Below are 52,216 nucleotides of genomic sequence, written 5' to 3'. Positions count from 1 at the left end.
GGCTGGCCATCATGCATGAGGGTCTCATCCACACCTACGGGACGGTCGAGGAGGTGGTGGCCGGCTCCGGCGACACCATCGCCTTCCGGCTCCCCGGCACCGCCTGGTCCTTCGGCGACCTGCCCGCCCCGGMCGGCGGCCCAGTCATCGGGGGTGATGTCCACCTCGACGTCCGGGTCGACGCCGTAGTTCTCCACGCCCCAGCCGAGCCCCTCGAACCAGAACGAGTACCGGGGCACCGTGATGTGCGACCCGTCGACCAGGCGGTGACCGCCCTCGATGCCGATGACGCCGCCCCAGGTGCGGGTGCCGACCACCGGCCCGAGCTTGTGGATCTTGAATGCGGCGGTGACGATGTCACCGTCGGATCCGGCGTCCTGGTCGGTGACCGCGACCAGCGGGCCGCGCGGAGCGTCCTCGGGGTAGGTGATCGGCGTCATGCCCCGGGGCAGGTCCCAGGCGATGACCCGGCGGATCAGCTTCTCGATGACGAGCTCGGAGGTGTGGCCGCCCCGGTTGCCCCGGACGTCCACGACGAGCGCCTCGAAGGTCATCTCCCTGCGCAGGTCGCGGTGGAACTGCGCCCAGCCCTCGGCGACCATGTCCGGGATGTGCAGATAGCCGACCCGGCCGCCGCCGAGATCGCGGACATGCGCCCGGCGCCCGGCCACCCAGTCCTGGTAACGCAGGCGGCGGTCGTCGCGGAGCGGCGTGACGACCACCCTCCGCCCACCGCCCAGGGTCAGCTCGACCGCCTTGTCCGCCGCGCCGACCAGCAGCGAGGCCGGGCCCTGCGGCGGCACCGGGCGGCCGTCGACCGCCAGCAGCGTCTCCCCCGGCTGGATCCCCGCTCCGGGCACGGCCAGCGGCGAGCGGGCGTGCACGTCGGAGGACTCGCCGGGCAGCACCCGGTCCACCTGCCAGCGGCCGTCGCCGTTCCAGGACAGGTCGGCGCCGAGCAGGCCGACCGAGTCGGACGCGGGGTGTCCCCAGGGGGCGGCGTCGACGTAGGCGTGCGAGCTGCCCAGCTCCCCGAGCACCTCCCAGAGCAGGTCGGCGAAGTCGTCGGCGGTCGCGACCCGCTCCACCAGCGGCCGGTACTCCTCCAGCACGGCGTCCCAGTCGACGTCCGCCATGTCCTCGACCCAGAAGTCGGCCCGCATCCGGCGGCCCATCTGGGTGTAGGCGTGCCTCCACTGGGCCTGCGGGTCGGCGGTGACGCGGATCCGCGACAGGTCGACGGCCGCGTCGTCCCCGCCGTTCTTGCCGGTCACCGGGCGGACGGTGAGCGCGCCCTTGTCACGGACGACGAGCTGGGTGCCGTCACCGCTCACCCAGTACCGGTCGAGCTTGTCGACCACTTCCTCGCACTTGCGCTTGGCCAGGTCGTAACGGTCCAGCGCGGGCTGGGGAGGCTCGCCCCCCACCTGGTCGCGGTCCTCGCCGAGCTCCCCGGCCAGCGGCTCGCGCAGCCAGACGAACCCGCCCTTGACCGCGCGGAGCGCCGAGTAGCGCCCCTCGGGCACCGGCACCTGCACGACCCTGGCGGCGATGCCGTCCAGGTCGACGGTTATCGCGGCGTCGTCCTTGCGCTTCTTCTTGTCGTCGTCGTCGGGTTCGCCGACGGCCCGGCCGTCGGAGCTGGGCGCGAACGGCGACGGGGTCGCCGCGGCCAGCGGCACCAGGTAGGGGCGGTAGCCGAACGGGAAGGACATGTCGAAGGAGTGCGCGTCGTAGACCGGGTCGAAGCCGCGCCGCGACAGGAACGCCAGATAGTCCCCGGTGAAGGCGGGCGAGACGTCCACGAACCGGCCGTCGGTGACGTCGGTGACGACCCGGTCCACCACCCTGGCCAGCCGGATCCGGCGCAGCGGCGTGGCCTCCGGGTGCGACCAGGCAAGCCAGGCGGAGTCGGGTGACCAGGCCAGCCCCTCGATCTCACCGTTGGCGGCGGCGAGCTCGGTGACCTCGCCGGAGGCCACGTCCACCAGGAGCAGCCGCCCGTCCCTGGCGGCCACCGCGATCGCGTTCCCGTCGGGCGAGACGGCCAGGTCACCGACCTCGCCGAGCTTGCCCGCGGCGATCCTGCGGCTCTCCCCGCCACTGGCCGGCCCGATCTCCAGGCCCTGCCGCTCCCCGTCGTCGAAGACCCACACCACCCGGTCCGTACCGAGGATGCGGGGTTTCCCCGCCGACAGGCCGGTGCTGAGCTGCCGCGCCGGGCCGTCCCGGTGGGTGATCCAGTGCACCGAGCCCTGGATCTCCACCGCGCTGGCCCGCCCGGTCGCGTCCACGGCCAGATCGTGCAGCCTGCGGCCCGCGCTGACCTGGTACGGCTGCCGCCCCCGCAGCGGGGAGCCGAGCGTGACGTCGAGCTTGCGGGTCTCGGCGTCAAGGTCGTCCAGCAGGTAGAGGTCACCGGCGTTCTGGTAGACGATCCGGGTCCCGTCGGTGGTGGCGTGCCGGGCGTAGAAGACGTCGTGGTCGGTGTGCCGGCGCAGGCCGGTGCCGTCCAGCGCGCAGGAGTAGAGGTTGCCGACCCCCTCGTGGTCGGAGAGGAAGACCAGGCGGCCGCCGACGAGCATCGGGCTGGCGAAGTGGCCGTTCACCTCCGCCAGGAGCCGGGTGAAGTCGCCTCCCGCCCGCTGGACCCAGAGGCGCCCCGCCGTACCGCCCCGGTAGCGCTTCCAGGTGCCCGGATCACGGGCGAGGGAGGCCGTGAGCAGCGCCACCGCGTCGCCGGTGACCGACAGATCGGTGACGGGGCCGTACGGCAGCCGCTCGACCCGGCCGTCGCCCAGGGCGTAGGCCCAGCTCCGCGAGGCGAACGGCTGGCCGGTCGCGCTGATCGCGAGAACCCTGCCGTCCGGCGTCCAGCCGCGCGTGCGGGTCCGGCGGTCACCCCAGTAGGTCAGCCGCTCGGCGGAGCCGGATTCCAGATCGGCCAGGAACACCTCCGGGGCGCCGTCGCGGACGCTGGTCCAGGCGACCTTCGTGGCGTCCGGGGACAGATGGGGGTGGCCGGCGGGCGCCCGGTCCGAGGAGAGGCGCCAGGCCCGTCCTCCGGCCGCGGGAGCCGCCCAGACGTCGTCGTCGGCGACGAACGTCAGCGTCTCGCGGGAGATGTGAGGGAATCGCAGGTAAAAACCAGAAGCCATCGGTAAATCATATTGTCCACTATCGGGGCAATCTTGATGATTTTACTGACCGATACGCTGGGCTACATGACGAGAGCTGACAGGGACGAGCCGGTAGTGCTCTCCAAGATCTACACGCGGACCGGTGACGACGGCACGACCGCGCTCGGCGACATGAGCCGCACCCGCAAGACCGACCCCCGCCTGGCCGCGTACGCGGACGTGGAGGAGGCCAACGCGGCGATCGGCGTGGCCCTGGCCATGGGTTCCCTCGACGAGGACATCGCCGCGGTCCTCGCCCGGATCCAGAACGAGCTGTTCGACGTGGGCGCCGACCTGTGCACCCCGGTGGTGGAGGCCCCCGAGTTCCCGCCGCTGCGCGTCGAGCCCTCCTACGTCGAGTGGCTGGAGGCGCGGTGCGACGAGTTCAACGGACGGCTCAAGCCGCTGCGCAGCTTCATCCTGCCGGGCGGCACCCCGGCCGTCGCCCAGCTCCACGTGGCCAGGACGGTGACCCGGCGGGCCGAACGGACCACCTGGTCGGCCCTGGAGGCGCACGACGACGTCAACCCGCTGACCGCGAAGTACCTCAACCGGCTGAGCGACCTGATGTTCATTCTCTGCCGGGTCGCCGCCCACGGCGACGAGATCCTCTGGAAGCCCGGCGGCACCCGCTAGCCCGGGAAACTCCCCCAGAAACGCGAGGCCCCACATGGTCGACGGAAACCCGGTGCTGTACGTGATCGCGTGTGGCGGGCGTCCCGCGGGCGAGCTCGCCGGCTTCGTCACGCACGCGCAGGCCGGAGGCTGGACGGTGTGCGTGGTCACGACACCGTCGGGGACGAAGTTCATCGACGCCGCCCGGCTCGCCGAACTCACCGGTCACCCGGTCAGGAGCGACTACAAGCGGCCCGAGGAACCCGACGTCCTGCCGCCCGCCGACGCCATGGCGGTCGTCCCCGCGACGTTCAACACGACCAACAAGTGGGCGGCGGGCATCAGCGACACCCTGGCTCTCGGCCTGCTCAACGAGGCCCTCGGCCTCGGGCTGCCGATCGTCTCCGCCCCCTGGCCGAACGCGGCTCTGGCGCGCCACCCCGCTTTCGCCGGCAGCGTCGCCACCCTGCGGGAGTGGGGGGTGAAGGTCGTCCTCGATCTCGACCGGCTTCCCGCGCCGGACTCCGTCGCTCCGGAGTCCGGCGTGTTCCCCTGGGACGAGCTCCGCGAGGCGCTGGGCGACATCCGCCGCTCCCTGGACTGACGCCCGGGTGCGCGGGGCCCGGCGGCCCGCCAGCCCCGCAGCACCCCGTCTTCGCCGACGGACCCGCGCGGCCGCTCCCGGCCGGAGCGGGACCCACCCGGCGGCGGCGTCCGGCCGGGCGGAACGCGTGGTCTGCCGGGAAGGTCAGGAGACGTCGAGGTAGGCGCCGGGCGGGGCGGACTCCAGCCAGGCGACGAACCCCGTGAGGGCGCGATACCCCATGGCGAGCTCGAAAGCGCTCTGCCCGTTCCGGCACTCCAGCGCCGTCATGCCCTCGATGAACCCGTAGAACTCGCCGGACCCGATCCTGCGACGTCCGGAAACCACAAGGCCGCGCCTCACGATCACGTGGCGCGGCCTTGGAAGCAGACCTATGAGTGGAATCCAGTTGAGCTGGCCGTCGGCGTAGCGGGCTACCCCTACACGCCAGCCCCGTTCCTTCGACGTCGGGCGCAGGCAACACAGCACCGAGCCCCGGGAGCGGGTCAGGATCAGCACGCGGGAGGCAAGGAGGGCGACGAGAAGCGCCACCACGATGAGTACGTCCAGCACCATGCCTGCCGCCCCCAAAAAGCCGTACCGCTCAGAAGCAGAATTTATCCGACTTCCTCGCCGGCCGCGCGCAACCGGGCCCTGGCACGCTTGGCCGCGACGGCGGCGTCCGCGTCCTCCTGGTTGGCCTCGATCGAGGCCTGCGCGCGCTGAAGCGCGTCCTTCGCCGCGGCGACGTCGACCTCGGAGCCGAGCTCGGCCATTTCGGCCAGGATCGACACCTCGTCGTCGGCCACCGAGAGGAACCCTCCGTGGACCGCGGCGATGAGGTCGCTCTCGCCACCTCCACGCTTGACCGTCAGCACGCCGCCCTCGACGAGAACACCGAGCACGGGCGCATGCTTAGGCATGATACCGATCTCGCCGTCGATGGTCTTGGCAATCACCATGTCGGCCTCGCCGGACCAGATCTCACGCTCCGGCGAGACGACGCCTACTCGCAGCTTCGCCACGTTCTCTCCAGTTCCTTTCGAACCAGGCACCGGTACGGCTCACGCCGTACCGGTGCCGAAGGCGACTAGCGGGCGAGGTCCTTGGCCTTGGCGATGGCCTGCTCGATGCCACCGACCATGAAGAAGGCCTGCTCGGGCAGGTGGTCGTACTCGCCGGCGCACAGACCCTTGAACGAGGCGATCGTCTCGTCCAGCGGCACGAACTCACCCGGCTGGCCGGTGAACGCCTCGGCGGCGTACATCGGGTGGGAGAGGAAGCGCTCGATACGACGGGCCCGCTGGACGGTGACCTTGTCCTCTTCGGACAGCTCGTCGATACCGAGGATCGCGATGATGTCCTGCAGTTCCTTGTACTTCTGCAGGATCCGCTTGGTCTCCTGGGCGACGCGGTAGTGCTCCTCGCCCAGGATGAGCGGGTCGAGGATCCGCGAGGTGGAGTCGAGCGGGTCCACCGCGGGGTAGATGCCCTTCTCCGAGATCGGCCGGGACAGAACGGTCTGCGCGTCGAGGTGCGCGAACGCGTTGTGCGGGGCCGGGTCGGTGATGTCGTCCGCGGGGACGTAGATCGCCTGCATCGAGGTGATCGAGTGACCGCGGGTCGAGGTGATGCGCTCCTGGAGGACACCCATCTCGTCGGCCAGGGTCGGCTGGTAACCCACCGCGGACGGCATGCGGCCGAGCAGGGTGGAGACCTCGGAACCGGCCTGGGTGAACCGGAAGATGTTGTCGATGAACAGAAGCACGTCCTGCTTCTGCACGTCACGGAAGTACTCCGCCATCGTGAGGGCGGAGAGCGCGACGCGCAGACGCGTGCCCGGCGGCTCGTCCATCTGGCCGAAGACGAGCGCGGTGTCCTTGAGGACGCCGGCCTCGTCCATCTCCAGCCAGAGGTCGTTGCCCTCACGGGTACGCTCGCCGACGCCCGCGAACACCGAGGTGCCCGAGAACTTCAGCGCGACCCGGCGGATCATCTCCTGGATCAGAACGGTCTTGCCGACACCGGCGCCACCGAACAGACCGATCTTCCCACCCTTGACGTACGGGGTGAGCAGGTCGATGACCTTGATGCCGGTGGGCAGCATCTCGGTGCGCGACTCAAGGGTGTCGAAGGCGGGCGACGGGCGGTGGATGCCCCAGCGCTCCTCGATCTTGAGCGACGCGGTCGGCACGTCCAGCGACTCGCCGAGGGTGCTCCACACGTGGCCCTTGACGACGTCGCCGACCGGGACGGAGATGGCGGCGCCGCTGTCGGACACCGCCGCACCGCGGGTCAGGCCGTCGGTGGGCTGCATGGAGATGGCGCGGACCAGGTTGTCACCCAGGTGCTGGGCGACCTCCAGGGTCAGGGTCTTGGTCTCCTCGCCGAGGGTGACGTCGACCGTCAGCGCGTTGTAGATATCGGGCATCGCCTCGACGGGGAACTCCACGTCGACGACGGGACCGGTGACCCGCGCGACGCGGCCCACGCCGGTCTCAACAGTCTGTGCAGTCATTTCACTCTTTCCCCGCTGCGGCGTCAGCCAGCGCGTTCGCGCCACCGACGATCTCGCTGATTTCCTGGGTGATCTCGGCCTGGCGAGCCTGGTTCATCTGCATGGTGAACACGCGGATCAGCTCGTTGGCGTTGTCGGTCGCCGACTTCATGGCCCGGCGGCGCGAAGCGTGCTCCGAGGCCGCCGACTGGAGCAGCGCGCTGAAGATGCGCGACTCCACATAGCGCGGCAGCAGTGAGTCGAGCACGGCGCCGGCGCTGGGCTCGAACTCGAAGTACGGCAGCGGCGTGTCCGGCTTCTCGGAGGTCTCCTCGACCTCCAGCGGCAGGATACGCTTCACCGTTACCTCTTGGGTGAGCATGGACACGAACTCGGTGGAGACGATGTGGATCTCGTCCACGCCGTCCTCTGCCGAGAACGTCTGGATCAGCGTGTCCGCGATCTCCTTGGCGTTGGAGTAGGAGGGGCTGTCGGAGAACCCGTCCCACTGCCCGCCCATCTCGCGGCCACGGAAGGTGTGCCAGGTGATGCCCTTACGGCCCACCACGAAGGGGACGGGCTCGATGCCCTTCCCCCGCAGCAGGGAGCCGAGGGCCTCGGCCTCACGCAGGATGTTCGCGTTGAAGCCGCCGCAGAACCCGCGGTCGCTGGTGACGATGAGCACGGCCGCCTTGCTGGGCCGCTCCTTGGCCACGGTCAGCGGATGGTCGACGCTGCTGGTGTTGCTGACGACGCCCGTGACGGCGCGAGTGATCTCGCGCTCGTACGGCACGGCCGCCTGCATCCGCTGCTGCGCCTTCACGATGCGCGACGAAGCGATGAGCTCCTGGGCACGCGTGATCTTCGCCGTGGACCTGACCGACTTGATCCGCCGCCGCAGCAGTCTTAGCTGGGCACCCATCGGCTACTTCTTCTCAGCCGTACGGACGTGCTTGGTGATCTTCTCCTGGCCGACCTCGCCGGCGGCGAGCGCCGCGACCGGCTCTTCGTTGACCAGCAGCTCGCCCGAAGAGGTCTCGAAGGACTTCTTGAACTCGGTGATGGCGTCCTTGAGAGCGGTGACCGTGTCGTCCGACAGCTCCTTCGTCTCGCGGATGCTGTCGAAGATGCCCTTGCTCTCGCGCGAGAGGTAGTCGTGGAAGTCCGCCTCGAAGCGGCGGATGTCCTCGACCGGGACGTCGTCGAGCTCACCGGTGGTGCCCGCCCAGACCGACACGACCTGCTTCTCGACCGGGAGCGGGCTGTACTGGGCCTGCTTGAGCAGCTCGACCAGGCGCTGGCCGCGCTCCAGCTGGGCACGGGAGGCCGCGTCCAGGTCGGAGGCGAAGGAGGCGAAGGCCTCCAGGTCACGGAACTGCGACAGCGACAGGCGCAGCGTGCCGGCGACCTTGCGCATCGCCTTGACCTGCGCGGAGCCGCCGACTCGGGAGACGGAGACACCGACGTTGATGGCCGGACGCACACCCGAGTTGAACAGGTCGGTCTCGAGGAAGCACTGGCCGTCGGTGATGGAGATGACGTTGGTCGGGATGAACGCCGAGACGTCGTTGCCCTTCGTCTCGATGATCGGCAGACCGGTCATCGAGCCCGAGCCCATGTCCTTGGAGAGCTTCGCGCAGCGCTCCAGGAGACGGGAGTGCAAGTAGAAGACGTCACCGGGGAAGGCCTCACGGCCCGGCGGGCGGCGCAGCAGCAGCGAGACGGCGCGGTAGGCGTCGGCCTGCTTGGTCAGGTCGTCGAAGACGATGAGGACGTGCTTGCCCTGGTACATCCAGTGCTGGCCGATGGCCGAACCGGTATAGGGGGCGAGGTACTTGTAACCGGCCGGGTCGGACGCCGGGGCGGCGACGATGGTGGTGTACTCCATCGCGCCCGCCTCCTCAAGGCGGCCCTTGACCTGGGCGATCGTGGAACCCTTCTGACCGACCGCGACGTAGACGCAGCGAACCTGCTTGTCGGGGTCGCCGGAGAGCCAGTTCTCCCGCTGGTTGAGGATGGTGTCCACGGCGATGGCGGTCTTGCCGGTGCCACGGTCACCGATGATCAGCTGGCGCTGGCCGCGGCCGATCGGCGTCATGGCGTCGACCGCCTTGAGGCCGGTCTGCAGCGGCTCCTTCACCGGCTGGCGCTGGACCACGGACGGGGCCTGGAGCTCAAGGGCGCGCAGGCCCTCGGACTCGATGGCGCCCTTGCCGTCCATCGGAACGCCCAGAGGGTCGACCACACGGCCGAGGAAGGCGTCGCCGACCGGCACGGACAGAACCTCGCCCGTCCGGCGGACCGACTGGCCCTCTTCGATCTTGCTGAAGTCGCCCAGAACAACGACACCGATCTCCCGGACGTCCAGGTTCAGTGCCAGGCCACGCGTGCCGTCCTCGAACTCAAGCAGTTCGTTCGCCATCGCCGAGGGAAGGCCGGAGACATGGGCGATACCGTCGCCGCAGTCGACGACGGTCCCGATCTCCTCGCGCGCGGCGCCTTCCGGCTCGTACGCCTGGACGAAGCGCTCAAGCGCGTCCCGGATCTCGTCCGGCCGGATCGTAAGCTCCGCCATCTCTCTTCAGTCTCCCTATTCGCCTAGCCGGCCAACCGGCGGCGGACTTCTTCGATTCGTCCCGCGATGGTGGTGTCGATGAGGTCGTCCCCGATGTGAACCGAGAACCCTCCGAGCACTCGCGGATCCACCTCGACGTTCAGATGAACGTCGCGGCCATACGAGGTGCGCAGCCACGTGGCGAGACGCCGCTTCTGCTCCTCGGAGAGCTCGACAGCGCTGCGCACCACTGCGACGAGACGCTGCCGCTGGGCGGCGACCAGGTAGCCGAACTCTTCCAGTCCTCTGTCCAGGCTACGTCCTCGCGGATGCACCACGAGCTGCGAGATCAGACGGAGGGTGGTGGGGGCGACCTTGCCGGCGAGCAGGGAGCCGAGCAGCTCCTGCTTGGCCTGCGCGGGAACGCCGGGGGCGGTCAGGGTCCGGTGCAGCTCCAGGTTCGAGGCGACGATGCGCCCGAACCGGAACAGCTCGTCCTCGACGTCGTCGAGCCTGCTCGCCGCCTCGGCCTCGGCCGCGGCGGCGATCACGCCGAGACGCTCGAGCGCGTCGGCCAGGTCGCCCGAGCGCGCCCACTTGACGGAGACGGCCGCGATGACCGTCTCCAGTGCGGCACCGCTGACCTTGCCCTCCAGCAGGACCCGTACGGCTTGCGCCTTCTGGGCCGCCGGGCGGGCGGGGTCGGACAGGTTACGGCGGAGCCCGTGCTCACGGTCGAACAGGTCGGCGACCGCGAAGAGCTCGTCGGCCAGCGAGCCGAGGTCCGCGCTTCCCGCCACGGCGTTGAAGCGCTCTTCGACCTCGGCCAGCGAAGCCCTGCTCAGACCTCTCAGCATCAGCGGACCGCCGCGCTGCTCGACTCGAGCTCCTCAAGGAACCGGTCGACGGTGCGGCGCTGACGCGCCTCGTCCTCCAGGGACTCACCGACGATGCGGCTGGCCAGATCGGTCGACAGGCGGCCGATCTCGGAGCGGAGCTGGGCGAACGCCTGCTGGCGGTCGGCCTCGATCTGGATGTGCGCGGCCTCGACGAGACGACGGGCCTCGGCCTGCGCCTCCTCGCGGAGCTCGGCCTTGATCTGAGCACCCTGCTCGCGAGCCTCTTCACGCAGGCGCGAAGCCTCGTGACGAGCCTCGGCGAGCTGGTCCTTGTACTGCTTGAGCAGCGTCTGGGCCTCGGCCTGCGCGTCCTGCGCCTTCTGGATCCCGCCCTCGATGGCCTCGGTCCGCTCGACCAGGGTCTTCTGGATGCGCGGGGTGAGGATCTTACCGACGACGATGAGGACGACGAGGAACGCGAAGACGCCGACGACCAGCTCGTAGGTGTGTGGGATGAGGGGGTTGCCCCCCTCCTCCGCTGCCAGGAGTGAAGCTGCCTGAATCATGTGTGCAGCCTTCCGTCAGGTTTGTTGCGTCTTAGCGGAACATGAACGGCGCGACGAGGCCGATCAGGGCCAGGGCCTCGGTCAGAACGAAGCCGAGCAGCATGTTCTGGCGGATCAGGCCGTAGGCCTCGGGCTGGCGGGCGATCGCCTGCACACCCTGACCGAAGATGATGCCGACGCCGATGCCGGGGCCGATGGCGGCGAGACCGTAGCCGATCGAGCCGAGAGCGTTGAGGGAGCCGGTGACCTCAGCGAGGACGGACATTCCTGTATTCCTTTACGGTCGGCCGGTGGGACGTCCCACCGGTCTGGACTATTCGAGGTTGGTCTTAGTGCTCGGCGTGGAGCGAGTTGCCGATGTACATCGCGGCGAGCATGGAGAAGAGGAACGCCTGCAGGAACTGGATGAACATCTCGAAGCCGGTCATGGCGATCGTCATGAGGACGCCGACCACGCCGAGCGGGGCGCCCAGCGGCGTGAGCTTCTCGAAGAGGAACCAGAAGCCGACCATGCTGAAGAACGCGAGGATGATGTGGCCGGCGAACATGTTGGCGAACAGTCGGACCGCGTGGGTGAAGGGCGCGATGATCATGTTCGAGAGGAACTCGATCGGGGCCAGCAGCACGTAGATCGCCTTGGGCAGCCCCGGCGGGAACATCATGTTCTTGAAATAACCGACCGGTCCCTGGTGCTTGACGCCCAGGTAGACCTTGAGGACGTAGATGCTGACCGCCAGCACGATCGGGAAGGCGATGTGCGAGGCCACCGGGAACTGCAGGACGGGGACGACCCCCATCAGGTTCCAGATCCAGACCAGGAAGAAGATGCTGAGCAGCAGGCCCATCCACCGGTCGGCGTCCTTGCCGAGGAACGGCCGGGCGACCTGGTCGCGGACGAACATGTAGCCCATCTCGGCGACGTTCTGGACGCCCCGGGGCACGATCTTCGGATTGGCGAACGCGGACCAGCAGAAGACCACGACGATGAGCGTGCTCAGAAGCGCCAGCAGCACGGGCTTCGTGAACCAGTCGACGCCTGGAATGATCGGGGGGAGGTCGAAGAGTTCGAGGCCCGGAGGCGTGAACTCGTCCCCGGAAGCGAGGAGCGTCAGCGTGCTCACGCGGCGTTCCCTTCAGCGTGGTAGTGGATCGAAATGGCTTCGTCAGCGAAGCGACCGCCGCCGAAGGCTAGCGACCGTACTTCCGGTAGACCAGGTAGACGGCGAGAGCGACTCCGAGGATCAATCCGATCGGGGTGAAAGCGATCACGCCCGTCCATTTGGACAGCAACCATCCGGCGCCGCCATACAAGATCATCCCGGAGAGGAGATAGCTGGGGATCGACCAAGCGGCGCTGGCAAAGTCGCGGCCGTCGTCCTCGGGCCGGATTTTCTTCTCGCTCATCGCGGGCATGACGATAGCAGCCGCGGTGGGGACTAGTCATATCGGGCCCGGTCACACCCGCCAGCGAGATACTACGCCTCATCGGGTATCACCCGGATCCGGGGGTCTTGCCATCGGGGTCGACATAGAGCATTTTGAGCTTCATGAACCCTCGCATCTCGCCGATGGTCCAGGCGACGGTGCATACGACGGCACCCCAGCCGAACGCCTTGGGCTCGAACGCGGTGGCGTTCTCGAACGCCTTCAACAGGGCCATGACTATGAGGATTTTCACCGCGTAGGTCACGACCGCGGCGGTCATCATCGCCATCGGCGAGACCCGGCCGGCGTAGGAGATCGCGACGATGCCGAGGGTGAAGAAGACACAGACGACCAGTGCCCCGATCGCCGCGCCCAGCGCCCCCTTGCCTCCGGCTACGAGGGCTGCGGCGACGACCACGACAAGCCCCACCAGCAGCGTGGGTATCGCAGCCCCCTTCAGGAGGCGCACGTCGTTGGCCTGCATCGGCACTCCAAGTAACTGTTATCAAGCGAGCGATTGCTACCCTGCAGGGCTCATCCTGTTGAGCGGCTGCTAGTGAAAGCTATCACAAGCTCACAGAAGAGCGCCTTTACCTGCCGTTTCAAGTAAACGATCAAGAGGTTTCCGGCAGGTGTTCAACGCGGCGTCTCAGGGGCTGAGAAACCCGGGCTGGGAGCGGTAAGTGACAGGTCAGGGAGCACGGAGAGCACCGCCGTGTCGTCGTCGGCCGCCACCGACCGGGGGCCGGGCGTCTCCGGGGGGAGCGGGCGGCTCTGCCCCTGGACCGGCCCTCCGCCGGGGCGGACGTGACGCCCGCCGGTGCCGGCGCCGCCGCCCCCGCTCCTGCGCGCGCGCCAGCTCGGCAGCGCCATCATCACCAGCACGCCCACGGCCAGCAGCACGGTGAGCGGGAACAGCACGAGCGGGACGCCCTCGACGGACATCGCCACGACCGTGAAGGCGAACAGGAACGTCCAGGTGTACATGATCAGCACGCTGCGCCGGTGCGAGTGACCGATGTCCAGCAGCCGGTGGTGCAGATGCCCCCGGTCGGGGGAGAACGGCGACAGGCCGTTGGAGGTGCGCCGGATCACCGCCATGATCAGGTCGAGCAGCGGCAGCACCAGGATGGCGACCGGCACCAGCATCGGCAGGATCACCGGGAAGCGGTTGATGCTGGTCGAGTCGAGGGGCGTGATGGTGATCATCGTGGACGCGAGGACCAGGCCGATCAGCATCGCCCCGGTGTCGCCCATGAAGATCTTCGCCGGGTGGAAGTTGTGCGGCAGGAAGCCGAGGCACATGCCGATGAGCACCGAGGCGATCGCCGCCGTGACGTTGATGCTGGTGTCGCCGTAGTCCTTGGACAGCACGATGGAGTAGGTCCAGGTGGCCATGGCGGCGATGCCCACGATCCCGCCCGCCAGGCCGTCCAGCCCGTCGACGAAGTTCACCGCATTGATCATGACGACCACGACCAGGATCGTGAGCAGTGGACTCAGCGTGGAGTCGAGGATGATCTGACCGCCCAGCGCGGTGGGGAACGGGAGCCACGGAAGGCTGACGTCGAAGGCGACGAGGACACCCGCGGCGCCGACCTGCCCGGCGAGTTTGATGAGGGCGTCCATCCCCCACCAGTCGTCCAGGAAGCCGGTCAGGGTGATCAGGCCGCCCGCCGCAATCAGCGCGATCACGGTCTTGCCCTCGGCCAGCCTGCCCCCGGCGTAGGGCAACTGGCTGGCGATCAGCAGGCCGGCGACGAGCCCGCCGTACATCGCCAGACCGCCGAGTCTGGGGGTCGGAGTGGTGTGCACGTCACGGTCACGGACCTCTGGCATCGCACCGATGCGGATGGCGAACACGCGGACCAGCGGGACCAGGAGGTAGGTCACCGCTGCCGCCACCAGCGCCATGAGTAGATATTCGCGCACAGACCTAGTTTCGCGGATAGTCCGGCCAGCTGTGACCGGAAAACGACACAGAACAGCTCATAGTTCGCTGGGATAAATCTGATGGATCTCGGTGAGCGCCGCCACCCGCGCCCTGATCTCTCCCACTGCGTCAGGGTTGCGGATGACCTGTGCAACCATCGAGGCCACCTCCTTCATCTGCTCGGTCCCCATCCCCTGTGTCGTGACGCAGGGGGTGCCGACCCGGATACCGGACGTCACCGTGGGCGGCTCGGGGTCGTAGGGGATGGTGTTGCGGTTCAGGGTGATCCCGGCGGCGGCGCACCGCTGCTCGGCCACCGCGCCGGTGACCCCGACATCGCGCAGGTCGATCAGGGCCAGATGGCTGTCGGTGCCCCCGGAGACGGGCCGCATCCCCTCGGCGGCCAGCGCGTCGGCCAGCACCTGGGCGTTGGCCACCACCTGACGCGCGTACTCGGCGAACTCCGGTTGGAGCGCCTCGCCGAACGCCACCGCCTTGGCCGCCACCGCGTGCATGAGCGGGCCTCCCTGGACGAACGGGAAGACCGCCCGGTCGATCCGGGCCGCCAGCTCCCGCGTGCACATGATGCCGCCGCCTCTCGGGCCGCGCAGCGCCTTGTGCGTGGTGAAGGTGACCACGTCGGCGTACGGCACGGCGGACGGCAGGGCGCCTCCGGCCATCAGGCCGACGGTGTGGGCGACGTCGGCCAGCAGCCAGGCGCCGACCTCGTCCGCGATGCCCCGGAAGGCGGCGAAGTCGATCTCACGCGGGTAGGCCGTGGCACCACAGATGATCATCTTGGGCTGGTGCCGCAGCGCCAGCTCCCTGACCTCGTCATAGTCGATCAGCTCGGTGTCCCTGCGCACGCCGTACGAGACGACGTCGAACCACCGGCCGGAGAAGTTGACCCTGGAGCCGTGGGTGAGGTGGCCGCCGTGTGACAGCTCCATGGCCAGCACCGTGTCGCCCGGCTGGAGCAGCGCGGCGTAGGCGGCGAGGTTCGCCGAGGCGCCCGAGTACGGCTGGACGTTGACGTGATCTGCGCCGAACAGCCGCCTGGCCCGGTCGATCGCGAGCCGCTCGGCCCGGTCGACGACCTCGCAGCCGGCGTAGTAGCGCCTGCCGGGATACCCCTCGGCGTACTTGTTGTTGAGCGTCGATCCGAGCGCGGCGAGCACCGCCGGCGAGGCGAAGTTCTCGCTGGCGATGAGCTGGAGGCCACCGCGGAGCCGATCGAGCTCGTCAAGGAGGACCTGCGCGACCTCTGGGTCCCGCCTGTGCAGGAGCCCGAAGTCGGGCCCGTAGTACGGCTCTGCGCCCATGGCTCACACCCCAGGGATGACGACTCACCCCACTGTAAGCCCGGACGCCCCTGTTTTCCGAAGTCAGGGGCGCGCCGTCACGAGAATGCGTGCGGAGCCCCGGCGTTGGCGGGCACCCATCTCGGGGTGTCGGCCGCCTGGTCGCTGATCGAGGTGAGGATCGCCTGGCGGTAGAGGCCGAGACGGGTGCGCCACTCGGCCATCTCCTCCACGTAACGCCCCGAGACCGGGGCGTCCCAGACGTCCCTGCTCCTGGCCAGCTGGTAGGCCTTGTCCAGGGTGGAGGTCAGGGTGTCGAGGGTGGGGAGCACCTGCCGCCACATCGTGACCAGCCGCTGGTAGTCGGGGTTGAACTCCCACGCGATCGCCCCGTCCGGGGACGGCAGGCCGGGAGCCGCCGAGGCGGGCGGGGTCTCCCCCGGCTGCAGCGGCTGCGGTGCGGGTGGATCCACGAACATCACAGGCTCCTCACGCTCACTGCCCGCCCGCCCGTCCGCCGCCGGGCGGCGGGATCGGCTGCAGCGGGTCTCCCGGATCCACATCGCCCGCCGAGCCGTCGGGCCCGACGTCCATGGGCGTCCACGCGCCCTCACCCCACGTCTCGCCGTCGGGCACCTGCACGCCCGGCATGTCCAGCGGCTCGATGTCGCGCACGTTGCCGGCGAGCGTCCTGATCGCGTCGGTGCTCGGCGGGTCCGCCTGCACCGAGACCACGTCGGCGCCGTCGGCCGCCCACCGCGCGGCCGACTCGCCCACCGCGGTCTCGGCGGGCGGCGTCTCCGCGCTCCCCGGCGCGCTCCCCGCCGACCGGGTGCCGCTCTCCTCACCCGTGCCCGGCGGCTGGATCCGCTGCTCGGGATCGGGCTCCACCGTGTCGGGGACGGAGGTGTCGGAGCCGGTCCACGGCGGCGCCGCAGCCGGGTCGACCCGGTCGGGCTGCGTGCCGGTGGTGTCGGAGGCGCCGTCGACGCCGGGCATCTCCAGTGGTGGGATGTCCTCGATGTTCTTCAGCAGCTCGGCGACCTCCGCCGCCGTGGGCGAGTCGAGCGGGACCTGGAGCACCTGCACCCCGTCCACCGCCACGACCCTCGGCCGCATGTCGCCCCGCTGGTCGATGTCGTCGGGGTGGTCCTTGCCCGCGGTGTCCGGGACGTCGACGCCGGAGACACCGCCCCCGTCCCTGGGCGAGCGCTCGTCGCCCTTGGAACCGGTGTCCGGCTTGGCGTCCGGAGCGGTGGCATCGACGTTCACCACCCGGGAATCAGGATCGTCCCGGGGCGCCTCGGAGACGGAACCCCCATCACGCGGAGACGTCTCATCCCCCTTGGAACCGGTGTCCGGCTTGGCGTCCGGAGCGGTGGCGTCGACGTTCACCACCCGGGAATCGGGATCGTCCCGGGGCGCCTCGGAGACGGAACCTCCATCACGCGGAGACGTCTCATCCCCCTTCGAACCGGTGTCGTCGACGTTCACCCGGGAATCGGGATCGTCCCGAGGCGCCTCGGAGACGGAACCTCCATCACGCGGAGACGTCTCGTCAGCCTTGGAACCGGTGTCCGGCTTGGCGTCCGGAGCGGTGGCGTCGACGTTCGCCGTCCGCGGGTCGTAGACATTCACCTTGCGGGAATCGGGATCGTCCCGGGGCGCCTCGGAGGTGGAACCCCCCTTACGCGGAGACGTCTCGTCGCCCTTGGAACCCGTCTCCCCCTTGGAGCCGGAATCGGTGTCGTGCTTGGAGCCGGGCTTCGGGTCGTCCTTGGACCCGCTGTCCGAGGACTGTTCCCGTGACGGGGGAGCCTCGTCGCCCTTGGGCACGGCCGGCTTCAGATCCTCGACCTTCGGCCTGTCCGGCTTCGGGTCGGCCTTCCCGTCCGCACCGGAATCGGGCTTCGGCTCGGACTTCCCGTCCGTCCGGGCGTCCTGTCCGGAGTCGGCGGTCTTCGGCTCTCCGGCCCTCGGCTCGGCCGGGGGCGCCGACCCCTGCTTGATCTTCTTCTCCAGCAGTGCCACCCGGGCGGAGACGTCGCGGACCATCACCTCGCACGCGTCGGCGATCTGCGACGGACGGTGGGTGGACTGCGAGGAGAGACCCGCCCCGCTCATCAGCCGGGTGACCTGGCCCTCGACGGCCCGCATCTGCTTGGACGCCTGATTGACCTCGGACAGCAGATCACGGACCAGCTTGGGGTCCATTCCGTCGAACTTACCCATGGACGTCTCCCGGAAGTGTCGGCGGACTTCACGGTACCGGGGAGACAGCCCCGCGTCACGAGGATAATCAGACAGCATGGATCACGGCATAAGCCGTGGATCCGCTGGTCAGTCGTCGGACTCCGGACCCGCGTCCGTCGCCACGTAGCCGATCACCCCGCGCAGCTTCTCCACCGAGACGGCCCCACGGCGCAGCAGCCGGGGAACCGCCGTGGTCAGGTCGAGGATCGTGGACGGGGTGTCGTCGGCGCACGGCCCGCCGTCGAGATAGACGGCGACCGAGTCACCGAGCTGCTTGTCCGCGTCGGCCGCCGTGATGGCCGCCGGGGCCCCGGAGCGGTTGGCGCTGGAGACGGCCATCGGGCCGGTCTCCTTGAGCAGCTCCAGAGCGACCGAGTGCAGGGGCATCCGGATGGCGACGGTGCCCTTGCTGTCGCCCAGGTCCCATGACAGCGACCGGTTGGCGCGGCAGATCAGCGTGAGCGGGCCGGGCCAGAAAGAGTCGACGAGATCCTGGCCGTACGGGCCGAGGTTCTCCACGAGGGCGTTGGCGGCGCGCACGGTGCCGACCAGCACGGGCACCGGCATGTCCCGGCCGCGCCCCTTGGCCTCCAGCAGGGAGGTGACGGCGGACGGCGTGAAAGCGTCGGCGCCGATGCCGTAGACGGTGTCGGTCGGGAGCACCACGAGCTCGCCCCGCCGTACGGCTGACGCCGCGTCGGTCAGGCCGGCGGCCCGCTGCTCGGCATCCGTGCAGTCATAACGTCGGCTCACTTTGCCTCCTCGCCCAGCGGCTCGTCATCAGTGAGCCAAAGCTACCGGATTGCGGGCCAGTGCTCCGGCCTTCAGGCCGGGGGTGAAGGCCGCGCGGGAGTGCCCTTCAGGGCGCGAGCGTGCTCTGGCCTGCCTCGTTTTGCTGCTCGACCCACCATGCATAGGGAACAAGGACGGCGCGGGGTTCACCGTTCTTCTCGATCACGAGGTGTTCGCCCCGGTAGTGGGCTTCGTCGATCCGGCGTCCGAGTTGGTTGCGCAGGTCGTTGGTCGAGGTGTGCTCCATGCTCTTCATGGTACCAAAAGGCTTATTCGAACTGTTCGTACGTGTAGTACTATTGGTAGTGTGCAGCTCAGATGCAACTACCGCCTCTACCCGACCACAGGTCAGCGCGAATCACTGGCTCGGGCGTTCGGGTGTGCGCGGGTGGTGTTCGACGACGGGCTGCGCGCACGACAGGACGCACGCGACAACGGCTTGCCCTACGTCTCGGACGGGGACCTGTCCAAGCAGGTCATCACCGAGGCGAAGCGGACCCCGGAGCGAGCCTGGCTGGGCGAGGTGTCAGCCGTGGTATTGCAGCAGGCGCTCGCCGACCTGAATACCGCGTACCGCAACTTCTTCGCCTCGCTGTCGGGGAAGCGGAAGGGGCCAAAGGTGGGCCCGCCCCGGTTCCGGTCCAAGAAGGACACCCGGCAGGCGATCCGGTTCACCAAGAACGCCCGCTTCGCCATCACGGCGGGCGGAAAACTACGCCTGCCGAAGATCGGTGACATCCCGGTCCGCTGGTCTCGCGACCTGCCCGTTGAGCCATCGAGCGTGACGGTCGTCAAGGACGGCGCGGGACGGTACTTCGCCTCGTTCGTCATCGAGACGACAGACGAGGCGTTGCCGGGCGGGACGCACGAGGTCGGGATCGACCTGGGCCTGTCACACTTCGCCGTATTGTCCGACGGCCGGAAGGTGAACAACCCGCGCTTCCTCCGCAAGGCCGAACGGCGACTGAGGAAAGCACAGCGCAACCTTTCCCGCAAGGAGAAGGGCTCAGCGAACCGGGCGAAGGCCAAGCTGAAGGTCGCCAAGGCGTACGCCAAGGTAACCGACACGCACCGCGACTGGGCACACAAACTGTCCACCATGCTGATCCGCGACAACCAAGCAATCTACGTGGAAGACCTCGCCGTGTCCGGTCTGGCGCGCACCAAGCTGGCCAAGAGCATTCACGATGCGGGCTGGTCACAGTTCGTCGGGATGCTGGAGTACAAGGCCAGGCGGTACGGCCGGACGTTCGTCAGGATCGACCGCTGGTTCCCTTCCTCGAAACTGTGCTCGGAGTGCGCCACCCTGCAAGAGTCGATGCCGTTGAACGTCCGTGACTGGGTATGCGCCTGCGGCGCGACCCACGACCGAGACATCAACGCGGCCATCAACGTGCTGGCCGAAGGACGACGAATCGTCGCCGCCGGACGGAAACCTGCCGCTGAGACGCGGCAGGAGGCGGAGACGTCAAACGCCTGTGGAGGCCAGGTAAGACCACCGCTCGCGGTGGCACAGGCCGATGAAGCAGGAAGCCTCAGAGGTGCCGCGTGACGCGGCACGGGCTGAATCTCCGGCCTTCAGGCCGGAGAGCGCGTCAATGTGTTCACCGGCTCGCTCGTGCCGCGCCAGCTCGTTCCTGCCTATTCCTGGCCGAAACGGGCGGTGACGAAGCGGTCCCTGCGGGTGAGGTCCTGGCGGCTGCGGACATCGCGCCAGCCGTTGTCCTCGGGGAAGATCAGATAGACCGGGGTGCCCTGCTCGTCGGCGTGCTCCACGGCGACGAACCCGCCCGGACGCAGCAGTCGCCTGGCGGTCCGTTCCACCGCCCTGACCTCGTCGAGACCGTCGCTGCCGGAGCCGTACAGCGCCCGGTGCGGGTCGTAGTCACGCACCTCGGGATCGCGGGGGATCGCCCCCGGCGGGATGTAGGGCGGATTCGAGATGACCAGGTCCACCTGGCCGTTCAGCTCGGACAGGGCGTCGGCCAGGTCCTCCGGGTGCAGGTGGACCCGGCCCTGGCCGTGCTCCAGGATGTTGCGCTTGGCCCAGCGGTAGGCGTCCGGGTCGACCTCGACCGCGTGCACCGTGGCCAGCGCGATCTCCTGGGCGATGGACAGCGCGATGGCGCCGGAGCCGGTGCCGAGATCCACGACCACCGGGGAGGCGACGTCCATCTCCCGCAGCCGCTCGATGGCCCAGCCGGCCACGACCTCGGTCTCCGGGCGCGGCACGAACACGCCGGGCCCGACCTCCAGGGACAGGTAGCGGAAGTAGGCACGCCCGGTGATGTGCTGGAGCGGTTCACGGGCTTCACGCCGAGCGACCCCCTCCCAGAACAGCGCGTCGAAGTCCGAGTCCGTCACGTTGTGCAGCTCGCTGCGCCGGACACCGTGGACATATGCGGCGATCTCCTCGGCGTCGGTGCGTGGCGACGGCACACCTGCCTCGGCGAGCCGGGCGGTGGCGAGGGCGATCTCGTCCAGCAGAAAGGTCATGGGCGCGTTCTATGAGTGGGCGGCGAGCTTCTCCGCCATCTCGGCGTCAAGCAGGGACTGGATGACGGCCGTGAGGTCACCGTCCAGAACCTGATCAAGGTTGTAGGCCTTGAAGCCGACACGGTGGTCGGAGATGCGGTTCTCGGGGAAGTTGTAGGTGCGGATCCGCTCGGAGCGGTCGACCGTCCGGATCTGGGACTTGCGCTCGGCCATCGCGGCGGCGTTGGCCTCCTCCTCGGCGATGGCCTGCAGGCGGGCCCGCAGGATGCGCATGGCCGACTCCTTGTTCTGGAGCTGGCTCTTCTCGTTCTGGCAGGAGGCGACCACGCCGGTGGGGATGTGCGTGATCCGCACGGCGGAGTCGGTGGTGTTGACGCTCTGGCCGCCGGGGCCGCTGGAGCGGTAGACGTCGATGCGCAGGTCGTTCGGGTCGACCTGGACGTCGACCTCCTCGGCCTCCGGATAGACCAGGACGCCCGCGGCGCTGGTGTGGATACGGCCCTGCGACTCGGTGACCGGCACCCGCTGGACGCGGTGCACGCCGCCCTCGAACTTCAGCCGCGACCAGACGCCTTCGTCGCCCCTGGCCTTCAGGGCCACCGTGACGTCCTTGTAGCCGCCCAGGTCGGAGTGGGTGGCGTCGATGAGCTCGGTCTTCCAGCCGACCCGCTCGGCGTACCGCAGATACATCCGCAGGAGGTCACCGGCGAACAGCGCCGACTCCTCACCGCCCTCGCCCGCCTTGATCTCCATGATGATGTCCTTGTCATCGTTGGGATCACGCGGGATGAGCAGGTGCCTGAGCTTGTCCTCCAGCTCGGGGACGCGTCCTTCGAGCTCCTTGGCCTCCTCGGCGAAGGCCTCGTCCTCGGACGCCAGCTCCCTGGCCGTGCCCAGGTCGTTCTGGACGCCTTCGAGCTCCCGATAGGTGGTGACGATCGGGGTCAGCTCGGCGTAGCGCCTGCCGAAGGTGCGCGCCTGCGTCGGGTTGGCGTGCACGGCGGGGTCGGCGAGCTTGAGTTCCAGCTCGGCGTACTCACTGAGCAGCTCGTCGAGATTCACCGTGCGTCCTTCCTGAAAAACCGTCGAAGCCTGCCTCATCACCACGAACGCCGACCCGGGCGCACCCACGGAGAACGGGGGTGGTTCCGGGCCGGCGTCGGGTGTGGGCTACTGGCCCGTGGTCTTCTTGCCGAAGCGCTTCTCGAAGCGCGCCACCCGGCCGCCGGTGTCCAGGATCTTCTGCTTGCCCGTGTAGAACGGGTGGCAGGCGGAGCAGACGTCGGCGTGGATCGCACCGTTCTTGGCGGTGCTGCGAGTGGTGAAGGTGTTACCACAGGTGCAGGTCACCGAGGTGGTCACATACTCCGGGTGGATGTCGGGCTTCATGGCTTCAGTTCCTCTCCAAGGCGCGGTCGCCGGGTCGCCACTGTCTCTCGCCTGTCAGGGCTTGCGCGCGATGTGCACACTGAGGTGCGCGCGGGCGGGAACCGGAACCGCTGCGGTTCGGCTACCAGTGTGCCAGATGCTCCAACCATCCCAGGCCACAAGACATTCCCCGCTGAGGTGACCTGCGTTTGTGGACGAGTAACACCAGTACCACTAGGCTCCGGTGCCCAAACCGTAGCTTTACCTATTTTTTTACTTCAGTTAGGGGACCAGATGAGGAAGGGAATGCGGTTGCTTCTCGCGGCCGCAACGGGGGCTGCCGTCTTCGCAACTGGTACGGCGACCGCTTTCGCCACCCAGACCAGCGCCACCGCAGTGGCCTGCGACCTGAACACCGCCGACGTCACCGCCGTCACCGTCGGTGACGCCTACGTCCCGCTCAAGGACGACGCCACCGTCGACTTCGAGGCGACGCTCAAGGACGCCTGGAAGCTGGCCGAGGACAAGAAGTCCGTTCAGAAGAACATCACCGCCGTCACGGCCGAATTCCAGCGCGCCGGCGAGACCGTCTGGAACAGCGCCACGATCGAGGCCCTGCCCGCCGTCCCGGCTCCGCCGGCCAGCGGCGAGGCGACGCTGCCCACCGCCGACGTCAAGCTCAAGGGCAGCTTCAAGGTCACCAAGGACAACAAGGACGGCAAGTGGCAGGTCCGCCTGCATGTCAGCCGTAACAGCGCGAGCAGCGACAGCTGCAAGGAAGTCACGGTCAGCCCGCAGGTCAAGTACGTCAGCGCCTCGGTGACGGACCCGGTCGTCGTGAGCGCCGGCCAGGACACCGAGGTCGTCGTCAAGGCGAACATCATCGGCGCCTCCTCGGTCAGCGCCCGTCTCTTCAGCAACGACAGCAACGACTCCGTCGACCTGGAGCTGTCGAAGAGCAACACCGCCGACCAGTGGTACCGGGAGACCTGGTTCGACGACGACTACGCCACGGGGTCCTGGACCCTGGAGCTGGTCGCCGCGCGCGGCAAGGAGAGCGTGAAGTTCGAGAAGGCCGACACCTTCTGGGTCCAGACGGGCTCCTCCAAGTCGAAGAAGGCCAAGTCGAAGGTCTCGTTCGACGTGAGCGCGAACAAGGTCAAGAAGGGCAAGAAGATCCGCCTGTACGGCAAGGCCTACCGGGGCAGCTCCGCCTACTCCGGCAAGATGGTCGAGCTCTACACCAAGAAGAAGGGCGGCAGCTGGAAGTTCGCCTACTTCGTGAAGGCGAACGGCAGCGGCAAGTTCAGCAAGACCGTCAAGCCGAAGACCGACGCCTACTGGCGCGCCCAGGTCCCCGGCACCAGCAAGACCTACGGCTCCAAGTCCGGCTACGAGTTCGTGGACGTCCGCTAGGCGGCACCCTCCGCGCCGCGCTGTACGGCTCGCGTCCCCAACCCCGGGCGCAAGCCGCACAGACGGCGGGCAGGACACACGGGATCTGAGGACAGCGGGAACGCCCGGCGGTGACAACCGCCGGGCGTTCTCTCATCTGCCCAGGTAGGCCAGGACGGCCAGGACCCGGCGGTGGTCGTCGGAGGCGGGTTCGAGGCCGAGTTTGCCGAAGATGCCGGAGATGTGCTTCTCCACCGCGCCATCGGTGACGGCCAGGCGCGCGGCGACCGCCGCGTTGGAGCGCCCCTCGGCCATCAGGGCCAGGACCTCCCGTTCCCGGACGGTCAGGGACTCCAGCGGATCGTCCCGGCGGTGGCGGCTCAGCAACTGCGCGATCACCTCGGGGTCGATGACCGTCCCCCCGGACGCCACCCGGCGCACCGCGTCGAGGAACTCCGACACGTCCGCGATCCGCTCCTTGAGCAGGTAGCCGACCGCCGACGCCCCCCCGCCGATCAACTCGGCGGCGTACTGCTGCTCGACGTACTGCGACAGCACCAGGATCGGCAGCCCCGGCCGCCGCGACCTGGCCTCCAGGGCGGCGCGCAGCCCCTCGTCGGTGTGGCTCGGCGGCATCCGCACGTCCACGATCGCCAGGTCGGGGCCGTGCTCGGCGACCGCGGTCACCAGCCCCGGGCCGTCCCCCGCCACCCCGACGGTCTCGATCCCGCCGTCGGCCAGCAGCCGGGCCAGCCCCTCACGCAACAGCACCGAGTCTTCGGCGATCACCACCCGCATGGTCCGAGTTTTCACCATTGGCAGGGCAGTTCGGCGCGGATCAGCGTGGGACCGCCGAGCGGGCTGTCCACGCTCAGGGTGCCGTCGATGGTCGCGGCCCGGTCCGCCAGCCCCGCGAGCCCCCCTCCGGCGCGCGGCACCGCGGCGCCGACCCCGTTGTCGTGCACCTCGACGACCACCCGCTGGTTCTCGCGGCTGACCCGGACGGAGACCTCGGTCGCCTCGGAGTGCTTGACCATGTTGGTCAGGGACTCGGCCACGACGAAGTACGCGATGCTCTCCACCGCGGGCGGCGGGCGGTGGGAGACCTCCACCGACAGGTCCACCCGCACGGGGGCCCGGGCCGCGAGCGAGGAGAGCGCCGCGGCCAGTCCCCGGTCGGTGAGGATCGCCGGGTGGATGCCCCTCGCGAGGTCGCGCAGCTCGGCGATCGCCGCCTTGGCGCCGGCGTGGGCCTGGGCGAGGAGCTCCCTGGCGCCCTGGGGGTCGGAGTCCATCTTGGCCTGGGCCCGGCCCAGGTCCATGGCGACGGAGAGCAGCCGCTGCTGGGCGCCGTCGTGCAGGTCGCGCTCGATCCTGCGCCGCTCCGCCTCGGCCGCGTCGACCGCGCGGGCCCGGCTGGCCCGCAGCTGGGCCGCCCGGGCGGCCAGCAGGTTCTTCTCCCCCGCGCCCAGCAGCGCGACGGCGAGCAGCGCGTGCAGCCAGCCCATCCCCCGCGTCGCGTAGAGCGCCACGAGGAGGACCCCCACTCCGACGGGCACGCACAGCAGCGCCTCCGGCGCGCTGTCGACCAGCAGCCCGTCGGTGATCGTCACCGGGGCTCCGCCGAACAGCAGGACCGTGGGCACGACGATCATGCCGAGCCCCAGGAACCACAGGCCCACCGAGACGACGAACTCCACGACTCCGATCGGCAGCAACAGCAGGAGGTAGAGGAGGTCCTTCCAGGTCGCCGGATCGACGAACATGTCCTTCCAGCGCAGGAACAGGTTGTCGCCCTGGGATGGCCGGTAGGGGTCGCGGATCGTGACGCCGAAGGCCAGCCGGACCAGCCTGCGCTCCAGCATCGCCGCGGCGCGCCAGGCGCACATGGTCAGCGCGAGCAGCGGCAGCCCGGCCCACACGATCACCAGGCTGAGCGCGACCGGGAGCGCGGACGCCGTGAAGGCGGAGCAGACCGCGCCGTAGAAGACGCTCACCAGCATGTACGGCACGGCACGCCAGGTCATCGGATCGACGATCAACCCCAGCGGCCCGTTGGGCCCCAGCGGAACGCGCCGTCGCAGCGGCATGCCCACCACCGGTCCGCCCACTGCCGTCTCGGCCGTCATGCGCCCCCCTCTGGCTCCGCACTGCGATCACGGCCCGCGCCCGGAGCTCGTCCCGGGGCGTCGGAACCTCCGGGCCCGGGGCACGGCGAAATGGAGCGGGCGGGCGTCCTGAAGTATGGATATCCCGAAGAGCGCGGTCGCACAAGGGCGCCGGAACAGCGGACGCCCCGGCCGTGGGGCCGGGGCGTCCGTCGTACAGCCGGTCGATCAGTCGCGGTCGGAGCTGACCGTCGTCTTCTGGACCTGGAGGAGGAACTCCGCGTTGGACTTGGTCTCCCTCATCTTCTCCAGGAGAAGCTCCAGGGCCTGCTGCATGTCCAGAGCGTGCAGCACGCGCCGCAGCTTCCAGGTGATCTGCAGCTCGTCCTTGCCCATGAGGATCTCTTCCTTACGGGTACCGGACGCGTCGACGTCCACCGCGGGGAAGATCCGCTTGTCGGCGAGCGAACGGTTGAGCTTGAGCTCCAGGTTTCCGGTGCCCTTGAACTCCTCGAAGATGACCTCGTCCATCTTGGAGCCGGTCTCGACCAGCGCCGTGGCGAGGATCGTCAGCGAGCCGCCGTTCTCGATGTTGCGGGCGGCGCCGAAGAAGCGCTTCGGCGGGTAGAGCGCGGTGGAGTCGACACCACCGGACAGGATCCGGCCGGAGGCCGGGGCCGCCAGGTTGTAGGCCCGGCCCAGACGGGTGATCGAGTCGAGCAGCACGACGACGTCGTGGCCCAGCTCCACCAGACGCTTGGCGCGCTCGATGGCGAGCTCGGCGACCGTGGTGTGGTCCTCGGCGGGACGGTCGAAGGTCGAGTGGATGACCTCGCCCTTCACCGACCGCTGCATGTCGGTGACCTCTTCCGGACGCTCGTCGACCAGGACGACCATCAGGTGGCACTCGGGGTTGTTCCGGGTGATCGCGTTGGCGATCGCCTGGAGCACCATGGTCTTTCCCGCCTTGGGCGGGGAGACGATGAGGCCACGCTGGCCCTTGCCGATCGGCGCCACCATGTCGATGATCCGGGTGGTCAGAACGTTCGGCTCGGTCTCCAGGCGCAGCCGCTCCTGCGGGTAGAGCGGGACGAGCTTGTTGAAGTCGGGCCGCTGCCGCGCCTGCTCCGGGTCCATGCCGTTGACCGTGTCGAGACGGACGAGCGCGTTGAACTTCTCGCGGCGCTCGCCGTCGCGGGGCTGGCGGACGGCGCCGGTGACGACGTCACCCTTGCGCAGGCCGTTACGGCGGATCTGCGCCAGCGAGACGTAGACGTCGTTGGAGCCCGGCAGGTAACCGCTGGTCCGCACGAACGCGTAGTTGTCGAGGATGTCCAGGATGCCGGCGATCGGGATCAGGACGTCGTCGTCGCCGACCACGGGCTCGTTGCTGTCGAAGCGGTCACGGCCGCGACGGTTCCGCTCCCGGAACCGGCCACGGCGGCCACGGCGGTCGTCGTCCTCGCCGACGCCGTGCTGGTCGCCGCGGTCCTGCGGACCACGGTTCTGCGGACCACGGTCACCGCGGTCACCACGGTCGGCCCGGTCGCCACGGTCACCGCGGTCGGTCCGGTCACCGCGGTCGCCACGGTCGGTCCGGTCGCCGCGGTCGTTGACGCGCTCGCCACGCTCGGTGCGGTCGTTGACGCGCTCGCCACGCTCGCCACGGTCGTTACGGTCGTTGACGCGCTCGCCACGGTCGGTGCGCTCGCCGCGGTTCTGGCCCGCGTCGGCGGCGCGCTGGTCGCCACGGCTGTCGCCGCGCTCGCCACGGCTGTCGCCACGGTCGCGGCGGTCACCGGTGCGCTCGCCACGGTCGCTGTTGCGGCTACGGCGGTCGCCACGCTCACGGCGGCTCTCACCGCGCTCGGCGCGGCTGTCGGCCTGGGCGGCGTCGGCCTGCTGCTCCACGACGGGAGCGGCTGCGGCCACGGGCTCGGGCGCGGCGGGCGCCTGCTCGGCCACGGGCTCGGCCGCGACGGCGGGCCGGGAACGTTCCCTGCGGCTGCGGGCCGGGCGCTCGGCGACCGGCTCGGCCGCGACGGCCGGGGCCGGCGGAGCCTCCTTGACGGCGGCGGGAGCGGGAGCAGGGGCGCTCTCGGGTGATACGCCCTGCTTCTCCTGGATGGCCGCGATGAGCTGGCTCTTGCGCATCCGCCCGGTCCCGCTGATGCCAAGTCCGGAGGCCATGGCCTGCAGCTCGGGCAGCACCATGGCGGACAGGCCGGTGCCGGAGCGACGGCGCGGCCTGGCCGCGGCGCGGGTGGGGGTGTCGCCGGCCACCGGCGGTGCGCCGGCGGCGTCGGAGAGGAGTTCGGTGGTGTCGCTCACTAATGGGTCCTTCCCAGGGGTCGGGCGTGGCCACGATCAGCCAATCGTCCCGGTGGTGCGATCAACCCGGTGGGACAGACCGGGTCGGGTTGCACGTTGCGATCCTCGACGGCCCTTGAGGACCGTCGCCACTGTCGGAGAAGGGCACATCCATGCCGTCACCATCGAGATTCGCCGACGGTGGGGCTTGGAGGACACCCCCCGGATTGCTACCGGCAACCAGATGTCGAGGTAATTCGAACGCGCGTGTCCCCTCAAACGCCGCCTCTCGTTGCCCCAACCGAATGTGGAGCATTCGGAGGGGACGGATTCGGGGAGGCCACTGCGGCGCTCACGCCTCACAGAGCGAGACATGATGCAGCGATGTGTGGCTGACAAGCACGCACCCACAAGGGGGCACCTGGTGCGGCTACCAGCCTAACATCACCAGCGCACACAGCTATTCCCTGAAGGTCGAAGAGGCATCAGCGTGTCTCGGGAGAGACAACGCAGGCACCGCGGGTTTCGACATCCAGTGGCTGGATGTGCCAATCAGTACCCACTTCCGGTGCGATCAAATCCTGCGTATCCACTGTCGAAAACGCAAGAATTGTGGGGCCCGCTCCCGAGACGACAGTGGGGACGCCGAGCCCGCGCAGACGTTGTACCAGATCCGCACTCTGCGGCATCGCAGGCGCGCGGTAATTCTGGTGCAACCGATCTTCGGTGGCGGCCAGCAGCAGTTCCCGCTCCGGCCGTTCGGTCAGTGCCGCGACGAGAAGCGCGGCCCGCCCGGCGTTCGCGGACGCGTCGGAGTGCGGCACGTCCTTGGGGAGCAGCCCCCGGGCGACCTCTGTGGACAGCCGGTGCCTGGGGATGATGGCCACGGGCCGGATATCGGCGTGTGGGATCAGCTTCACCATATGCGGTGCGTTCGACTGATCTGTCCATGCGATGGTGAGCCCGCCCGCGAGACACGGCGCCACGTTGTCGGGGTGCCCCTCGATCTCGGTGGCCAGCGCGAAGACATCGTCGTCGGTGAACTCCCGTCGCGCCCCCGGACGGCCGGGGCCGGCCTGGCCGCCCGCGGGGTCCGGGCCGTCCACCGCCGGGTACGGGGCCCCGGCCAGCGCCCGTGCCGCGAGGATCCCCGCGCAGATCGCCGCGGAGGAGGACCCCAGGCCCCGCGCGTGCGGGATGCGGTTGAGGCAGCGCAGCCGGATGCCGCGCGGCTGCGGAAGGCCCATCCGGTCGAAGGTCAGCCGCATCGTCTTCACGATGAGATGGCCCTCGCCGTCGTCGAGCTCGCCCGCGCCCTCCCCCGTGACCTCGATGCCGACGCTACGGGAACGGGGGTCGCCGGGGTCGACCAGACCGACCTCGACCTCGTCGTAGAGGGCGAGGGCCAGTCCCAGGGTGTCGAATCCGGGGCCGAGGTTGGCCGACGTCGCCGGGACCCGGACGGTGACCTTGATGCTGTCGGTCATCGGAATTCTGGGGCGCAGGCCCCTGGCTCAGCCATAGGGAGGGAGCCCCTCCTCCTATCTGCTTCGTTCGGTGCTGTGCACGGCCGGTGCGGGACCTCCCGGTGGGACGCCCCGCCGTACCGGCGTCGTCATGGGAACGCTAGGCGAGTCCGAGCGCCGTGGCCGCGGCGTGGGCGTCGATGGGGATCGTCACGGGCGTGGGCGCGCCGGAGATGGCCCAGTCGGGGTCCTTGAGGCCGTTGCCGGTCACCGTGCAGACGATGCGCCGGCCGGGCTCGACGAGGCCCTGCTCGTGTGCCTGGAGGAGGCCGGCCACGCTGGCGGCGGAGGCGAGCTCGACGAACACGCCCTCCTCCTGGGCCAGCAGCTTGTACGCGGCGGCGATCTGGCGGTCGGTGACGGCCTGGATGACGCCGCCGGACTCGTCGCGGGCGGCCTCGGCGAGCTTCCAGGAGGCGGGGTTGCCGATGCGGATCGCGGTGGCGATCGTGTGCGGGTGGGTCACCGGCGCGCCGTTGACGATCGGCGCGGAGCCGCTGGCCTGGAAGCCGAACATGCGGGGCGTCCTGGTGGCGAGCCCGTCCGCGGCGTATTCGGTGTAACCCATCCAGTAGGCCGAGATGTTGCCCGCGTTGCCGACCGGGATGCAGTGGATGTCGGGCGCGTCGCCGAGCGCGTCCACGATCTCGAAGGCCGCGGTCTTCTGGCCCTGGAGCCGGAAGGGGTTCACCGAGTTGACCAGCGCGATGGGGTAGTTCTCCGACAGCTTCCTGGTCATCTCCAGGCAGTCGTCGAAGGAGCCCTCGACCTGGAGCAGCGTGGCCCCGTGGACCAGCGCCTGCGCCAGCTTGCCCATCGCGATCTTGCCGCGGGGCACCAGCACGGCGCAGGTCAGGCCCGCGCGGACCGCGTAGGCCGCGGCGGAGGCGCTGGTGTTGCCGGTGGAGGCGCAGATGACGGCCTTCGCGCCGTCCTCGACGGCCTTGCTGATGGCCATGGTCATGCCACGGTCCTTGAAACTGCCGGTCGGGTTCGCGCCCTCGACCTTGAGGAAGACGTCACAGCCGGTCAGAGCCGAGACCCGGCGCGCCGGGACGAGCGGCGTGCCGCCCTCCAGGAGCGTGACGACCGGCGTCGCCGTGGTCACCGGAAGTCGGTCACGGTACTCCTCGATGAGGCCACGCCACGCCCTGGTCATGATTACTCCTCCCGCGCCCGGGTACACCGTGCGCGTCCTACCTGCGGGGTTAGGCACCGAGTCTACGGGCAACGGCCTACGCGGCGGGCTGCGTTGTCCATCTAATGGACAACACGGGCATATTTCACTTTCTCCCACAGGAAACCCTAAGCAACCGGGGATAGGGTTGACAGGACTTGACAAGCGGGGACGCAGACGAGGGGCGCCACATCATGACGGATGGAGCGGGGACCGACCTGCCCCTGATCCGGCACAACGACTACTCCCCCCTGGATCCTCCCGCCCTCGGCGAATGGGATCCGGCCCTCTCGGTGAGCGTGATCATTCCCGCACACGGCGGCCAGCGCAGGCTCGACCTGACCCTCGCCGCCCTGGCGGCGCAGACCTACCCCGATCACCTCATGGAAGTGATCGTGGTGGACGACGGCAGCGACCCGCCGCTGCGGCTGCCGGAGATCGCTCCGCCGGGCACCAGGATCGTCACCGCCGACCCCGGGCACTGGGGCATCGCGCACGCGGTGAACACCGGGGCCGCCCTCGCCGAGGGCCGGATCATCCAGCGCCTGGACGCCGACATGGTCGTCTGCCGCGAGCACATCGAGGCGCTGGCCCGCTGGCACCACCTGGCCGGCTACCTGGTCGCCATCGGCGCGAAGAAGTTCGTCGAGGAGCCCGAACTCTCCCCGGCCCGCCTGTACGACGGCGTGCGCACGGGCCCGTTGGAGGCCGTCTTCGACCTGTCGGAGGCGCTGCCCAGCTCCACCGAGCAGACCATCTCCCGGACCGACGGCCTGCGGACCAGCCGCAATCCCTACCACGTGTGCACCGGGCCGACGGTTTCGATGCGCCGGGAGACCTTCCACGCCGTCGGCGGCCTCGATCCCGACGTGCTCAGGGGCGAGGACACCGAGTTCGCCTACCGGCTGGCCGCGCACGGGGTGGTCTTCGTCCCCGACATGGCCGCCCAGGCCGTGCATCTGGGACTTCCCGCGCAGCGCCGCGACCGCGACCGGGCGGTCCGCGCGGTCGGCCCCTACCTCGCCCACCGTGTTCCGCTCCGCCGTGACCTGCGCAAGGACCGGGGCCGGCGGTGGCTGGTGCCGTACGTGGAGGTGGTGCTCCATGTCGACGGCGACGAAAGGCAGGTGCGCGACGCGGTGAGCGCGGCGCTGGAGGGGTCGGTGACCGACGTGCGGGTCACCCTGGTCGCCCCCTGGTCCCGGCTCCCCGCGGGCCGCCGCGCGGTGCTCGGCGACCCCTCCTTCGAGCTGCGGCTGCTGCACGAGCACTTCGCCCACGACGAGCGGGTACGGCTGGCCGACGAAGTCTCCCCCACCCCCGCGCCGACGCCCTTCCGCTACACCGGGCCGATCTCGGTCCCGCTGGGGCACGGCTCGCTGGAGCGGATGATCGCCGCGGTCCAGGACGACCGGTCCGGCATGCTCGTCGTCGACCTCGGCGACGACGGCACGGCGACGCTGGAGCGGACCGAGGCGCTGGGCCGGGCACGCCTGCTGGGCGCGGACGACGTCCCCACTTCGATCAAGGCCACCCACGGCGTGCGGCACGGTGACCGGGCGGAGTTCTGGCCGGTCCCGGCCGCTCCCGCGGCCCCCGCCCGGAAGTCCGCGCAGGCCCCCGCGGAGAAGTCCGCACAGGCCGCAGCGGGGAGGCCCGCCCAGGCTCCCCCGGAGAAGTCCGCGCAGGCTGCGGCCGGGAGGCCCGCCCAGGCTCCCCCGGAGAAGCCGGCGTGGAACCCGCCGGAACAGCCCGCGGCCGCTCCGGCCCGCGGGGAACGGTCCCCGGAGCCCGCACGGAAGCCGGAGTCCCGGTCCCGGCTCTCCAGGCTCCGTTCGGCGATCCGGAGGGGCTGAGCCGGGTCAGGCCGCCGCGGCCACCCGCTCGTGCTCCCCGGACAGGGGCGTGACGCGCCGCCGTACCGCGAGCCCGAAGGCCACGACGAGCAGGCCGGAGACCCCCGATATCACGAACGGGGCGGCGGGCCGCCAGGCGTCGTAGAGGAAGCCGCCGAGACCGGACACCACCAGGATGCCGACGGCCCCGCACAGCGTCTGCACGCCGTAGGCGGAGCCGCGCACGGCGGCGGGGGCCTGCTGGGCCAGGAGCGGGCCGGCGGTGGTGATCGCGGCGATCTCGCCCAGGCCGACGAGCACGGCCACCATCATCATGCCGGAGCCGAGCGGGTCGCTGATCAGCAGCGTGGACAGGTAGGACACCGCCGCGACGGCCTGGGCGAGGATGAGCACGTCCTGGCGGCGCATCCGGTCCCCCAGCCAGCCGAACAGCGGCGCGGCGACCACGGCCACGGTCTGGGCGATGCCGACCACCGCCCCGCCGCGGGCCAGGGCCTCGGCCGCCGGCATGCCGCGCTCGCCGGTGGCGTAGTCGATCACCCACAGGGACATGAAGCCCGCGACGACGGCGAGGTCGGCGCGGGCGACGAACGCCGCGGCGTAGGACAGCGCCACGCCGGGGTCGCGGGCGAGCGCGACGCCCTCCTTGACCAGACGGGTCAAGGGCACGCGCTCGGCGGTCGGGCTGACCTTGACCGCGGACAGGGTGGACCACATCAGCGCGGCGACGGCGAGGACGACCGCGGCGATAATCAGGAACGAGACGCGGGCGGCGTCGACCGGGGCCATCCCCCGGTCTTCGAAGATCTTGGGCAGGCGGACCAGGGCGAGCACCGCGACCATCGCGCCGAGACCGCTGAACAGTCCGACCAGGCCGTAGGACTTGCCCCGGGAGCCGTCCCGGACGTAGTCGACCGCCACCGTGGACAGCATCCCGCTGAGCGCGGCCACGCCGAGGGCGAAGACCACCCGCAGCGCGACGAGCACGGTCGTGTTCCCGGCGAACGGGAACAGCGCGGTGCCCAGCGCGCACAGCGCGAACCCGGCCACCACGACGGGCCGGCGGCCGAACCGGTCGGCCAGCGCGCCGTACCAGACCAGGCTGGCGATCATCGCGATCTCGGCGGCGACGCCGAGCAGGCCGACCGCCTTGCCCTGGTCGGCTTTGGCGACGCCGAGGACGCCGCCCAGGATGTACGGCTGCGCCGCCGGGAGGAACGAGATGACCATGGTCGCGACGAACGCCATGGACAGGCAGGCCCACATGTTGCCGCGGCCGATGCCGTCGGCGAGCTGCAGTCCCAGGACACGGCGGGAGGAGGAGGCTGCCATGGCGCGATCTTGTCAGCTGCCGGATCAGTTCTCCAAGGCCTCTTCTATATATGATCACGCTAATTCCGGAAAAATCGCCACCGGGGAGCGACACGTGACCGACCAGATACCCACGGGTATTCAGACTCATATTCCGAACGTCGCACGTATGTACGACTACTACCTCGGCGGCAAGGACAACTTCCCCGCCGACCGGGAGGCGGCCGAGAAGGTCCTCACCGTCGTCCCCGAGATCCGCCACAGCGCGCGGTCCAACCGCGCCTTCCTGGGCCGCGCCGTCGACTTCGTCGCCCGCTCGGGCATCCGCCAGTTCCTCGACATCGGAGCAGGCCTGCCCACCCAGAACAACGTGCACCAGGTCGCCACGGACGCCCGGGTCGTCTACGTCGACAACGATCCGACCGTCCTGGTCCACGGCAGGGCCATCCTCGGCAAGAACGAGAACGTGACCATCGTCCAGGGGGACGTGCGCCGCCCCGGCGAGATCCTGGACCACCCGGACATCCGCGCGGCGATCGACTTCGACCAGCCGGTGGCGGTCCTCCTTCTGGCGATCATGCACTTCGTCCCCGACGAGGACGACCCGGAGGGCATCATCGCCACGCTCCGCCGCGCCATGGCACCCGGCAGCCACCTGATCCTCTCCCACGTCGCGATCGACGCCAGGCCGGAGGCGGCCGAAGGGATCACCAAGGTGTACGACCGGGCGTCCTCGCCCTTCGTCCCCCGGACGGGCAAGGAGATCACCCGCCTGTTCGGCGGCTTCGACGTGGTCGAGCCCGGCATCGTCAACCTGCCCGAGTGGCGCCCGGACCCCGGCGCCGTGGTGCCCTACAAGGGCATCGGGTCCTACTTCCTCGGCGGGGTCGGAGCGGTCACCGAGGACAGGTGACCGTCCGCCCGGCGGACGGGGGCGGGCCGCACCGGGCGTCCCGCGTCCCGCCCGGAGCCCTCACCGACGGCGGATGATCGCCCGCTTGACGGACGAGAGCAGGCCGTACTGGACGATCTTCCTGGCGGCGGCCAGCTCCCTGCGCAGGCCGCCGACCTCGCGCCGAAGCTCGACCGCGCTCTTGCGCCAGCGGCCCGCCTCGTCGCGCCACCTGGTCACCTGGGCACGCAGCCGCTCGTTCTCCTTGGCGAGGCGGGCGATCTCGGCCCGCGCCTCCGTCCTGGCCCGGTACGCGCCACGGCGGCCGGTGATCGGCCCCGCCTCGGGCAGGAACCCGTAGGTCTCGCCGTCCACCCAGAGCACCCCGGAGGTGTCCTCCACCGCGTCGTCGAGGTCCTCGCCCTCCCGCCGGACGATCGCGGCACGGGCGAACGCGGCGGTGCGCTCCAGCCTGGCCGCCACGATCCCCTCGCCGGACCCCTCGGCCAGCAGCACCGAGACCAGCCCGTACCCCCCGTCCCCGGCCAGGTCGAGCAGGCGGGCGAGGCTGTCCTCGCCCGGCACCCAGCCGGCGGGCAGCCTCAGCCGGTACGGCGGGGCCGCCCCGGTCTCCGCCGCCTCGCCGCCCTCCGCCGGGTACGGCGGAGCCGTCCGCACCGCCCGGGGGGAGTCGAGCGCGAACCGCACCCGGCCCTCGTGGGCGTAGTGGCCGCGGATCAGTACCAGGTCCAGGTCCGGGTTCCGCAACGGCGCGCGGCCCTCGGTCCGGACGCGGTCCCAGGGACCGGTGACGGTGACCACGACATCGGGCACGGTGCCCGCGAGGACGGCGTCCACGGTGGCGCGGACCTCGTCGTAGCCGTAGCCGGGCCCGTCCTCCCCGGCGCGGCCCGGCCCCCCGGCGGGCCCGACGACCACCTCCAGGTAGGGCACCTTCCACTGCCGGGCCGGATGGGAGCGGAGCCAGCGGTAGCTCGGGATCCGGTCGGCGACGAAGGCGTGGCTGACCCGGTCGATCGGCGCCTTGTCGCGCATCCGCATGGTGGGGCCGAGGTGGAAGGCGCGGGCCAGCGGCTCGGGCACGAAGACCGCGCCCGCCTGGGCCAGCCGGTAACCCATCTCCGTGTCCTGGCCGAGGATGAGCTCGGTGTCCATCGGCCCGGCCTGGGCGAACAGCGCGGCGTTGACCGAGGTGGCGCCGCCCACGTGCAGGCTGAACGCGCGGTGCGGGTTGTCGGTGAGGCCGTCGGTCCGCTCGATGAGGTCCACCAGCCAGGCGTGCGGCTCGGCCGGCTCGAAGAGCTCGGCCAGGTCGGCGGCCGCGGCCACCTCCCGGGGGCCGGGCAGCTCGGCCGGGGTGAAACGCAGGTAGCCGGTCACCACGAGGTAGGGCGCCAGGTGGTGCCAGCGCATGTGCGCCTCGACGGACCGGCGGTCCAGGACCACGTCGGAGTCGAGCCAGTGGATCACGTCACCGGTGGCGGCGGCGAGCCCCGCGTTGCGGGCGTGGGCCCGCCCGGGGGTGGGGCAGACGATGAGCCGGGTGTTCGCGGGCCTCAGCTCGGGCAGGCGCAGCGGCGGCTCGCTGCCGTTGTCCACCACGACGACCTCGGTCAGGCCGGCGGGATAGGTCTGCCCGGCCAGCCCCGCGAGCACGAGGTCGAGCTTGTCCTGGCCGCCGTAGGCGGGCACGACCACGCTGACCCGCAGTGACGGCGTCCAGGCGCCGAGCTCGGGCGGGGTGAGGCTCCGGTAGTCGTTGCCGGTGATCCGTGCTGTCATGGCCCTTCCAAGATCAGGCTCGGGCGGAAGCCGCGCCACTGGTTCGTCGCGACGCGCAGGAAGTGGGCCAGCGAGAGCCGCCAGGTGTGGTCGGCGCTCACCGAACGCCGCAGCACGTAGCCGAGGCCGTGGGTGCGGTAGATGCGCGCCCCGGCGGCGTGGGCGGCCTTGAGGAAGCCGGCGTCGACGCCGCGGGGCAGCGGGGGGAACCCGCCGAGCTCGGCGTACCGGGCCCGGTCGAGCAGGATCGTGCCGCCGGCCACGTGGTCGGACCAGATCTCGCTGGTGTAGTCGGTGCGGCGGACCGTGGCGTTCAGGGGTTCCAGGTAGAAGAACTCGGCCGCGGCGCCCACGATGTCCGCACCGGCGTAGGACCTCGCGAGCAGGAGGTCGGCCAGGTGCTCGGGGCCGTACCAGTCGTCGTCGTCCCACTTGGCGACGTACTCGCCGCTCGCGCGGGAGGCGGCCAGGTTGAGCGCCTCCCCGAAGGGGGTCGCCGCGTCCGCCTCGATCACCATGACGGGCAGGCCGCACTCCCGCAACGCCCGCCGTACCGCCTCGTGGCCGGCGGGGACGCCGTGCAGGGCCAGCAGGACCTCGGTCTCGACCCGCCGCTGCCGGGCGATCTGGGCGAGCGCCGAGCCCAGCAGGTGGGGACGCATGCTGGACATCACGACGCTGACCGTGGGCGTGGCCGCCGCGTCCCGGCTCCGCAGGCCGTGGCGGCGCAGCCGTACGCTCTGCTCCTCCCTGCGCAGGTCGGTCACCGAGCGGGGCCCGCCGCCGCTCTCCTCGGGCGTCCAGGCGGCGAGCAGGCGGGCCAGGCCGGGCTCCACCCAGGCCGGCGAGGCGGCGGCGTGCAGCGGCACCCCGGCGGCGGCCAGACCGATGACCGCACCGGTCGGGACCTCGGCGGCGGGCCAGCGGACGGTCAGGGCACGCAGCGTTCTGAGGCGGGTGACCTCGGTGGCGTCCGGCCGGTCACCGAGCGGCTCACCGGCCGCCAGCCACCCCTGACCGGCCCATGACAGCTCGGCCGCCGCCTCGGGCGCCGATCTCAGGAAGCCGGCGGGAGTCGCGGGGGGAGCCGGAGAGGCCGGGGAGGGAGGTGTCGACTGCGCAGGCACCAGCGAAGGATAGCGAGGCCGGAAGATCCCTTATCACTCCACTTCAGACTTATCACAGATGCTCACTTCCATTGACTCACAGCAGTCACTCAGGTCACGAGAACCTCCAAATTTCCCATTTACTGACATATTTGCACTTGGGCAGCGGCTAGCCTCAAACATCTCCCCCCCAGACGACAAGTAACGACACCAGCGGTAGGGAAGGTGCGCGCGAATGCCCACGCCCCGAAAACTGACGCTTCTGGCGGCGGCCATCGGCTCGCTCGTCCTGATCGCGCTGGCCCTGCTCGCCGGCGCCGGCGCCGTCTCGGTGACGGCAGCCATCGTGCTCGGCGCGATGGCGACGGTGCTCGCCGTCCAGCTTCTCGCGGTCGCGACCGTCCGCAGGGTCGATGGCAAAGCCCAGCGCATCGACACCAGGGTCAAGCGCTACGAAGCGGAGATGGCCCAGGTCAAGGCGGCCACCGAGCGGCTGGACCGGCGGCTGGAGGAGATCGTCGGGCTGCTCCGGGAGCACGGGAGCAAGCGCGACGAGGACCTCCAGGCGATCCTGGTCTCCCTCGGCGAGGACCGGCTGGCCGCCATGCCCCAGCGCATGGAGATGGAGGAGATGGTCCACGAGCTGCTGCCGCGCCTGGCCGCCGTGGAGGCCAAGGCCGGGCAGGCCCAGCCGGACAGACCCGGGGGGAAGGCATGAGCGGGACCGGCGCCCCCCTCCCGCAGGACGCACCCCCGGCCCGCCGCGAGGACGGGCGGACCGCCGTTCCCCGCGCCAGGATCAGGCACAACGACTACGGACCGCTGCTCCCCCCCGGCCTGGGCGACTGGGAACCGCGCCTGCGGGTGAGCGTGGTGATCCCGGCGCACGACTGCCAGGAGGCCCTGGACCGCACGCTCGCCGGGCTGGCCGCGCAGAGCTACCCCGCGCACCTGATGGAGGTGGTCGTCGCCGACGACGGCAGCGACCCGCCGCTGCGGATCCCCGGGATCGCCCCGGCCGGCACCCGGCTCGTCCGGGTGCCCGACGGCCGCTGGGGACGGGGCTGGGCCCGCCAGACCGGTGCGGCGGCGGCCGCCGGCGACATCCTGCACTGGGTCGACTCCGACATGATCCTCGACCGGGAGCACATCGAGGCGCACATGCGCTGGCACCACCTCGCCTCCTACGCCGTCGTGCTCGGCGACGTCCGCTTCACCCCCGAAGGGGCCGGGCCCGGCGCGCGGGAGGTCTTCGCGGCGGTGGCGGCCGGAGACGCGGAGAGGCTGTTCGACGGGTCGGCTCCGCACGCGTGGCGGGCGGGCGTGCTCGACGAGACGCGGTGGCTGCGGGACGCGGGCGCCACCGCCTACCGGCTCCACTCGGGGGCCACCACGTCGGTCCCCATGGCACTCCTGCGCTCGGTCGGCGGGGTCAACACCGCGCTGAACATGGGCGAGGACACCGATCTCGGCTTCCGTCTCGCCCAGGCGGGCGCGGTCTTCATCCCCGACCCCCAGGCGCGCGGCTGGCACCTCGGCCCCTCCACGGTCATGCTCCGGGAGAAGGAGGTGCACCGGCACAACTGGTCGGTCCTGCCCGACTACATCCCCGATCTGCGCTGGCTGCGCACCCACCCGCGCAGGCACTGGCTGGTGCCGTACGTGCACGTCGTCGTCGACGCCCGCGGCGCCTCCTACGAGGACGTCCGGGCGAGCGTGGACGCCGCGCTCGCGGGCACCGTCGTCGACGTCGCCGTCACCGTGGTCGGGCCGTGGTCGGCGCTCACCGGCGGACGCCGCTCCTCCCTGGACGAGCCGCTGCTCGACATGCGGCTGGTGCGCAACCTGTACGCCCACGAGCCACGCGTCTCCTTCACCGAGGAGACGCCGCGCGACTCGGCGCCCGCGCCGTTCCGCCTCACCTGCCCCGCCGGGTGGGCGCTCGGCGCGGACAGCCTGGCCGAGCTGCTGAAACTCGCCGAGAGCGAGGGGTACGGCCTGCTGAGCGCGGTGCTCGACGAGGAAGACGGGTCGGCGACCGGGGTCCGGGTGGTCAGGCTCGAACGCACCGCGGCCTTCGCCAGGGCGGCGCTCGTGGAGGACGCCGGTGACCTCGACGGCGCGGTGCACGAGCTGTTCGGCTCGTTCTGGGTGAGCGCCGACGACTTCGGCGTCAAGGCCGCCGGGGAGGCGGAGCCCGTCGCGGGGGATCCCGCGAAGTGGCGGGCCGGCGCGGCCCGGTGGCAGCGCGAGGCGGAACGCCTGGAGGCCGAGACCGAGCGCCTCCGGGCCGAGACCGAGCGCCTGCGGGCGGAGGTCAGGGAGCTGGAGGACGGCCGGCAGCGCGGCCCCCTGCGAGAGATCATCGCGACGGCCATGCGGCAGGGGAAGGCCGGCTGATGTCCCTTCTGACCGAACTCGTCAGCGCCGCCGGGAAGCGGAACGGCGGGCGGCGCGTCCTCGTCTACTGCGTGGGCTTCGAGACCCTCGACGGACCGGCGCCGCACGGGGCGATCGACCTCGACGGCGACCTCGACGGCATCCCCAGGGCCGAGGAGGGCGCCGCCGAGATCCTGGTGCTCGCCCGGACGCCGACCGACCTCCGCCGGGCCGCGACCCTGCACTCCCTGCTGCCCATGGCCACGCGGGTCGTCGTCGCCGTGGAGGAGACGCCGCACTGGTACACCGCGCCGGTGCTGTCCCCCACCCCCGCCCACCGCTGGCGGTCGCTGACCGAGCTCCGCGTGCACCAGCCCCGGCGGCCCGCGTGGGTGGTGGAGGCGGGGTTCTCCAAGCCCACGCCCGCCGGCCGCACGCTCGCCGCGACCGCCAGGGCGTTCGCCGGGCACCGGATGGACGCCGTCGCGGCGCCCGTGGCCGGCCTGGCGGGCCCGGGGGCGGCGCACTGGCGGCCCGGCGACCCCAACGCCGCCCCGGCCGGTGTGACCGGCCCGGTCCCCGGCCGGTTCGGCGCCCGCGGCGGCGACCTGGTCCTGCGCACCACCGGTCAGGATCCGCCGCCCTGGTCCGGCGACGAGACCCCCGTGGACCGCCCGGTCGCCGAACTGATGAGCTGGGAGCGGATCGGCCGGCCCGGCGGGGCCCGGGTCCTGGAGAACGGTCTCGGAGACCTGTCCGAGCCCCGGACCATCCCCCCGGTCGACGACCGCTCGGTCAACCCGATGGGCTTCATCACAGTGCCCTCGCTCGGCACGGCCGAGCTGTCGGTGGAGTCCGGCCGCTGGGCGATCATCTGTGAGGGCCGCACGCTCACCGCCTTCGGCGCCTCCGGCTGCGTCACCGACGTGGACGTGAGCCGGATCAGGCAGGTCAGAGGGGTCCGCGTGGACTGGCGGCGCAGCCACAGCGGCCCCGTGGCCGCGCTGCGGGTCGTCACCGGCCTGGCCGCGGCCGGGGTGCCGCTGTTCTCCGACGTCGTGCCCCGGTGGGCGGGCGCCCTCGGCCCCGAGCTGACCGGGCTGATCACCTCGGTCGGCGAGGCCGGCCTCGAGGACGACCTGGAGCGGGAGGAGCACAGCATCCGGCTCCGCCGCGAGGCACTGCGCACCCACGGCGTCCGCACCCGCTGGGAGCAGCTCGGCGCCCCCGCAGCGGCCAGGCCGCTGACCTCGGTACTGCTCGCCACCCGCCGCCCCGAGATGGTCCGCTTCGCGCTGGAGCAGATGGCCGGTCAGCGCGGCGCCGAGTTCGAGGTGATCCTCGCCCTGCACGGGATCCCCGCCGGGCATCCCGACGTGGCCGGGGCCGTGGCCTCCTACGACCGGCCGATCACCGTGTTCGAGGCGCCCGGGGAGACCGTGTTCGGAGCCGTGCTGAACGAGGCCGCGGCCAGGGCGTCGGGGTCGTTCCTGCTGAAGATGGACGACGACGACTGGTACGGGCCCGACTTCGTCTCCGACCTGCTCCTGGCGCACTCCTACTCGGGGGCCGACGTCGTGGGCATGGTCCCGGAGTTCGTCTACCTCGCCTCGATCGGGGTGACCGTCCACCGGGACCAGGTGACCGAGCAGATCACCAACTTCATCGCCGGAGGGACCATCTTCGCCGAACGCTCCGCCTTCGAGGCCGTGGGCGGCTTCCGCACACTGCCGGGCACGATCGACGCCCAGTTCCAGCACGCCGTACAGGCCGCGGGCGGGCAGATCTACCGCACCCAGGGGCTGGGCTACATCCTGCGGCGCGGCAACGTCGCCAACCACACCTGGCGCGAGCCGATCGGCACGTTCCTGCGGCGCAACAAGCGCCAGTGGCGCGGCTTCCGGCCCAGCGCGCTCATGGAGCTCCCCGCGGAGGCGGTGTGAGCGCGCCGCGGATCCCCGGCAACGACTACGGGGTGCTCAGCCCGCCCGCCCCCGGGACGTGGGAGCCGCGCCTGCCGGTGAGCGTGGTGATCCCCGCCAGGGCCCAGCAGGGGAAACTCGACCTCACGCTGGCCGCCCTCGCCGCCCAGACCTACCCCTCGCACCTCCTGGAGGTGATCGTGGTGGACGACGGGAGCGCGCCCCCGCTCCGGCTCCCCGAGATCATCCCGGACAACACCCGGCTCCTGCGGGTGCCCGACGGCCGCTGGGGCATCGCCTGGGCCCTGGAGACCGGTACGGCGGCCGCCGGCGGCGAGGTGATCCACCGGATGGACGCCGACATCGTCGCCCACCGCGACCACGTGGAGGCGCACATGCGCTGGCACCACCTGGCCGACTACCTGGTGGTGCTGGGGACGCTGCGCTTCACCGCCATGGCGGGCACGCCGCCCACCGCGTCCGAGGTCCAGATCGCCGTCGCCAAGGACAGGACCGACTCCCTCTTCGACCCGGACCCCGACCACGGGCACGACTGGATCGCCGAGCTCGTCGCGGCCCACCGCGACTTCCGCGACGCGCCCAGCCCGTTGCTGCACCGCGTCCACGTGGGCGCGACGGTCTCGCTCCCCGCGGCCCTGCTGAAGTCCGCGGGAGGGATGGACACCTCCCTGAGGCTCGGCGAGGACACCGAGCTGGGCTACCGGCTCACCCAGACGGGCGCGGTGTTCGTCCCGGACGCCGAGGCGCTCAGCTGGCACCTGGGCACGACGACGGCGATGCGGAGGCCCGGGGAGGTCAGGCGGCACAACGACCCCTTCATCGCCGACCGCGTGCCCTACCGGCGCAACCTCCGCTCGGAGGGGGGCCGCCAGTGGCTGGTCCCCTATGTCGACGTCGTGGTGGACGCCCGGGACGCCTCCTTCGAGGACGTCCGGGCGAGCGTGGACGGGGCGCTGGCCAGCACCCTGCCCGACGTGCACGTCACCCTGACCGGCCCGTGGGCGTCGCTGACCGGCGAGCGCCGCGCGCCGCTGGACGACCCGCTGCTCGACCTGCGGCTGGTCCACGGGCAGTACGCCCACGACGGCCGCGTCTCCTTCGCCGAGCGGGTCCCCCCGACCTCGCTGCCCGCGCCGTTCCGCCTCACCTGCCCGGCCGGCTGGGTGCCCGGGGCGGAGTCGCTGGCCATGCTGATCCGGCGGGCCGACGAGGACGACGAGGGCCTGCTGCTCGTGGCGCTGGAGGAGAACGCGACGGGTGTGGTGTCCGCCCGCCTGGAACGGACCGCCGCCGTCGCGCGGGCCCTGCGCGTCGCCCGCGACGGCGAGCTTCTGGACGACGTGATCGCCGACCTGTACGGCGCGACCTGGCTGGACGCCGAGTCGTGGCGGTTCCGGCCGACGGCGGCGGCCTACCCGGCCTGGGCCACGGACCGCAACCGTGAGGCCGTGCGCTGGCGCGCGGAGGCCGAGTCGCGCAGGCGGGAGGCCGAGCGCGCCCAGCGGCAGGTCACGGCGCTCAAGTCCGAGCTCAAGGAACTGCGCGCCGCCGCGGCCAAGGGCAGCCGCGACACCGTCAGGTGGAAGGAGAAGGCCGAGCAGCGCCGCCTGGAGGCCGTCGCCCTGCGCCAGGCGCAGGAACGCTCGCTCCTGCGCCGCGCCGCCCGCCGCCTCCGCGGTCTCACCGAGGACTCCCGGTAGGGGCGGGCGGCAGGGCGGTCTACTCGGCGGGTACCGGCCGGTAGCGGGCGCCGACCGCGTCGTGCAGGGTCTTGACGACCGTGCCGCGGCTCTTGCGGGTCGCCAGCCAGCCGAGGAACTCGTCCAGGGTCTTGGGGGAGACCGAGTAGAGGCCGCAGCCGTCGCAGACCCGGTGGAAGACCAGGGGGACGAGCCCACCGCCGCTCTTCTCGGCGTTGAGGACCTGCTGCCTCATCTGCCGCGGCAGCGTGTCGTCGCGGATCGAGCCCGGGGTGCGGATCTCGTAGCGGTCCCGGGGCCGCAGATCCTCACCGGCCTGGCAGCCGCGGCATCCCCAGTCCTTGAGCCCGCCGACCCTGCGGGCCGCGTCGTAGCCGCACCGCCGCGCCACCGCCTTGGCGTCGGCGTCCACCGAGCCGAACGGGTAGGCCAGGGTGGTGGGCCGGTAGCCCCACGCCACCAGTGCCCTGCGGTCGTCGCAGATCTGCGCGCGCTGCTCGCCCTGGGTCAGCTCGGTGAGGCGGATGTGGGTCAGCGTGTGGCCGCCGATCTCGTGTCCCGCCTTGGCGATCGCGGCGAGCTCTCGGCGGGTCAGCTTGGCGTCACGCCCGATGGTGTCGGTGTTGACGTAGAACGTTCCACGCATGCCGCGCTTCTCCAGCATGCGGGCCGTCGCCGCGTGGGTGACGTCCCCGTCGTCGAAGGTGAGCGAGACGACCGTCGTGACCTTCTTCGGAGGCTTGGCGCTCTCCGCGTGGGAGACCGGCTGCAGGACCGCCAGGGCGACCAGCGCCGCCGGCAGAGCCGCCGCCCAACGAACGATCTTCACGGTGGGCCGTCCTCTCAGACAACGGATCAAGGGCACAGGAAAGCACCATATAAGCCCACACGCCCTGTCAGGGCCTCCGTTACCAAACGGTCAGGAACGCGCCTCCGTACGGGATCCCGGCAGGGCGCCCCCATGACGGAGGGCGCCCTCACCCCGGCGAGCGGAGTGCTACGGGGTGTCCTCGCCCTCGACCCGCATGACGCTCACCACGTCGCGGACGATGTCCATCTCGCGCAGGCTCTCGATGGTGGCCGACAGCGCGGCGTCGCTGGCCCGGTGCGTGACCAGGACGAGCTGGGCGTCGTCGCCGTGACCCTCCTGGCGGACGGTCTGGATGGACACGTCCTGCTTGGCGAACATGTCGGCGACCCGGGCGAGCACGCCCGGCTTGTCGGCGACGTCCAGCGAGACGTGGTAGCGCGTGACGGTCTCGCCCATCGGATGGACCGTCAGCTCGGCGTAGGTGGACTCCTCCGGGCCCCGCGTGCCGGCCAGCAGGTTGCGGGCCACGGCCACGATGTCGCCCAGCACCGCGCTCGCCGTCGGGGCGCCGCCGGCGCCCGCGCCGTAGAACATGAGCTGCCCGGCGGACCGGGCCTCCACGAAGACCGCGTTGTACGCCTCGCGGACCCCGGCCAGCGGGTGCGTCCTGGGGATCATTGCCGGGTGCACCCGGACGCCGAAGGAACGGCCGTCCTCCGAGCGGGCGCAGATCGCCAGCAGCTTGATGACGTAACCCATCGCCTTGGCGCTGGCCACGTCGGTGGCGGTGATCTCGGTGATGCCCTCGCGGTGCACGTCGGCGGCCGTCACACGGCTGTGGAAGGCGATCCCGGCGAGGATCGCGGCCTTGGCGGCGGCGTCGAAGCCCTCCACGTCGGCCGTGGGGTCGGCCTCGGCGTATCCCAGGGCCTGGGCCTCCTCCAGCGCGTCGGAGAACGACGCGCCGCCGGAGTCCATCTTGTCGAGGATGTAGTTGGTGGTGCCGTTGACGATGCCGAGCACGCGGTGCACGTGATCACCGGCCAGGGACTCGCGCAGCGGCCGGATCAGCGGGATCGCGCCCGCGACCGCCGCCTCGAAGTACAGGTCCGCGTTGTTGGCCCTGGCCGCGCCGTGCACGGTCGCGCCGTCCTCGGCGAGCAGCGCCTTGTTGGCGGTGACGACCGACTTGCCGCTGTTCATCGCGGCCAGGATGAGCGACCTGGCGGGCTCGATGCCGCCGATCACCTCGACGACGATGTCCACGTCGTCGCGGGTGACCAGGGCCTCTGCGTCGGTGGTGAGCAGGGCCGGGTCCACGTCGGTGTCGCGTTTGCGGCCCATCCGCCGTACGGCGACGCCGGCCAGCTCCAGCGGGGCCCCGATGCGGGCGGCGAGGTCGTCGGCCTGCTCACGCATCAGCCGGATCACCTGGGAGCCGACGACGCCGCACCCGAGAAGAGCGACTTTCAGTGCCATCCGGTCGCACCCACCTTCTCGTTCGCTCCGCTCACTCGGCGGCTCACCGCTCTGCACCCGACGGTCGCGTTCACCTTCTCGTTCGCTCCGCTCACTCGGCGGCTCACCGCTCCGGGTCGTTTCACAGCTGGCCTCTCAGCAGGTCGTCCTCGGTCTCCCGGCGGACGATCACGCGGGACACCCCGTCCTTGACCGCGACCACGGCGGGCTTGGGAAGGTAGTTGTAGTTGTTGGCGAGCGAGCGGCAGTAGGCGCCGGTGCCCGCGACGGCGATCAGGTCACCGGTGGCCAGGTCCTGCGGCAGCCACAGGTCGCGGACCACCATGTCACCGCTCTCGCAGTGCTTGCCGACCAGGCGCGAGAGCATCGGCCCCGAGGAGCTCTCGCGGGAGGCCAGGCGGGCGGTGTACTCCGCGCCGTACAGCGCGGTGCGGATGTTGTCGCTCATGCCGCCGTCGATGCTGACGTAGGTCCGCAGCCCTTCGACGTCCTTGATCGTGCCGACCTCGTAGAGCGTCACGCCCGCGAGCCCGGCGATGGCGCGGCCCGGCTCGACGGTGAGCTTGGGCACCGGCAGCCCGGCGGACCGGGCCACGTTGGCGACGATCCCCCGCAGGCCGTCGGCGATCTCCTTGACGTCGAGCGCGGTGTCGCCCTCGACGTAGGGGATGCCGTAGCCGCCGCCGAGGTCGAGCTCGGGCAGGACGACGCCGTGCTCCTCCTTGATCTGCACCAGCAGCGTGGCCAGGCGGCGCGCGGCCACCTCGAACCCGGCGGTGTCGGTGATCTGGGAGCCGATGTGGGAGTGCAGTCCGACGAGTTCGAGCTGGGGCAGCGCCAGGATGCGCCGGGCGGCCTCGGCCGCGGCGCCGCTGCTCAGCGAGAAGCCGAACTTCTGGTCGTCGTGGGCGGTGGCGATGAACTCGTGGGTGTGCGCCTCCACGCCCACGGTCACCCTGATCATGACCTGGGGACGCCTGCCGTGCTTGTCGGCGAGGAAGCCCAGCCGGGCGATCTCCTCGAAGGAGTCGGCCACGATGTGCCCGACCCCGGTCTCGACGGCCCTCTCCAGCTCGGCGAGGGACTTGTTGTTGCCGTGCAGCGTGATCCGCTCGGGCGGGAACCCGACGCTCAGCGCGACGGCGAGCTCGCCCGCGCTGCACACGTCGAGGCCGAGGCCCTCCTGCATGATCCAGCGGGCGACCTCGCGACAGAGGAAGGCCTTGCCGGCGTAGTGGACCTCGCCGTCGGCGAACGCCTCCCGGTAGTCGCGGCACCGGGACCGGAAGTCTTCCTCGTCCACCACGTAGAGAGGGCTGCCGTGCTCCCTGACCAGGTCCCTGACGTCCGCGCCGCCGATCGTGACCGATCCGCCGACGCGGTTCGACGTTCGCGGCCAGATCGTGGGATCGAGCGTGTTCAGGTCGGCAGGTGCGTGCGGAGGGCGCTCCTCAGGCAGCACTTCGGCGTGCCGGTCACCGGCGGGGTGGGCGAATCGACTCACCCGATCGAGGCTATCGGACCCGGTGATCCCCGTGGGACGAGTGCCCACCTGACGAGACACGATCGACCGGAAATACACAAATTTTTCATGTCATTAATAACTTAAGCCGCATATTTTTACGTTTTGTGGTGATCTGGACGCCAGGACACCCGGTGCGCCCTTCCACCGGGACCTGCTTCCGGAGGGCTCGTCACAGCCTGTCGGGCGCCGTCTCGCCCAGCGCCGCCAGCCCCTCGGCCAGCACGTCCCGCACCGCCCGGGCCAGCCGTACCCGGGCGGCGTGCAGGGCCGACGGCTCCTCCTCCCCCGACGGCAGCGCGGGAGCCCGCTCGAACGCGTCGTGGTAGACCCGGGCGAGCTGCTCGGTGTAGGCCGCCCATCCGGGGGCCCGGCTCACCCGCCTGCCGTGCACCTCGGCCAGCGACCTGAGCACCGCCCGGTCCCACCGGCCGGCCAGCAGCTCCGGCCGGAAGTCCCCGCCGACGCCCAGATCCGCCGCCCAGCGCTGTACGGCGACCGCCCGCACATGGGCGAATCGCACGATGAATCCGGGGTTGTCCCACGTCCTCGGCAGGTCGGCCCACGGCGGCGCTTCCCCGGCGGCCGCCGGGACGGGGCCGATCTCCGCGACGAGCTCCCCCGGCACGGCCACCACGATCTCCAGGAACCCGTCGCCCCGCACCCGGACGCCCGCGATCCCGGGCAGCGCGCGCAGCCGCGCCGCCATCTCCCCGGGCGCCTCCCCGCGGCGCAGCGCGGCCGGGGAGAGGTAGAGGGCCTCCTCGGCCCACGTCCCCGAGGGGATCGGCGGCAGGCCGAGGACCTCACCGAGCTGACCGGGCGTCACGCCTGGCAGCCTAGATCAGGGCGTGCGGCGCGGGCGGGCCGTAGTCGACGAGCCGGGCCGAGCCGAGGAGCCGGCTGTCGTGGTCGCGGAGGCAGACGTAGCCGAAGCGGTCGGCGGAGAAGACCTTGACCCCGTCCGTGCGGCACTGGCGCATCAGCACCTCGTCCCAGCCCTCGGAGACGTCGGCGAACCCGAGGCCGCGCAGGACGGTACGGCGGGCCAGCAGGGTGGCGCCGGCGACCTCGGGCAGATAGGAGTACTCGGCGGCCGGCTGGCGCAGCACCGTGGCGGCGACGTCGCGCAGGTGGGCGTAGAAGGCCGCCTTCCCGACGATGTCGGCGGTGGTGAACAGGAAGGCGCGGGCGAGGTCGGTCAGGTAGTGCTCGCCGTACGCGTCCCTGGCGTCCATGACCGCCACCAGGTCACCCTGGCACAGGTCGAGGGCGCGATCGAGCTGCCCGCCGGTGGTGAGCCCGGGATCGGCGGGACGGACCACGACGTCCACCCTGTCGGGCATCGCGGCGCGGGCCCGCTCGGCGGCGTCCGGGGCGTCCGACAGCAGCACCAGCTGGACGACGCCCTTCTGTGGCGCGACCTGGGCCAGGGTGTGCCCCAGGTCGCCCCGGTCGATCATGATCACCGAGATGTTCAGGGTGGCGCGGGCGCTGGGCAGCCCGACGGCGTCGAGCAGGTCGTCCACCTTCTGGGTCATCGTGCCCGAGCCGTAGGCCTGGCGGAGCGCCACATGGGCCCGGCGGGCGTCGGCGTCGGCCGCGGCGGCCGCGGATTCCGGTGCGGGATCGGACGGGCGCGACGACGCGATCGGCGTGCCGCAGGCGGCCAGCTCGGCCAGCCGCCAGGCCTCGGTGCCCGGCGGGCAGTCGACGGCCCTGGGCCAGCGGTAGGAGGTGAGCACGTCCGGATACGACAGGTGGCCGGGGAGCAGCTCGTCCAACGTGAGGACCCGGTCGAACCGGTCCCCGGCCAGCGGCAGCGGATTGTGCACGCGCGGCTGGACGGCGAAGGGCAGCAGTCCCAGCGAGGGCGCCCGGCGGCCGGACTCCGGCTCCCACGACGCCAGGGCGGCGCCCCACGCGGCCACGGACCTGGGCAGCGCGGTGACGATGTGCTCGAACAGCCGCGCGGCGGCCACGGAGCGCTCGACGTCTCCCCCGGTGTGCCAGAAGACCGTGCGGATGCCCCGCTCCGCGCACCAGGACAGCAGCGCGTTCAGGCCCTCACCCGGCTCTCGCACCTCCTCGGCCCACGGCCCCTCGGTGACCGACTCGACCACCAGCAGGTGCGGGACCTCCGCGGCCAGGACCCGGGCGAAGTCCTTGGGGGTGAAGCCGGCGCTCTGCCGCCACTCGTAGCGCAGCAGCGCCTCGGCGTGCGGCTCCGCGACGACGGCCACGGTCAGGTGCGGGCGGGTGTTCGGGCCGGTCGGGACGCGGAAGGGCTTGAGCTTGACCGACGTGCCGCCGACTGTCCTGGTGGAGGTGGTGGCCTGGAAGGACGCGGCGGCGGCCGCCGACCTGTCGGCGGTCTTCTGGGAGACGGGCTGCCGCTTGGGCGCCACGGGGCGCTTGGCGGGCCTGGCGGCTCCGCGCAGGCCGCGCGCCAGCCGTACCGGGTTGCTCTTGCCCGTCTTGAGCGCGTCGCCGATCCGGGACCAGCGGGCCACCTGGACCGACGACAGCTTCCACTTCGCCACCTCGGCCTGGTAGCGCTGCTCGGCCAGGTCCCTGCGGAGCCTCTCCTCGGCCGTGTGCGCGGCTTCGAGCAGTTTCTCGGTCTCGCTCAGGCGCTCCTGGACTCCTCGCAGTTCGGCGGTGGCGCGCTCCGCTTCAGCGATCTTCGTCTGCGCCGCGTCGAGCAGCCGGGCCAGTTCGGCGGCCCGTTCCGCCTCGGCCACGGCCTCCCGCAACGCCAACCGTGTGCTTTCGAGTTCCTCGCCCGCCACGTCGTCCTCCGATTCCTGAGCCGGGCGAAAGGATACCCTTTGGTCAATCGCGACACAGAGGAGTCAGCACGGTGCAGTGGCCGACGTTCAATGTGAGACCGTACGTCTGCGGCGGCATCGGCCACCTCGACGAGTCCGCCCTGGAGACGCTCCGGGAGGCCGGACCGCGGGTGAAGCCCGCGCTGCGGACCCCCGAGGCGGCGCTCTACAGCTCCTCCCCGCTGCCGCCCTACCAGCGCGACACCCGCGGCTGGGCGTTCGCCTGGGGAGAGCGCAGGCCGGCCGAGCCGGCGCCGTGGATCAGCGTGGCGGAGGAGTTCGAGACCCCCGGCCTGATCGACGACGGGGACCGGATCGCGCTGCACGCCGGCGGCCTCGGCCTGGTGGACGTCTACTACCTGACGCGGGACGGGGCGGTCTACTTCTCCTCGCTGCTGGAGCCGCTGCTGGCCCTCGCGCGCACGCCGTACGAGATCAACTGGGACGCCTGGGCGTCGATCATCCAGTTGACCTTCCCGCTCCGTGACGACACCCCGTATGTCCAGGTCAAGCGGCTGGCCGGAGCCAGTGCGCTGGTCTTCGACCGGGCGTCGGGCCGGATCTCGACCGAGCGGAGGCTGCCCCGGTGGCTGCGCGAGGAGCCGTTCGAGGCGGGACGGACGGCCGGGGAGATCCTGGAGATCCTGCACGAGGTCTACAAGGAGTTCGACGACCGGCCGCTGCTCGTGCCGGTCAGCGGCGGCTACGACTCGCGGCTGCTGTGCTCGGTCGCGGTGACACGGGGCGCCGACGTCGAGTCGTGGACGACGAGCCCGGACGACGGCACCGACACCGACATCGCCTTCGCCCGCGCGATAACCCGCGAGCTGGGCGTACGGCACCGCGTGATCACCCAGGACGCCGCGGCCTACCCCGACGACGCGCTGGCCGTCGCCCGGCGGCTGGAGTTCCTCACCCCGCACCACGCCTGGTACACCCCGTTCGCCCGTGAGGTGCACCGAGCCGGCCGGACCCTGGTGGACGGGCTGGCCGGGGGGCCGCTGCTGAAGAACTTCATGGTCAGCGGGGCCGCCCTGGAGGCGTCCTCGCAGGCGGAGCGGAAGGCGGCGCTGCTCGGCTCCCTGGCGCTGGGCACCCCGTCGGTGCCGTTCCTGTCCGAGGAGGCGGCGGCCTGGATCACCTCCTCGGTCGAGACGGCGTTCAACCAGTCGACCTCGATGCTCAACGGGCACCGGGCCGAGCTGCCGCTGTCGGTCCTGCACACCCGGACGGCCCGGGGCATCGCCCGCTCGCCGGTCAACCTGGTCGGCCCCGAGGTGTCGTTCGCCGCGCCGTTCACGCACCCCGACTTCTTCGACGCCGCGCTCTCGGTGGGCGTGGCCCGCAAGGACAAGGGACGCTTCTACCGGGAGGTCCTGTACGCGGCCAACCCGCGCGTCGCCGCGCTGCCCTCCACCAACGTGGTCAAGCAGCCGCTCCAGCGGGTCCCGCTGCGCTCGGCCGCCGCGCCCGCCCGGGAGTACGGCCACCGGATGCTGACCCGGGTCGCGGGCACCGTGCCCTCCCTGCTGTCGGAGCCGCTGCACGCCGTGGTCGCCGAGGGCCCGGACGCCCTGGCGCGCTTCAACGGCTGGAACGACCGGTTCTGGGTGCGGAGTCTGGTCCTGTTCGGGGCCTGGCTGGGCGACTACGAGGACCGCCTGCC

Annotated in this window: 45 protein-coding genes; 11 read left to right on the top strand and 34 right to left on the bottom strand. The window is 71.1% G+C overall.

The genetic code is table 11. From position 1 onward, the window contains the following. Nucleotides 1–3,158, bottom strand: a 3,158-nt coding sequence (locus CA984_RS09320) for a S41 family peptidase (RefSeq protein WP_242675832.1), incomplete at its 3' end; no start/stop codon positions are given. Between the two features lie 66 nt (nt 3,159–3,224). Here CA984_RS09320 and CA984_RS09315 point away from each other — a divergent pair. Both CA984_RS09315 and CA984_RS09310 read left to right on the top strand, forming a co-directional pair. Continuing rightward, nucleotides 3,225–3,815 (top strand): cob(I)yrinic acid a,c-diamide adenosyltransferase, encoded by a 591-nt coding sequence (locus CA984_RS09315; protein ID WP_086570282.1) that lies wholly within the window; start codon nt 3,225–3,227, stop codon nt 3,813–3,815. Between the two features lie 34 nt (nt 3,816–3,849). Beyond that, nucleotides 3,850–4,398, top strand: coding sequence for a flavoprotein (locus CA984_RS09310; RefSeq protein WP_086570280.1), 549 nt, complete (start codon nt 3,850–3,852; stop codon nt 4,396–4,398). A gap of 144 nt (nt 4,399–4,542) precedes the next feature. On the opposite strand, the gene CA984_RS09305 is transcribed toward CA984_RS09310, so the two are convergent. The 17 genes from CA984_RS09305 to CA984_RS09225 form a co-directional block, all read right to left on the bottom strand. Continuing rightward, nucleotides 4,543–4,953 (bottom strand): DUF2550 domain-containing protein, encoded by a 411-nt coding sequence (locus CA984_RS09305; protein WP_086570278.1) that lies wholly within the window; start codon nt 4,951–4,953, stop codon nt 4,543–4,545. 41 nt (nt 4,954–4,994) lie between these two features. After that, complete coding sequence (locus CA984_RS09300; protein WP_012888408.1) at nt 4,995–5,402, bottom strand: F0F1 ATP synthase subunit epsilon; 408 nt, start codon at nt 5,400–5,402, stop codon at nt 4,995–4,997. Between the two features lie 65 nt (nt 5,403–5,467). Further along, on the bottom strand, nt 5,468–6,895 hold the full coding sequence (gene atpD / locus CA984_RS09295) for a F0F1 ATP synthase subunit beta (protein ID WP_086570276.1): 1,428 nt from the start codon (nt 6,893–6,895) through the stop codon (nt 5,468–5,470). 1 nt (nt 6,896) lies between these two features. Further along, nucleotides 6,897–7,796 (bottom strand): F0F1 ATP synthase subunit gamma, encoded by a 900-nt coding sequence (locus CA984_RS09290; protein ID WP_086570273.1) that lies wholly within the window; start codon nt 7,794–7,796, stop codon nt 6,897–6,899. 3 nt (nt 7,797–7,799) lie between these two features. Next, a complete protein-coding gene (atpA, locus tag CA984_RS09285) occupies nt 7,800–9,449 on the bottom strand; it encodes a F0F1 ATP synthase subunit alpha (RefSeq protein ID WP_086570271.1) in 1,650 nt (549 codons plus the stop codon). A gap of 23 nt (nt 9,450–9,472) precedes the next feature. Beyond that, the gene (locus CA984_RS09280) at nt 9,473–10,285 is read right to left on the bottom strand and encodes a F0F1 ATP synthase subunit delta (RefSeq protein WP_231509375.1); all 813 of its coding nucleotides are present in this window, start codon (nt 10,283–10,285) and stop codon (nt 9,473–9,475) included. Beyond that, a complete protein-coding gene (locus tag CA984_RS09275) occupies nt 10,285–10,833 on the bottom strand; it encodes a F0F1 ATP synthase subunit B (RefSeq protein WP_086570269.1) in 549 nt (182 codons plus the stop codon). The genes CA984_RS09280 and CA984_RS09275 overlap by 1 nt, the downstream gene beginning before the upstream one ends. Nucleotides 10,834–10,864: 31 nt before the next feature. Continuing rightward, a complete protein-coding gene (gene atpE / locus CA984_RS09270; RefSeq protein ID WP_012888402.1) occupies nt 10,865–11,098 on the bottom strand; it encodes an ATP synthase F0 subunit C in 234 nt (77 codons plus the stop codon). A 64-nt stretch (nt 11,099–11,162) separates the two neighbouring features. Continuing rightward, on the bottom strand, nt 11,163–11,954 hold the full coding sequence (atpB, locus tag CA984_RS09265; protein ID WP_086570266.1) for a F0F1 ATP synthase subunit A: 792 nt from the start codon (nt 11,952–11,954) through the stop codon (nt 11,163–11,165). A gap of 67 nt (nt 11,955–12,021) precedes the next feature. Then, the gene (locus CA984_RS09260) at nt 12,022–12,237 is read right to left on the bottom strand and encodes an AtpZ/AtpI family protein (protein ID WP_242675831.1); all 216 of its coding nucleotides are present in this window, start codon (nt 12,235–12,237) and stop codon (nt 12,022–12,024) included. An 88-nt stretch (nt 12,238–12,325) separates the two neighbouring features. Beyond that, nucleotides 12,326–12,742, bottom strand: coding sequence for a Cg1360 family ATP-synthase-associated protein (locus CA984_RS09255; protein WP_086570262.1), 417 nt, complete (start codon nt 12,740–12,742; stop codon nt 12,326–12,328). A 152-nt stretch (nt 12,743–12,894) separates the two neighbouring features. Beyond that, nucleotides 12,895–14,190: a glycosyltransferase family 4 protein gene (locus CA984_RS09250; RefSeq protein ID WP_207620795.1), complete on the bottom strand. Its 1,296-nt coding sequence runs from the start codon at nt 14,188–14,190 to the stop codon at nt 12,895–12,897. Between the two features lie 57 nt (nt 14,191–14,247). Beyond that, on the bottom strand, nt 14,248–15,513 hold the full coding sequence (locus tag CA984_RS09245; protein ID WP_086570258.1) for a serine hydroxymethyltransferase: 1,266 nt from the start codon (nt 15,511–15,513) through the stop codon (nt 14,248–14,250). Nucleotides 15,514–15,590: 77 nt separating this feature from the next. Beyond that, nucleotides 15,591–15,971, bottom strand: a complete 381-nt coding sequence (locus CA984_RS09240; RefSeq protein ID WP_031159124.1) for a hypothetical protein — start codon at nt 15,969–15,971, stop codon at nt 15,591–15,593. Nucleotides 15,972–15,987: 16 nt separating this feature from the next. Next, nucleotides 15,988–17,724 (bottom strand): hypothetical protein, encoded by a 1,737-nt coding sequence (locus tag CA984_RS09235; protein WP_086570256.1) that lies wholly within the window; start codon nt 17,722–17,724, stop codon nt 15,988–15,990. A 108-nt stretch (nt 17,725–17,832) separates the two neighbouring features. Then, nucleotides 17,833–18,498 (bottom strand): L-threonylcarbamoyladenylate synthase, encoded by a 666-nt coding sequence (locus tag CA984_RS09230; protein WP_086570254.1) that lies wholly within the window; start codon nt 18,496–18,498, stop codon nt 17,833–17,835. A 106-nt stretch (nt 18,499–18,604) separates the two neighbouring features. Continuing rightward, nucleotides 18,605–18,784, bottom strand: a complete 180-nt coding sequence (locus tag CA984_RS09225) for a type II toxin-antitoxin system Phd/YefM family antitoxin (RefSeq protein WP_165781175.1) — start codon at nt 18,782–18,784, stop codon at nt 18,605–18,607. 60 nt (nt 18,785–18,844) lie between these two features. Between CA984_RS09225 and CA984_RS09220 the strand changes: the two genes are divergently transcribed. Then, complete coding sequence (locus tag CA984_RS09220) at nt 18,845–20,089, top strand: RNA-guided endonuclease InsQ/TnpB family protein (protein ID WP_086570251.1); 1,245 nt, start codon at nt 18,845–18,847, stop codon at nt 20,087–20,089. An 89-nt stretch (nt 20,090–20,178) separates the two neighbouring features. Here CA984_RS09220 and prmC read toward each other — a convergent pair whose 3' ends face one another. The 3 genes from prmC to rpmE all read right to left on the bottom strand — a co-directional run bounded on the left by prmC (nt 20,179) and on the right by rpmE (nt 22,422). Beyond that, nucleotides 20,179–21,033 (bottom strand): peptide chain release factor N(5)-glutamine methyltransferase, encoded by an 855-nt coding sequence (gene prmC / locus CA984_RS09215; RefSeq protein WP_031159147.1) that lies wholly within the window; start codon nt 21,031–21,033, stop codon nt 20,179–20,181. Nucleotides 21,034–21,042: 9 nt separating this feature from the next. Continuing rightward, nucleotides 21,043–22,095 carry a peptide chain release factor 1 gene (gene prfA, locus CA984_RS09210; RefSeq protein WP_207620794.1) on the bottom strand — a complete coding sequence of 351 codons (1,053 nt, stop codon included), beginning with the start codon at nt 22,093–22,095 and terminating at the stop codon, nt 21,043–21,045. 108 nt (nt 22,096–22,203) lie between these two features. After that, entirely contained in the window at nt 22,204–22,422 is a 219-nt protein-coding gene (gene rpmE, locus CA984_RS09205; protein ID WP_086570248.1) for a 50S ribosomal protein L31, read from the bottom strand. 285 nt (nt 22,423–22,707) lie between these two features. Between rpmE and CA984_RS09200 the strand changes: the two genes are divergently transcribed. Then, nucleotides 22,708–23,817: a hypothetical protein gene (locus CA984_RS09200; protein ID WP_133061582.1), complete on the top strand. Its 1,110-nt coding sequence runs from the start codon at nt 22,708–22,710 to the stop codon at nt 23,815–23,817. Nucleotides 23,818–23,949: 132 nt separating this feature from the next. Here the strand turns inward: CA984_RS09200 and CA984_RS09195 are convergent, their stop codons facing one another. From CA984_RS09195 to thrC, 5 genes are all read right to left on the bottom strand, one after another. Then, nucleotides 23,950–24,594 (bottom strand): response regulator transcription factor, encoded by a 645-nt coding sequence (locus tag CA984_RS09195; RefSeq protein WP_031159154.1) that lies wholly within the window; start codon nt 24,592–24,594, stop codon nt 23,950–23,952. 11 nt (nt 24,595–24,605) lie between these two features. Continuing rightward, nucleotides 24,606–25,925 (bottom strand): sensor histidine kinase, encoded by a 1,320-nt coding sequence (locus CA984_RS09190; protein WP_086570244.1) that lies wholly within the window; start codon nt 25,923–25,925, stop codon nt 24,606–24,608. Nucleotides 25,926–26,132: 207 nt separating this feature from the next. Next, entirely contained in the window at nt 26,133–28,235 is a 2,103-nt protein-coding gene (gene rho, locus CA984_RS09185; protein ID WP_086570242.1) for a transcription termination factor Rho, read from the bottom strand. 464 nt (nt 28,236–28,699) lie between these two features. Then, complete coding sequence (locus CA984_RS09180; RefSeq protein WP_086570240.1) at nt 28,700–29,701, bottom strand: homoserine kinase; 1,002 nt, start codon at nt 29,699–29,701, stop codon at nt 28,700–28,702. Between the two features lie 139 nt (nt 29,702–29,840). After that, nucleotides 29,841–30,899, bottom strand: coding sequence for a threonine synthase (gene thrC / locus CA984_RS09175; RefSeq protein ID WP_086570238.1), 1,059 nt, complete (start codon nt 30,897–30,899; stop codon nt 29,841–29,843). Between the two features lie 212 nt (nt 30,900–31,111). On the opposite strand from thrC, the gene CA984_RS09170 reads away from it, so the two are divergent. Next, a complete protein-coding gene (locus CA984_RS09170) occupies nt 31,112–32,773 on the top strand; it encodes a glycosyltransferase family 2 protein (RefSeq protein ID WP_086570236.1) in 1,662 nt (553 codons plus the stop codon). 6 nt (nt 32,774–32,779) lie between these two features. Here the strand turns inward: CA984_RS09170 and CA984_RS09165 are convergent, their stop codons facing one another. Beyond that, nucleotides 32,780–34,105 carry an MFS transporter gene (locus CA984_RS09165; protein WP_086570234.1) on the bottom strand — a complete coding sequence of 442 codons (1,326 nt, stop codon included), beginning with the start codon at nt 34,103–34,105 and terminating at the stop codon, nt 32,780–32,782. A gap of 94 nt (nt 34,106–34,199) precedes the next feature. Here CA984_RS09165 and CA984_RS09160 point away from each other — a divergent pair, with 94 nt between their 5' ends. Further along, nucleotides 34,200–34,997 carry an SAM-dependent methyltransferase gene (locus CA984_RS09160; protein ID WP_086570232.1) on the top strand — a complete coding sequence of 266 codons (798 nt, stop codon included), beginning with the start codon at nt 34,200–34,202 and terminating at the stop codon, nt 34,995–34,997. A 60-nt stretch (nt 34,998–35,057) separates the two neighbouring features. Here the strand turns inward: CA984_RS09160 and CA984_RS09155 are convergent, their stop codons facing one another. Both CA984_RS09155 and CA984_RS09150 read right to left on the bottom strand, forming a co-directional pair. Continuing rightward, nucleotides 35,058–36,779 carry a glycosyltransferase family 2 protein gene (locus CA984_RS09155; protein WP_086570230.1) on the bottom strand — a complete coding sequence of 574 codons (1,722 nt, stop codon included), beginning with the start codon at nt 36,777–36,779 and terminating at the stop codon, nt 35,058–35,060. Further along, nucleotides 36,776–37,906: a glycosyltransferase family 2 protein gene (locus tag CA984_RS09150; RefSeq protein WP_086570228.1), complete on the bottom strand. Its 1,131-nt coding sequence runs from the start codon at nt 37,904–37,906 to the stop codon at nt 36,776–36,778. The genes CA984_RS09155 and CA984_RS09150 overlap by 4 nt, the downstream gene beginning before the upstream one ends. A gap of 214 nt (nt 37,907–38,120) precedes the next feature. Between CA984_RS09150 and CA984_RS09145 the strand changes: the two genes are divergently transcribed. Genes CA984_RS09145 through CA984_RS45965 form a run of 4 tightly spaced genes read left to right on the top strand, consistent with a single transcriptional unit; the run spans nt 38,121 to nt 43,907 of the window. Beyond that, nucleotides 38,121–38,603: a hypothetical protein gene (locus tag CA984_RS09145; RefSeq protein ID WP_086570225.1), complete on the top strand. Its 483-nt coding sequence runs from the start codon at nt 38,121–38,123 to the stop codon at nt 38,601–38,603. Next, nucleotides 38,600–40,285 carry a glycosyltransferase gene (locus CA984_RS09140; RefSeq protein ID WP_086570223.1) on the top strand — a complete coding sequence of 562 codons (1,686 nt, stop codon included), beginning with the start codon at nt 38,600–38,602 and terminating at the stop codon, nt 40,283–40,285. Before CA984_RS09145 ends, CA984_RS09140 begins: the two co-directional genes overlap by 4 nt. Further along, nucleotides 40,285–42,207: a glycosyltransferase family 2 protein gene (locus CA984_RS09135; RefSeq protein ID WP_086570221.1), complete on the top strand. Its 1,923-nt coding sequence runs from the start codon at nt 40,285–40,287 to the stop codon at nt 42,205–42,207. Before CA984_RS09140 ends, CA984_RS09135 begins: the two co-directional genes overlap by 1 nt. Beyond that, nucleotides 42,204–43,907: a glycosyltransferase family 2 protein gene (locus CA984_RS45965; RefSeq protein WP_165781174.1), complete on the top strand. Its 1,704-nt coding sequence runs from the start codon at nt 42,204–42,206 to the stop codon at nt 43,905–43,907. Before CA984_RS09135 ends, CA984_RS45965 begins: the two co-directional genes overlap by 4 nt. A 19-nt stretch (nt 43,908–43,926) precedes the next feature. On the opposite strand, the gene CA984_RS09115 is transcribed toward CA984_RS45965, so the two are convergent. The 5 genes from CA984_RS09115 to CA984_RS09095 form a co-directional block, all read right to left on the bottom strand. After that, a complete protein-coding gene (locus CA984_RS09115) occupies nt 43,927–44,736 on the bottom strand; it encodes a polysaccharide deacetylase family protein (RefSeq protein ID WP_165781173.1) in 810 nt (269 codons plus the stop codon). 168 nt (nt 44,737–44,904) lie between these two features. Beyond that, nucleotides 44,905–46,197 carry a homoserine dehydrogenase gene (locus CA984_RS09110; RefSeq protein ID WP_086570217.1) on the bottom strand — a complete coding sequence of 431 codons (1,293 nt, stop codon included), beginning with the start codon at nt 46,195–46,197 and terminating at the stop codon, nt 44,905–44,907. A 121-nt stretch (nt 46,198–46,318) separates the two neighbouring features. Continuing rightward, on the bottom strand, nt 46,319–47,701 hold the full coding sequence (gene lysA, locus CA984_RS09105) for a diaminopimelate decarboxylase (RefSeq protein ID WP_086570216.1): 1,383 nt from the start codon (nt 47,699–47,701) through the stop codon (nt 46,319–46,321). Nucleotides 47,702–47,891: 190 nt separating this feature from the next. After that, a complete protein-coding gene (locus CA984_RS09100; protein WP_086570215.1) occupies nt 47,892–48,548 on the bottom strand; it encodes a DALR anticodon-binding domain-containing protein in 657 nt (218 codons plus the stop codon). 10 nt (nt 48,549–48,558) lie between these two features. After that, a complete protein-coding gene (locus tag CA984_RS09095; RefSeq protein ID WP_086570214.1) occupies nt 48,559–50,511 on the bottom strand; it encodes a glycosyltransferase in 1,953 nt (650 codons plus the stop codon). A 71-nt stretch (nt 50,512–50,582) separates the two neighbouring features. Between CA984_RS09095 and CA984_RS09090 the strand changes: the two genes are divergently transcribed. Then, on the top strand, nt 50,583–52,216 hold a 1,634-nt coding region (locus CA984_RS09090), incomplete at its 3' end, for an asparagine synthetase B family protein (protein ID WP_086570213.1).

Source organism: Streptosporangium minutum, from assembly GCF_002149035.1.
GTDB lineage: Bacteria > Actinomycetota > Actinomycetes > Streptosporangiales > Streptosporangiaceae > Streptosporangium > Streptosporangium minutum.
The sequence above is the reverse complement of the archived record's forward strand: the minus strand, read 5'-3'. Positions and strand labels throughout refer to the sequence as shown.

Bases quoted from the DNA above. Each gene is read 5' to 3' on its own strand.
- CA984_RS09170 (WP_086570236.1), top strand. From the start codon at position 31,112: ATGACGGATGGAGCGGGGACCGACCTGCCCCTGATCCGGCACAACGAC.
- CA984_RS09180 (WP_086570240.1), bottom strand. From the start codon at position 29,701: ATGACCGACAGCATCAAGGTCACCGTCCGGGTCCCGGCGACGTCGGCC.
- CA984_RS09305 (WP_086570278.1), bottom strand. From the start codon at position 4,953: ATGGTGCTGGACGTACTCATCGTGGTGGCGCTTCTCGTCGCCCTCCTT.
- CA984_RS09255 (WP_086570262.1), bottom strand. From the start codon at position 12,742: ATGCAGGCCAACGACGTGCGCCTCCTGAAGGGGGCTGCGATACCCACG.
- CA984_RS09190 (WP_086570244.1), bottom strand. From the start codon at position 25,925: ATGACGGCCGAGACGGCAGTGGGCGGACCGGTGGTGGGCATGCCGCTG.
- CA984_RS09140 (WP_086570223.1), top strand. From the start codon at position 38,600: ATGAGCGGGACCGGCGCCCCCCTCCCGCAGGACGCACCCCCGGCCCGC.
- CA984_RS09310 (WP_086570280.1), top strand. From the start codon at position 3,850: ATGGTCGACGGAAACCCGGTGCTGTACGTGATCGCGTGTGGCGGGCGT.
- atpE (WP_012888402.1), bottom strand. From the start codon at position 11,098: ATGTCCGTCCTCGCTGAGGTCACCGGCTCCCTCAACGCTCTCGGCTCG.
- CA984_RS09135 (WP_086570221.1), top strand. From the start codon at position 40,285: ATGTCCCTTCTGACCGAACTCGTCAGCGCCGCCGGGAAGCGGAACGGC.
- prmC (WP_031159147.1), bottom strand. From the start codon at position 21,033: ATGACCTTTCTGCTGGACGAGATCGCCCTCGCCACCGCCCGGCTCGCC.
- CA984_RS09195 (WP_031159154.1), bottom strand. From the start codon at position 24,594: ATGCGGGTGGTGATCGCCGAAGACTCGGTGCTGTTGCGTGAGGGGCTG.
- CA984_RS09315 (WP_086570282.1), top strand. From the start codon at position 3,225: ATGACGAGAGCTGACAGGGACGAGCCGGTAGTGCTCTCCAAGATCTAC.
- atpA (WP_086570271.1), bottom strand. From the start codon at position 9,449: ATGGCGGAGCTTACGATCCGGCCGGACGAGATCCGGGACGCGCTTGAG.
- CA984_RS09110 (WP_086570217.1), bottom strand. From the start codon at position 46,197: ATGGCACTGAAAGTCGCTCTTCTCGGGTGCGGCGTCGTCGGCTCCCAG.
- CA984_RS09290 (WP_086570273.1), bottom strand. From the start codon at position 7,796: ATGGGTGCCCAGCTAAGACTGCTGCGGCGGCGGATCAAGTCGGTCAGG.
- atpD (WP_086570276.1), bottom strand. From the start codon at position 6,895: ATGACTGCACAGACTGTTGAGACCGGCGTGGGCCGCGTCGCGCGGGTC.
- rpmE (WP_086570248.1), bottom strand. From the start codon at position 22,422: ATGAAGCCCGACATCCACCCGGAGTATGTGACCACCTCGGTGACCTGC.
- CA984_RS09275 (WP_086570269.1), bottom strand. From the start codon at position 10,833: ATGATTCAGGCAGCTTCACTCCTGGCAGCGGAGGAGGGGGGCAACCCC.
- CA984_RS09165 (WP_086570234.1), bottom strand. From the start codon at position 34,105: ATGGCAGCCTCCTCCTCCCGCCGTGTCCTGGGACTGCAGCTCGCCGAC.
- CA984_RS09225 (WP_165781175.1), bottom strand. From the start codon at position 18,784: ATGGAGCACACCTCGACCAACGACCTGCGCAACCAACTCGGACGCCGG.
- CA984_RS09200 (WP_133061582.1), top strand. From the start codon at position 22,708: ATGCGGTTGCTTCTCGCGGCCGCAACGGGGGCTGCCGTCTTCGCAACT.
- CA984_RS09240 (WP_031159124.1), bottom strand. From the start codon at position 15,971: ATGTTCGTGGATCCACCCGCACCGCAGCCGCTGCAGCCGGGGGAGACC.
- thrC (WP_086570238.1), bottom strand. From the start codon at position 30,899: ATGACCAGGGCGTGGCGTGGCCTCATCGAGGAGTACCGTGACCGACTT.
- CA984_RS09280 (WP_231509375.1), bottom strand. From the start codon at position 10,285: ATGCTGAGAGGTCTGAGCAGGGCTTCGCTGGCCGAGGTCGAAGAGCGC.
- CA984_RS09145 (WP_086570225.1), top strand. From the start codon at position 38,121: ATGCCCACGCCCCGAAAACTGACGCTTCTGGCGGCGGCCATCGGCTCG.
- CA984_RS09245 (WP_086570258.1), bottom strand. From the start codon at position 15,513: ATGGGCGCAGAGCCGTACTACGGGCCCGACTTCGGGCTCCTGCACAGG.
- CA984_RS09155 (WP_086570230.1), bottom strand. From the start codon at position 36,779: ATGACAGCACGGATCACCGGCAACGACTACCGGAGCCTCACCCCGCCC.
- CA984_RS09260 (WP_242675831.1), bottom strand. From the start codon at position 12,237: ATGAGCGAGAAGAAAATCCGGCCCGAGGACGACGGCCGCGACTTTGCC.
- CA984_RS09235 (WP_086570256.1), bottom strand. From the start codon at position 17,724: ATGGGTAAGTTCGACGGAATGGACCCCAAGCTGGTCCGTGATCTGCTG.